General features: G+C 63.9%; 56 protein-coding genes and 2 pseudogenes. 22 read left to right on the top strand and 36 right to left on the bottom strand.

Annotation, left to right across the window (positions count from 1 at the left end):
• Positions 1 to 109 precede the first annotated feature (109 nt).
• Both FJ960_RS16500 and FJ960_RS16495 read left to right on the top strand, forming a co-directional pair.
• Positions 110 to 421: a metalloregulator ArsR/SmtB family transcription factor gene (locus FJ960_RS16500; protein ID WP_140509564.1), complete on the top strand. Its 312-nt coding sequence runs from the start codon at positions 110 to 112 to the stop codon at positions 419 to 421.
• Between the two features lie 2 nt (positions 422 to 423).
• Entirely contained in the window at positions 424 to 909 is a 486-nt protein-coding gene (locus tag FJ960_RS16495) for an SRPBCC family protein (RefSeq protein WP_140509566.1), read from the top strand.
• Positions 910 to 944: 35 nt separating this feature from the next.
• On the opposite strand, the gene FJ960_RS16490 is transcribed toward FJ960_RS16495, so the two are convergent.
• Together FJ960_RS16490 and FJ960_RS16485 are read right to left on the bottom strand one after the other, a co-directional pair.
• Complete coding sequence (locus FJ960_RS16490; protein ID WP_140715318.1) at positions 945 to 1,745, bottom strand: class I SAM-dependent methyltransferase; 801 nt, start codon at positions 1,743 to 1,745, stop codon at positions 945 to 947.
• Positions 1,746 to 1,838: 93 nt separating this feature from the next.
• Positions 1,839 to 2,969, bottom strand: coding sequence for a LacI family DNA-binding transcriptional regulator (locus tag FJ960_RS16485; RefSeq protein ID WP_181174256.1), 1,131 nt, complete (start codon positions 2,967 to 2,969; stop codon positions 1,839 to 1,841).
• A 593-nt stretch (positions 2,970 to 3,562) separates the two neighbouring features.
• Between FJ960_RS16485 and FJ960_RS16480 the strand changes: the two genes are divergently transcribed.
• From FJ960_RS16480 to FJ960_RS16470, 3 genes are all read left to right on the top strand, one after another.
• Complete coding sequence (locus tag FJ960_RS16480; RefSeq protein WP_140509570.1) at positions 3,563 to 4,525, top strand: sugar-binding protein; 963 nt, start codon at positions 3,563 to 3,565, stop codon at positions 4,523 to 4,525.
• A gap of 120 nt (positions 4,526 to 4,645) precedes the next feature.
• Entirely contained in the window at positions 4,646 to 6,184 is a 1,539-nt protein-coding gene (locus tag FJ960_RS16475; RefSeq protein ID WP_140509684.1) for a sugar ABC transporter ATP-binding protein, read from the top strand.
• Positions 6,185 to 6,281: 97 nt separating this feature from the next.
• Positions 6,282 to 7,277, top strand: coding sequence for an ABC transporter permease (locus FJ960_RS16470; protein WP_140509571.1), 996 nt, complete (start codon positions 6,282 to 6,284; stop codon positions 7,275 to 7,277).
• A gap of 124 nt (positions 7,278 to 7,401) precedes the next feature.
• On the opposite strand, the gene FJ960_RS16465 is transcribed toward FJ960_RS16470, so the two are convergent.
• The 11 genes from FJ960_RS16465 to FJ960_RS16415 form a co-directional block, all read right to left on the bottom strand.
• Entirely contained in the window at positions 7,402 to 7,617 is a 216-nt protein-coding gene (locus FJ960_RS16465) for a hypothetical protein (protein ID WP_027142400.1), read from the bottom strand.
• Entirely contained in the window at positions 7,614 to 8,369 is a 756-nt protein-coding gene (locus FJ960_RS16460) for a COG4280 domain-containing protein (protein ID WP_140509575.1), read from the bottom strand. Before FJ960_RS16460 ends, FJ960_RS16465 begins: the two co-directional genes overlap by 4 nt.
• A gap of 132 nt (positions 8,370 to 8,501) precedes the next feature.
• Entirely contained in the window at positions 8,502 to 9,131 is a 630-nt protein-coding gene (gene phnN, locus FJ960_RS16455; RefSeq protein WP_181166159.1) for a phosphonate metabolism protein/1,5-bisphosphokinase (PRPP-forming) PhnN, read from the bottom strand.
• Entirely contained in the window at positions 9,128 to 10,267 is a 1,140-nt protein-coding gene (locus tag FJ960_RS16450; protein WP_140509577.1) for an alpha-D-ribose 1-methylphosphonate 5-triphosphate diphosphatase, read from the bottom strand. Before FJ960_RS16450 ends, phnN begins: the two co-directional genes overlap by 4 nt.
• Before the next feature lie 35 nt (positions 10,268 to 10,302).
• Complete coding sequence (locus tag FJ960_RS16445; RefSeq protein WP_140509578.1) at positions 10,303 to 11,010, bottom strand: DUF1045 domain-containing protein; 708 nt, start codon at positions 11,008 to 11,010, stop codon at positions 10,303 to 10,305.
• 254 nt (positions 11,011 to 11,264) lie between these two features.
• Positions 11,265 to 12,077 carry a 5-deoxy-glucuronate isomerase gene (gene iolB, locus FJ960_RS16440; protein ID WP_140509580.1) on the bottom strand — a complete coding sequence of 271 codons (813 nt, stop codon included), beginning with the start codon at positions 12,075 to 12,077 and terminating at the stop codon, positions 11,265 to 11,267.
• Positions 12,078 to 12,211: 134 nt separating this feature from the next.
• Positions 12,212 to 12,424, bottom strand: a complete 213-nt coding sequence (locus FJ960_RS16435) for a DUF3329 domain-containing protein (protein ID WP_140509582.1) — start codon at positions 12,422 to 12,424, stop codon at positions 12,212 to 12,214.
• 62 nt (positions 12,425 to 12,486) lie between these two features.
• Positions 12,487 to 13,404 carry a myo-inosose-2 dehydratase gene (gene iolE, locus FJ960_RS16430; RefSeq protein ID WP_140509584.1) on the bottom strand — a complete coding sequence of 306 codons (918 nt, stop codon included), beginning with the start codon at positions 13,402 to 13,404 and terminating at the stop codon, positions 12,487 to 12,489.
• A 108-nt stretch (positions 13,405 to 13,512) separates the two neighbouring features.
• Positions 13,513 to 15,363 (bottom strand): 3D-(3,5/4)-trihydroxycyclohexane-1,2-dione acylhydrolase (decyclizing), encoded by a 1,851-nt coding sequence (iolD, locus tag FJ960_RS16425; RefSeq protein ID WP_140715316.1) that lies wholly within the window; start codon positions 15,361 to 15,363, stop codon positions 13,513 to 13,515.
• 37 nt (positions 15,364 to 15,400) lie between these two features.
• A complete protein-coding gene (iolC, locus tag FJ960_RS16420; protein WP_140715314.1) occupies positions 15,401 to 17,335 on the bottom strand; it encodes a 5-dehydro-2-deoxygluconokinase in 1,935 nt (644 codons plus the stop codon).
• 157 nt (positions 17,336 to 17,492) lie between these two features.
• Positions 17,493 to 18,338: a MurR/RpiR family transcriptional regulator gene (locus tag FJ960_RS16415; RefSeq protein WP_140509589.1), complete on the bottom strand. Its 846-nt coding sequence runs from the start codon at positions 18,336 to 18,338 to the stop codon at positions 17,493 to 17,495.
• A 151-nt stretch (positions 18,339 to 18,489) separates the two neighbouring features.
• Here FJ960_RS16415 and FJ960_RS16410 point away from each other — a divergent pair, with 151 nt between their 5' ends.
• Entirely contained in the window at positions 18,490 to 19,599 is a 1,110-nt protein-coding gene (locus FJ960_RS16410) for a Gfo/Idh/MocA family oxidoreductase (RefSeq protein ID WP_140715312.1), read from the top strand.
• A 68-nt stretch (positions 19,600 to 19,667) separates the two neighbouring features.
• On the opposite strand, the pseudogene FJ960_RS16405 reads toward FJ960_RS16410, so the two are convergent.
• Both FJ960_RS16405 and FJ960_RS16400 read right to left on the bottom strand, forming a co-directional pair.
• A pseudogene (locus tag FJ960_RS16405) lies at positions 19,668 to 19,948 on the bottom strand (transposase); the annotation flags it as partial.
• A 288-nt stretch (positions 19,949 to 20,236) separates the two neighbouring features.
• Entirely contained in the window at positions 20,237 to 20,935 is a 699-nt protein-coding gene (locus FJ960_RS16400) for a YafY family protein (RefSeq protein WP_140715310.1), read from the bottom strand.
• Between the two features lie 127 nt (positions 20,936 to 21,062).
• Between FJ960_RS16400 and FJ960_RS16395 the strand changes: the two genes are divergently transcribed.
• Positions 21,063 to 21,698 carry a LysE family translocator gene (locus FJ960_RS16395; RefSeq protein WP_140509594.1) on the top strand — a complete coding sequence of 212 codons (636 nt, stop codon included), beginning with the start codon at positions 21,063 to 21,065 and terminating at the stop codon, positions 21,696 to 21,698.
• Positions 21,699 to 21,730: 32 nt separating this feature from the next.
• Here the strand turns inward: FJ960_RS16395 and FJ960_RS16390 are convergent, their stop codons facing one another.
• From FJ960_RS16390 to FJ960_RS16345, 10 genes are all read right to left on the bottom strand, one after another.
• Positions 21,731 to 22,822 carry a 3-deoxy-7-phosphoheptulonate synthase gene (locus FJ960_RS16390; protein ID WP_140715308.1) on the bottom strand — a complete coding sequence of 364 codons (1,092 nt, stop codon included), beginning with the start codon at positions 22,820 to 22,822 and terminating at the stop codon, positions 21,731 to 21,733.
• 147 nt (positions 22,823 to 22,969) lie between these two features.
• On the bottom strand, positions 22,970 to 23,344 hold the full coding sequence (locus FJ960_RS16385) for a hypothetical protein (protein WP_140715306.1): 375 nt from the start codon (positions 23,342 to 23,344) through the stop codon (positions 22,970 to 22,972).
• 67 nt (positions 23,345 to 23,411) lie between these two features.
• Positions 23,412 to 23,834, bottom strand: a complete 423-nt coding sequence (locus tag FJ960_RS16380) for a type II toxin-antitoxin system VapC family toxin (RefSeq protein WP_140715304.1) — start codon at positions 23,832 to 23,834, stop codon at positions 23,412 to 23,414.
• Complete coding sequence (locus FJ960_RS16375; RefSeq protein ID WP_246672852.1) at positions 23,831 to 24,115, bottom strand: type II toxin-antitoxin system Phd/YefM family antitoxin; 285 nt, start codon at positions 24,113 to 24,115, stop codon at positions 23,831 to 23,833. Before FJ960_RS16375 ends, FJ960_RS16380 begins: the two co-directional genes overlap by 4 nt.
• Positions 24,116 to 24,210: 95 nt before the next feature.
• Complete coding sequence (locus FJ960_RS16370) at positions 24,211 to 25,005, bottom strand: SDR family oxidoreductase (protein ID WP_140509601.1); 795 nt, start codon at positions 25,003 to 25,005, stop codon at positions 24,211 to 24,213.
• Positions 25,006 to 25,040: 35 nt separating this feature from the next.
• On the bottom strand, positions 25,041 to 26,036 hold the full coding sequence (gene iolG / locus FJ960_RS16365) for an inositol 2-dehydrogenase (protein WP_140715302.1): 996 nt from the start codon (positions 26,034 to 26,036) through the stop codon (positions 25,041 to 25,043).
• 113 nt (positions 26,037 to 26,149) lie between these two features.
• Entirely contained in the window at positions 26,150 to 26,917 is a 768-nt protein-coding gene (locus FJ960_RS16360) for an ATP-binding cassette domain-containing protein (RefSeq protein WP_023772158.1), read from the bottom strand.
• A 2-nt stretch (positions 26,918 to 26,919) separates the two neighbouring features.
• On the bottom strand, positions 26,920 to 27,996 hold the full coding sequence (locus tag FJ960_RS16355; RefSeq protein WP_140509604.1) for an ABC transporter permease: 1,077 nt from the start codon (positions 27,994 to 27,996) through the stop codon (positions 26,920 to 26,922).
• Between the two features lie 109 nt (positions 27,997 to 28,105).
• On the bottom strand, positions 28,106 to 29,047 hold the full coding sequence (locus FJ960_RS16350) for a sugar ABC transporter substrate-binding protein (RefSeq protein WP_140509606.1): 942 nt from the start codon (positions 29,045 to 29,047) through the stop codon (positions 28,106 to 28,108).
• 386 nt (positions 29,048 to 29,433) lie between these two features.
• Positions 29,434 to 30,465: a LacI family DNA-binding transcriptional regulator gene (locus FJ960_RS16345; RefSeq protein ID WP_140509608.1), complete on the bottom strand. Its 1,032-nt coding sequence runs from the start codon at positions 30,463 to 30,465 to the stop codon at positions 29,434 to 29,436.
• Positions 30,466 to 30,630: 165 nt separating this feature from the next.
• Between FJ960_RS16345 and FJ960_RS16340 the strand changes: the two genes are divergently transcribed.
• Genes FJ960_RS16340 through FJ960_RS16330 form a run of 3 tightly spaced genes read left to right on the top strand, consistent with a single transcriptional unit; the run spans position 30,631 to position 33,307 of the window.
• Complete coding sequence (locus tag FJ960_RS16340) at positions 30,631 to 31,722, top strand: fatty acid desaturase family protein (RefSeq protein ID WP_140715300.1); 1,092 nt, start codon at positions 30,631 to 30,633, stop codon at positions 31,720 to 31,722.
• 35 nt (positions 31,723 to 31,757) lie between these two features.
• Entirely contained in the window at positions 31,758 to 32,072 is a 315-nt protein-coding gene (locus tag FJ960_RS16335) for a MocE family 2Fe-2S type ferredoxin (protein WP_140715298.1), read from the top strand.
• Positions 32,069 to 33,307 carry an FAD-dependent oxidoreductase gene (locus tag FJ960_RS16330; RefSeq protein ID WP_181174255.1) on the top strand — a complete coding sequence of 413 codons (1,239 nt, stop codon included), beginning with the start codon at positions 32,069 to 32,071 and terminating at the stop codon, positions 33,305 to 33,307. The genes FJ960_RS16335 and FJ960_RS16330 overlap by 4 nt, the downstream gene beginning before the upstream one ends.
• Before the next feature lie 107 nt (positions 33,308 to 33,414).
• Here the strand turns inward: FJ960_RS16330 and FJ960_RS16325 are convergent, their stop codons facing one another.
• The 5 genes from FJ960_RS16325 to hslV all read right to left on the bottom strand — a co-directional run bounded on the left by FJ960_RS16325 (position 33,415) and on the right by hslV (position 37,599).
• On the bottom strand, positions 33,415 to 34,374 hold the full coding sequence (locus tag FJ960_RS16325) for a DUF1402 family protein (RefSeq protein WP_140715294.1): 960 nt from the start codon (positions 34,372 to 34,374) through the stop codon (positions 33,415 to 33,417).
• Positions 34,375 to 34,543: 169 nt separating this feature from the next.
• Positions 34,544 to 35,854: an ATP-dependent protease ATPase subunit HslU gene (hslU, locus tag FJ960_RS16320; RefSeq protein ID WP_140715292.1), complete on the bottom strand. Its 1,311-nt coding sequence runs from the start codon at positions 35,852 to 35,854 to the stop codon at positions 34,544 to 34,546.
• 4 nt (positions 35,855 to 35,858) lie between these two features.
• Positions 35,859 to 36,458, bottom strand: a complete 600-nt coding sequence (locus tag FJ960_RS16315; protein ID WP_140509619.1) for a DUF2585 domain-containing protein — start codon at positions 36,456 to 36,458, stop codon at positions 35,859 to 35,861.
• Between the two features lie 8 nt (positions 36,459 to 36,466).
• A complete protein-coding gene (locus FJ960_RS16310; protein ID WP_140715290.1) occupies positions 36,467 to 36,982 on the bottom strand; it encodes a GNAT family N-acetyltransferase in 516 nt (171 codons plus the stop codon).
• A 65-nt stretch (positions 36,983 to 37,047) separates the two neighbouring features.
• Positions 37,048 to 37,599 carry an ATP-dependent protease subunit HslV gene (gene hslV / locus FJ960_RS16305; protein ID WP_027142430.1) on the bottom strand — a complete coding sequence of 184 codons (552 nt, stop codon included), beginning with the start codon at positions 37,597 to 37,599 and terminating at the stop codon, positions 37,048 to 37,050.
• Positions 37,600 to 37,829: 230 nt separating this feature from the next.
• Between hslV and hisB the strand changes: the two genes are divergently transcribed.
• Genes hisB through coaA form a run of 9 tightly spaced genes read left to right on the top strand, consistent with a single transcriptional unit; the run spans position 37,830 to position 43,604 of the window.
• Entirely contained in the window at positions 37,830 to 38,429 is a 600-nt protein-coding gene (gene hisB / locus FJ960_RS16300) for an imidazoleglycerol-phosphate dehydratase HisB (protein ID WP_140509622.1), read from the top strand.
• A 4-nt stretch (positions 38,430 to 38,433) separates the two neighbouring features.
• Positions 38,434 to 38,910: a DUF2628 domain-containing protein gene (locus tag FJ960_RS16295; protein ID WP_140715288.1), complete on the top strand. Its 477-nt coding sequence runs from the start codon at positions 38,434 to 38,436 to the stop codon at positions 38,908 to 38,910.
• 1 nt (position 38,911) lies between these two features.
• Positions 38,912 to 39,562 (top strand): imidazole glycerol phosphate synthase subunit HisH, encoded by a 651-nt coding sequence (hisH, locus tag FJ960_RS16290; RefSeq protein ID WP_140715286.1) that lies wholly within the window; start codon positions 38,912 to 38,914, stop codon positions 39,560 to 39,562.
• Positions 39,563 to 39,567: 5 nt separating this feature from the next.
• Positions 39,568 to 39,858 carry a DUF1330 domain-containing protein gene (locus tag FJ960_RS16285; RefSeq protein ID WP_027142434.1) on the top strand — a complete coding sequence of 97 codons (291 nt, stop codon included), beginning with the start codon at positions 39,568 to 39,570 and terminating at the stop codon, positions 39,856 to 39,858.
• A 4-nt stretch (positions 39,859 to 39,862) separates the two neighbouring features.
• Positions 39,863 to 40,612, top strand: a complete 750-nt coding sequence (gene hisA, locus FJ960_RS16280; RefSeq protein ID WP_140715284.1) for a 1-(5-phosphoribosyl)-5-[(5-phosphoribosylamino)methylideneamino]imidazole-4-carboxamide isomerase — start codon at positions 39,863 to 39,865, stop codon at positions 40,610 to 40,612.
• On the top strand, positions 40,609 to 41,445 hold the full coding sequence (locus FJ960_RS16275; RefSeq protein ID WP_140715282.1) for an arginase family protein: 837 nt from the start codon (positions 40,609 to 40,611) through the stop codon (positions 41,443 to 41,445). Before hisA ends, FJ960_RS16275 begins: the two co-directional genes overlap by 4 nt.
• Positions 41,442 to 42,236 (top strand): imidazole glycerol phosphate synthase subunit HisF, encoded by a 795-nt coding sequence (gene hisF, locus FJ960_RS16270; protein ID WP_181174259.1) that lies wholly within the window; start codon positions 41,442 to 41,444, stop codon positions 42,234 to 42,236. Before FJ960_RS16275 ends, hisF begins: the two co-directional genes overlap by 4 nt.
• A gap of 60 nt (positions 42,237 to 42,296) precedes the next feature.
• Entirely contained in the window at positions 42,297 to 42,620 is a 324-nt protein-coding gene (locus tag FJ960_RS16265) for a phosphoribosyl-ATP diphosphatase (protein ID WP_140509632.1), read from the top strand.
• Between the two features lie 24 nt (positions 42,621 to 42,644).
• On the top strand, positions 42,645 to 43,604 hold the full coding sequence (coaA, locus tag FJ960_RS16260) for a type I pantothenate kinase (RefSeq protein WP_140715278.1): 960 nt from the start codon (positions 42,645 to 42,647) through the stop codon (positions 43,602 to 43,604).
• An 82-nt stretch (positions 43,605 to 43,686) separates the two neighbouring features.
• Here the strand turns inward: coaA and FJ960_RS16255 are convergent, their stop codons facing one another.
• The 5 genes from FJ960_RS16255 to FJ960_RS16235 all read right to left on the bottom strand — a co-directional run bounded on the left by FJ960_RS16255 (position 43,687) and on the right by FJ960_RS16235 (position 48,460).
• Positions 43,687 to 45,234 carry a DegQ family serine endoprotease gene (locus tag FJ960_RS16255; protein ID WP_140715276.1) on the bottom strand — a complete coding sequence of 516 codons (1,548 nt, stop codon included), beginning with the start codon at positions 45,232 to 45,234 and terminating at the stop codon, positions 43,687 to 43,689.
• Between the two features lie 185 nt (positions 45,235 to 45,419).
• A complete protein-coding gene (locus FJ960_RS16250) occupies positions 45,420 to 46,094 on the bottom strand; it encodes an MBL fold metallo-hydrolase (protein ID WP_140715502.1) in 675 nt (224 codons plus the stop codon).
• A gap of 79 nt (positions 46,095 to 46,173) precedes the next feature.
• Entirely contained in the window at positions 46,174 to 47,340 is a 1,167-nt protein-coding gene (locus FJ960_RS16245; RefSeq protein WP_140715274.1) for a diphosphate--fructose-6-phosphate 1-phosphotransferase, read from the bottom strand.
• Between the two features lie 98 nt (positions 47,341 to 47,438).
• Complete coding sequence (locus FJ960_RS16240) at positions 47,439 to 48,206, bottom strand: L,D-transpeptidase (RefSeq protein WP_140715272.1); 768 nt, start codon at positions 48,204 to 48,206, stop codon at positions 47,439 to 47,441.
• Positions 48,207 to 48,217: 11 nt separating this feature from the next.
• Positions 48,218 to 48,460: a hypothetical protein gene (locus FJ960_RS16235; RefSeq protein WP_140715270.1), complete on the bottom strand. Its 243-nt coding sequence runs from the start codon at positions 48,458 to 48,460 to the stop codon at positions 48,218 to 48,220.
• Here FJ960_RS16235 and FJ960_RS16230 point away from each other — a divergent pair.
• The gene (locus FJ960_RS16230; RefSeq protein WP_140715268.1) at positions 48,459 to 49,082 is read left to right on the top strand and encodes a LysE family translocator; all 624 of its coding nucleotides are present in this window, start codon (positions 48,459 to 48,461) and stop codon (positions 49,080 to 49,082) included. The two genes, FJ960_RS16235 and FJ960_RS16230, sit on opposite strands and share 2 nt — an antisense overlap.
• Positions 49,083 to 49,167: 85 nt before the next feature.
• Here the strand turns inward: FJ960_RS16230 and FJ960_RS16225 are convergent.
• Positions 49,168 to 51,953: pseudogene (locus FJ960_RS16225) on the bottom strand (autotransporter outer membrane beta-barrel domain-containing protein).
• Positions 51,954 to 52,180: 227 nt separating this feature from the next.
• Here FJ960_RS16225 and FJ960_RS16220 point away from each other — a divergent pair.
• Both FJ960_RS16220 and xylB read left to right on the top strand, forming a co-directional pair.
• Positions 52,181 to 53,506: a tetratricopeptide repeat protein gene (locus FJ960_RS16220; protein ID WP_140715266.1), complete on the top strand. Its 1,326-nt coding sequence runs from the start codon at positions 52,181 to 52,183 to the stop codon at positions 53,504 to 53,506.
• An 80-nt stretch (positions 53,507 to 53,586) separates the two neighbouring features.
• Positions 53,587 to 55,041, top strand: coding sequence for a xylulokinase (gene xylB, locus FJ960_RS16215; RefSeq protein WP_140715264.1), 1,455 nt, complete (start codon positions 53,587 to 53,589; stop codon positions 55,039 to 55,041).
• Positions 55,042 to 55,163 lie beyond the last annotated feature (122 nt).

Here is a 55,163-nt window from a genome sequence, read left to right as displayed (position 1 = left end):
TTCCTTCCACCCGGACTGACCCGCGATCTCTCTCGGCAGAAATCTCCTCGCCGCCACACTGGGCCCGCCAGACATTGACTCAATCATCAGTCTGCGCTAATCATAAGTCATGACTGTTGATAGCGCACAGCTTGCCGCCCTGGGTGATCCGACCCGAAGGCAGATTTTCGAGCTGATCGCGGAGCGGCCGCGCACGGTGGCGGAGGTCACGCGGCAGGTCAGCGTGTCGCAGTCCGCGGTGTCGCAGCATCTCAAGGTGCTTCGGGATTCGCGGCTGGTGCGCGCGGAGCCGAAGGGCGCCAGCAACGTCTACCACATCGATCCGCACGGGCTTGGCCAGATGCGCGCCTGGCTCGACCGGTTCTGGAGCAAGACGCTCGCGGCCTACAAGCTGGCCGTCGAGACCCCACCAGAGGAGTGACCATGAACACGCAAGTCCCCATCGCCTCCGTAAAACAATCCGTGGTGGTCGAGGCGCCGATCGCGCGCGCCTTCAAGGTTTTCACCGAGGATTTCGGCCGTTTCAAACCGCCAGAGCACAATCTGCTTGCAGCCCAAATCGCCGAGACGGTGTTCGAGCCTCGGGTCGGCGGCCACGTCTATGACCGCGGCGTCGACGGCAGCGAGTGCCGCTGGGCGCGCGTGCTGGCTTACGAGCCGCCCAACCGCGTGCTCCTGAGCTGGGACATCAGCCCGCAATGGCGCATCGAGACCGACCCGGCCAAGACCAGCGAGTGGGAGGTGCGGTTCACAGCCGAAACGGCTGAGCGCACTCGCGTCGAGATCGAGCATCGCAACCTGGAGCGCCATGGCCAGGGCTGGGAAGGCGTCCGCGACGCCGTCGCCGGCGATCAGGGCTGGCCGCTCTACCTGCAGCGCTATGTCGATCTGGTCGCTCGGCAGGCCTGACCGCAGTTTTTATAGGCGCTTCGCCGCATGGGCGGTCAGGGCACCACGCCCCTGCACGCCCAGGCGACATTGGCGAACGACCTCGGCCCGTCCGGTCGCCCGGCCTGATAGGCATCGCGTACGGCAGCCTCGGTGCGCACCCGCTCGGCCGGCTCCAGCGTGGTCATGTATTTGCCGAGTGTGCCCTCGCCGGCCGATATCGGCGCCCAATAGTCGGCGAAGTCCTGGTAATCCATGCGGATCATCAGCTCGGTTTCGGTCATTTCGGCCAGCCCCTGCTCCATGAAGGTCCGTTTCATTTCACCGGGCTGCATCATCGGCTGGAAGCAATAGCGGCTGCGCATCTGGCGGCCGCCTTCGCTGAGCGCGGCCACCGTGTCGATCATCATGCGCATGCCCGCCATGCCGCCGAGATGGTCCCACACCACGGCCGCGACCACGCCGCCCGGCCGCGTTACCCGGCGCATCTCGGCAACCGCCTTGCCGGCTTCCGGCACGAAGTGAAGCACCAGCAGCGCCAGCGCGCGGTCGAACGCATTGTCGGCGAACGGCAAGGCGGTGGCGTCCGCCTGCTTGATCTCGATGCGCGGATCGGTGTTGCGCCGCTTTGCCGCCTCGACGAAAACAGGCGAAAAGTCGATTGCCGTGATCGCCGCGAGCCCGGCGGATTTCGCCAGCTCGAAGGTCAGGCTGCCGGTGCCGCAGCCGACGTCGAGGATCTGTTCGCCGGGGGCGAGCCCGGCGAAATCGATGAATTTGGGCGCGAGCTTTCGGCTCCAGCGGCCCATGAGCTGCTCATAGCCGGATGCGTCATGAACGGTGAAACTCGACGTCATATGCCCCTCTCCTGGCTGTGGGCGCAGGCTAGACTGCAATCAGGATGAAGCCAAGGCGCGGGGAGCACGGTGGGACGGAGAAAAGGCCGGCGTTTATGCGGCGCCCTTGAACGTCGCCACGCTCTCCCGCTCCACCAGCGGGCACTCCAGCTTGGTGATGGGATAGCGCCCCCTGCCCACCTGCGCCGGTGCTTCCAGCTGCTCGATCGCCCATTGGCCCATCGCCATATGCGGCAGGATCGAGGTGGTCAGCGGCGGGAACAAATGCCGGGCGATTTCCTCGTCGTCGTAGCCGACGACCGAAATTTCGGCGGGAATGTGCAGGCCGGCTTCCTTCAGCGCTTCGTAGCAGCCGATCGCGGTGCGGTCGTTCTGACAGAAGATGGCGGTCGGGCGGTCCTTCAGGGCCAAGAGCTTCACCGTCGCGGCGTAACCGGCGCTGGCCGACCAGTCGCCCTCGACCACCAGTTCGGGGTCGAACGGGATGTCGGCGGTGGCGAGCGCGCGGCGGTAACCTTTCAGCCGGTCCTGCGCGGCCTGCATCCAGGGTTCGCCCGTGATGGTGGCGATGCGGCGGTGGCCGTGACCGATCAGGTGCCGCGTCGAGCTCTGGCCGCCGGCGATCTCGGAGGGCACCACGGCGGGGAAGGCATAGTCCGACGTGTAGCAATTGAGCAGGATGACTGGGATGTCGAGGCCATAGAGGAAGTCCGGCGCCGTGATCTCGCGGGTGAAGATGGTCATGTAGATCAGCGCCGAAATGCCCCGCCTGGTCAGCGCCTGTATGGCGCGCGGCTCCATCACGGCGTCGCCCATGGTCTGCGCCACCAAAAGCACGTTGCCGGCATTCCACGAGGCCTGCCGCGCGCCCTCGATGGCCACGACCGCCTCCGGGCTGGTGGCGAGCTGGTCGACGGCAAAGCCGATCACGCCGTCGAGCCCATCAAAGGCGGGCCCATCAAAGGCGGCGCCCTCGAAAGCTGGAACCGGCTGCTTCAGCGCCGAAAAGGCGGGGGCGCTGTAGCCGAGCGCCCGCGCCGCCTCGATCACCCGCTCCCGGGTCTGCTGCGACAGGCGAATGCCCGGCGAATTGTTGAGCACGAAGGAGACCGTCGCCTGCGAGCAGCCGGCGGCGCGCGCAATGTCGGTCATGGTGACGCGGCCCTTGGGCTTTGCCGCCGCCTTGCGGCGCTTCCCAATGGCCCGGTCCATCGTCTCGCTCATGCCGCCCCCAAATCCCCAGCCTGTCTAGCCGTGGCCCGCCGGGCCGACAAGATGAGGCGATGCTTCCAGTCCAAGGGGACATCGACCGAACTAATAACTATTATCATCCTCGCGACCTCATCCCCTCTGCAAGCTCAAGCCTCGCAAAATCCCAAGATCGTGCGGCTTCGGCTTCGTGCGGCCAAGGGATCGACGCGTCGGCAAATCGGTCCTTGCTAATAGTGTTTACTAATACAAGAATGCGCTGTACCGTCAATCCATCGCATCCGGCCCGGTCGGGTCCAGGTGTGGTGGGAGTGTGGTGGGAGCGTCTGTGAATGGCCCGATCGCGAGCGGTATTTGCCCCCGCCAACTTTGTCTCGCATATGTGATATGTCAGACAAATCGGACTATTTACGAATGAAGAATGGTTGTCTAAAGTCCGTGGCCGTGGCTGGGAACGACGCCAGTCTTCTCAGTGCCGGGAACCCTTGGGGAGGAGGGGCGTCCAAGCCGCAAACGGCAATTCCAGTGTGCAAGACAATCCAGTGAGCAAGACATTCCAGTGAGCTAGTCCGGTCAGTCCTACGACTGACCAAAACGGGAGGTTGAACATGAAATCCTTGATACGCAATGCATCCGTGGCCGCCGCGGCCCTGGCTGTCGGCCTGACGGCGACGGCTATCGCGCGCGCCGACGACAAGCCGACGCTGGCCTTCGTCGTCAACGGCGCTTCCGATTTCTGGAAAGCGGCCGAAGCCGGCGTCAAGAAGGCGCAGGGCGAACTGCCCGACTACACGCTCGAACTCAAATATCCCGAACAATCCTCGGTCGCCATCCAGCAGCGGCTGATGGACGATCTGGTGACCGCCGGCGTCAAGGGCATCATGGTCTCGGCCGTGGATCCCAAGACCTCGACCGATGGCCTGAACAAGATCGCTTCGCAAACGGCGCTGTTCACCACCGACAGCGATGCTCCGCAGACCAAGCGCGTCGCCTATATCGGCTCGTCCAACGTCGACGCCGGCAAGCAGGCGGCTGAAATCGCCAAGAAGGCGATGCCTAACGGCGGCAAATGCCTCGGCTTCGTCGGCCTGCTCGGCGCCGACAATGCCAAGGAGCGCATCCAGGGCATGAAGGATGGCCTCGCCGGCACCAAGATCGAGCTCGTCGACGTGCGCGGCGACGACATCGACCAGGCGCGCGCCAAGAAGAATGTCGAGGACGCGCTTGTCGCCAGCCCCGACGTCACCTGCATGGTCGGCTTCTACTCCTACAACACGCCACGCATCTATGAGGCGCTGCGCGATGCCGGCAAGCTCGGCTCGATCACCGTCGTCGGCTTCGATGACGATCCGATCACGCTGGGCGGCGTCAAGGAAGGAACCATTGCCGCCACCGTCGTGCAGCAGCCCTTCGAATGGGCCTATCAGGGCATGAAGCTGATGGCCGCCTATCTCAAGGGCGACAAATCGGGCATCCCGGCCAACGGCCTGATCATCATCCCGACCAAGATCATCGGCAAGGATGACGTTGACGCCTATGCCGCCAATCTCAAGGCGATGTCTGGAAACTAAGACTACACCCGGTTCAGCCGGCTCAACTCGCTTGAGCCGGCTGTTCGCATTGACGAACCCTGCCGGGATCGTCAGTCTGCAGATCGGGCCGTTTTGGCCCACCGGCTGCTGTCAGGCATGATGAATTATTCCGACACATCCATCGCGGCGACCACTCCGTTCCTCAGCCTGGAGAACGTGCGCAAGACCTATCCGGGCGTCGTGGCGCTCGACGGGTTTTCCATGGAGGTCAGGCCGGGCGAGGTCATCGGCCTAGTCGGCGAGAACGGCGCGGGGAAGTCGACGCTGATGAAGATCCTCGGCGGCGTCACCACGCCGGATACCGGCACCATCACCGTCGACGGCACCGCCCATAAGGACCTGACGGTCGAAGGCAGCCTTGGTTCCGGCATCGCCTTCGTCCACCAGGAACTCAACCTGTTCGAAAACCTCGATGTCGCCGCCAACATCTTCTTCGGCCGCGAACCGCTGCGCGCCGGGCCGCTGAGGCTGGTCGACCGCGCGAAACTGCGCGAAATGGTGGCGCCGCTGCTGAAGCGCGTCGGCGCCAATTTCTCAGCCGACACACAGGTCGCGGACCTGTCGCTGGCGCAGCAGCAGATGGTCGAGATCGCCAAGGCGCTGTCGATCAAGGCCAGGCTGGTCATCCTCGACGAGCCGACATCGAGCCTGCCGCTCGCCGAAACCGACAAGCTGCTCGACGTCATCAAGGCGCTGAAGGCCGACGGCATCAGCGTCATCTTCATTTCGCACCGCCTGCACGAGATCGAGCGCGTCGCCGACCGGGTCGTCGTGCTGCGCGACGGCATGCTGGCCGGCACGCTAGGCAAGCGCGACATCAACCACGACCAGATGGTCAAGCTGATGATCGGCCGCATGCTGAAGGAACGTGAAAAGGCCTCCGAGGCGGGGCGGGCGCCGGGCGCCGTGGCGCTCTCGGCCAAGGCCATCCGCACCCCCACCTATCCCAGCCGGCCGGTCGATCTCGACGTCAGGCGCGGCGAAATCCTCGGCCTTGCCGGCCTCGTCGGCTCCGGCCGCACCGAACTGGCGCGGGTGTTCTTCGGCATCGAAGCCAGCCTTGGCGGCACGCTGGAACTCAACGGCAAGCCGCTGGCGCTGGCGAGTGCCGCCGATGCCGTCGCGCAAGGCATTTTCCTCGTGCCGGAAGACCGCAAGCTGACCGGCATCCTGCTCGACCTGTCGATCGCCCAGAATATTTCACTCCCCAATTTGCCGGCGCATGCCAGGCGCTCGCTGGTCTCCAACAGCGCGGAAGTCGCTACCGCCGAGAAGCAAAAGAAGAATCTCGGCATCAAGGCGCCTTCGGTGCAGACGCGCACCGGTACGCTGTCGGGCGGCAACCAGCAAAAAGTCGTGCTCGGCAAATGGCTCGCCATGAACCCGAAGGTGATGATCCTCGACGAGCCGACGCGCGGCATCGACATCGGCGCCAAGGCGGAGATTTACGGGCTGATGCGGGCGCTGGCGGACGCCGGCGTCGCCGTGCTGATGATCTCCAGCGACATGGAAGAGGTGATCGGCGTCTCCGATCGCATTGCCGTCATGCATGAGGGCCAGATCTCGGGCATTCTCGACAAGGATCAGTTCAGCCAGGAAAACGTGCTGCTGCTGGCGGTGGGCAAGCCGGCAAACTAATGCATGCCGCGCAAAAGTGACCCTCGGTTTTGCGGCAACGGCATGCATAAACAAAGAGCTGAAGCGCGCGACGCGCTTTAGCTAAGCGGAGACGACCATGACAAAGAAAGATCTTGGCCTGCTGATCCTCATCCTGGTGGTCGGAGCGATCGTTGCCATCATCAATCCGCGCTTCCTCCTGCCGATCAATCTCGCCAACACCTCGAACCTCATCGGTCTGTTTGGTATCCTGTCGATAGGGCAGGCCTTCGTCATCATCACCGGCGGCATCGAGCTGTCCGTTGGCTCCGTCGTCGCGTTGCTCGGGACGCTGTTCATCGACTTCATCGCCGTACGCGGCATGGGATGGCCGATCGCCTTCGTGCTGATCCTGGTGCTCGGCGCCATCATCGGGCTGGCGCATGGCTGGCTGATCACGCGGCTCAAGCTGCAGCCTTTCGTCGTCACCTTGTGCGGCCTGTTGATCTATCGCGGCGTCGCGCGCTTCTACACCGCCGACGGCACGGCGGGCTTCGCCTTCGGCCAGAATTTCCCAACGCTCGAATTCCTGACCGCCGGCCGCTCGTATGGCGTGCCGAACTCCTTCTTCGCGCTGATCGTCATCGCCATCGTCATGTGGGTGGTGCTGCACCGCTCGGTGTTCGGGCGCTATCTCTACGCCATCGGCAAGAACGAGGAGGCGGCGAAATATTCCGGCATTCGCACCGGGCGCGTCGTCATGGCGGCTTACGTCATCTGCGGCGTGCTCACCGCGCTGTCGGCGATTTATTTCGCTATGTATACGCGCTCGATCTCGCCGGCCAGCCATGGCCAGTTCTACGAGCTCTACGCCATTGCGGCCGCCGTTCTCGGCGGCTTCTCGCTGCGCGGCGGCGAGGGCTCGCTGATCGGCGTCATCCTCGGCACGGTGCTGCTGCAGGAATTGCAGAACCTAGTCAACCTGCTCGGCATTCCCTCCTCGCTCAACTTCGCGGTGATGGGTGGCGTCATCCTCATCGGCGTGCTGGTCGACCAGCAATGGGGCGTGTTCCGGGCGCGGCGGCGGATGGTCGATGCCGCCCGCAAGGGCGCGGTCGGCGCCGCTGCGGAGTAACGCCAGCCAGCGTGGTGCTTGTCCCTGCGGAAAGAAGTAGCATACCCGCGCTGCGGGGAGCCGCGGGGCTTGCGTGCCTTCATGGCCACCGTCGGGTCATCCCGCCCATGCGGCCTTGACTTAACTACCTACCGCCCTCGCGTGCGGCGCGGCGAACGCTTTGCAAAAGGATGGCAAGGCAGCCGACCAGCAGCAGCCCACCGCCAAGCAGCGGTGGCAGTGCGAGCAGCTTCACCCCCGCGGTAACGGCGGCCACCAGGACCAGCGCCAGCAGCGCCAGATTGCCGTCATCGACGAACATGCCGAAGAATTCCCTGGCGACGAGACGAAGGACGTTCATCGGGCGAGCCCTCCGGCTGCTGTCGGACGGGTGCCGCGCAGCCAGCGCACCATGGCGAATGACGCCAGAGCGACGATGGCGAAGATGGCGAGCAGGGCAAGATCGGCGCCCGGCCAGTCGGCGCCGATCCCCTCGCCGGTCCAGAAGATGCCGAAGCTGGTCAGCATCAGCCCGACCACGAATTTCAGCGCATTCTCGGGCACGCGCGCCAGCGGCCGGTGAACCGCCAGACCGACAAGCATCACCAGGATGAAAGCGGCCAGCGCGCCCATGCTGGCGTAAAATGTCTGTCCATGCGCGGCGCCGACGGCGATGACGATGAACACCACCTCGACGCCCTCGAGCAGCACCGCCTTGAAGGAGGCCAGTCCGGCGAGGTAGTCGGCGCGCCGGTCGTCGGCCTGCCGGTGCAGCGCCGCGGTTTCCTTGGCGAAGGCCGCCTCCTCGTCATGCAGGGCGATGACGCCGACGCTGCGCAGGATGGCCTTTCGCAGCCAGCGCATGCCGAACAGGATCAGCAGCACCCCGACAGCGAACTGCAGCATCGTGACCGGCACCAGCGCCAGCAACGGCCCGAACGCCAGCACCAGGGCCGCCAGCAGCGCCAGCGCCAGCGCGGCGCCCGTCAGTGCCGGACGCCAGCTGCGTGTCACTCCGACCGCAAGCACGATGGTGAAAGCTTCGACAACTTCGACCAAGGAGGCGAGAAATGCCGCCGTGATTGTCGAGAGGATGGGTGTCAATGTCTGCATCAAGGCTTCCTGTCTGGCTCGACCCTGATTCCCGGGGCGAATTCCGGATCGTAATCCAGAATCACCCTAGGCGGCCAGCATCCCCAAGCGTTCCGGCGGCAGCGCAAGCAAACGGGTGAAGCGGGCCCGGCTCTAGATCAGGCCCGACATGTCGGAAAAGGCCATCGCCTTGCGCAGCAGCTCGGCGAAGCGCTCGCCGGCCACCTCGCGCGGGCCGCTATTGTCGATCGACGTGACGCCCGGACCGGACAAGGTCACATTGGCGCTGCGCGCCAGCCGCGCCAGCACTTCGCCGCGCGACTCGCGGCCGCGCATCGCCAGCCGTTCCGCCAGCACCTCGGGCGAAGCGGTGATCTCGACGATTGCCAGATTGGCATAGCGTTCGCGCAAGGTGGGGATGATCGCGCGCGACACGTTGGCCACGGCGACGTGGCCATTGGAGACGGACCAGTCGACATCGGCAGGCAGGCCATAGCGCAGGCCATGCGCTTCCCAGGAGATGGCGAAGGCGCCGTCGGCATCGGCCTCGGCGAAGGCGGCGTCAGCCAGCGTGTCGTGATCCTCGCTCGCCGCGTCGCTCGGCCTGGTGATGACGCGGCGCACGAACTCCAGTTGCGTCTCGTCGGCGAAAAGCGCCTTGGCATAACCGATCACCGTGTCCTTGCCGGCACCGCTCGGGCCCACGACAGCGACAAAGACGCCGTGACGGATCGGAAAGGTTTCGGCGGACAGTTCGCGCTCGATCAAGGCCGACACCATCATGCCACCCGGCGTCCCTGCCGCCATACGGTGCGTACGACCGGAACGTGATCGTCGACGCGCACGCGCACCAGATCGGCGCGGCGTCCCTGCTCGATGACACCGCGGTCGTCAAGGCCGACGGCCTGCGCCGGGTTCTTCGAAACCATGGCGACGGCCTGCGGCAGCGAAATGCCTTCGACCATGTCACCGAGGAAGAAGGCCGACTGGATCAGGCTGAAGGGGATGTAATCGGAGGACAGGATGTCGAGCAGGCCGTCGCTGGCCAAGGTGCGGGCCGAGACATTGCCCGAATGCGAGGCGCCGCGCATGACATTGGGCGCGCCCATCAGCACGCCGAGCCCGGCGGCCTTCGAGGCCCGCGCCGCTTCCTCGGTGGTCGGGAACTCGGCCACCCGCACGCCCTGCTCAATGGCCTCGTCGACATGGGCCGACGTGGCGTCGTCGTGGCTGGCGAGCACGATACCGCGCTCCTGGCAGGCGGCGGCGATGAAGACGCGGTTCGGTCCGGAGTTGCGTGCCGATTCGTCCATCCGCTTCTCGCAGAATTTCTGGAAGTCGCGATCCGAGAGTTTCAGCTTGCGCTGGTAGTAGTAGGCATAGGTTTCCAGATTGACGAACTGGCGCTGGCCCGGCGCATGGTCCATCAGCGATGCCAGCCTGACCCGCTCGTCGCCGTCGAAATTGGCGAATGCCTTGAGGCAATCCGGCGCTGAAACCTCGCAGCGAAGATGCAGGAAATGATCGGCCCGCAGACGGTCCTGCGCAACGCTGTCCTCGATCGCATCGGCCAGCTTGCGGATGTCGTCCAATGTCAGGTCGGCGTCTTCGTCCATGCCGACGCGGAGCGCGTCGAGCACGGTGGTGATGCCGGCGGTCGCGACCTGCGCGTCATGGGCAAGCACCGCGGCGATCGGGTTCCAGCGCACTTTCGGCCGCGGCGCGTAATGGCCTTCGAGATGATCGGTGTGGAGTTCGACCAGCCCGGGAATGATATAGTCGCCGCCCATGTCCTCGCCGATGCGGCCAGTGCCAGCATCGATGCCGGCGATAAAGCCGTCGCGCAGCACCAGTGAACCCTCGACGATCTCGTCGGCAAGAACGATGCGGGCGTTGGAAAGGACAGTTTCGACGGTCATTGCGGGTAGTCCTTGATTCTTGCAGTCGGGTTCGTTCAGGCGATTTTCCGGGCCGGGCGGCGTCCGAGGCCGTGCTGGGAAAGCGCCATGAACGGCGCACCGGGTTCGGGTTCGACAAACAATGTCAGCGCATCCACCAGCACGGGCTGGCGCAACACATCGGCGAAAAGGCTGTCGATCGCCGCGCGCAGCCGGGGGCTTTCCTGCGGTCCGGCTCGGCCGGACAGGGTCATGTGGAAGCGGAAGGTGTCGAAGACATAGGGGTAACCCCATTGGCAGAGATTGCGAAACTCGGCCGGCTTCAGCGAATCCGGACTGCGCCGCTCGATCTCGGCCTCGCTCAACGGAGCGCGAAACCGGTCGAAATCGCGCACGACGTCGTCGGCGAAGCGGTTGAGCGGAGGCAGCGGACCATCCGGCACAAGCGCGAAGAAGCCGTCGATCTGGCTGACGACAAGGCGCGGGACCGTCACGACAGGCGTTGCTTCGGCAAAACGGTCGAGCGCCGCGCGCAGCGAAGCCTCGGTCTCTGTGGCAGCCAGGTGGAAGGGCGCTTTCAGCGTGGCATGAAAGCCATAGCGGCGCGCCGAAGCGGTGTGGAAGGCCACTTCCGCCGCAGACAAGTCGGCAACGGCCTCAACAGGCCTGGTCGCGGCACCAAACGGGTCGCGGCCCAGCCAGTTGGCGGCGATTCGCGCCAGCGGCTCGTCCTGCCGGGGAGTGAAATAAATGGCATAACGCATGGGAAGTCCTCGTTAAAGCGCGCCGCGTTTGAAGTGAGGGTGCGACGCGCTTTAAATCTTCATTTGGTGCATGTCGTCGTCCCAAAACCGCTACGCACTTTTGGGTGACATGCACTGGAACTGTTGCCATAGGTGATTTCCATGACGGATTGACGAAGCTTTGAAGGGTTTTCGAAGGCAAATCGACCCTCAGGGTCGTTAGCCGACGATTTTTCAAAGCTGGACCAATAGGTTCAGCCGGAAACGCAGAGCGGTCAGGCCTTCATCAACCATTCGTGCTCGGGCGCATTGTGGAATTTCCACGTCCGCTTCGGCCCGGCCATCACATTGAGATAATAGAGGTCATAGCCGTGGCAGGCGGCACAGGGATGATAGCCCCTGGGCACCAGCACCACGTCGCCGTCCTCGATCGCCATGGCTTCGTCCAGCGCGCGCCGGCCATCCTTGTCGGCGTCGGTATAGACGCGCTGGAAGGCAAAGCCCTGCGGCGGGTTGAGGCGGTGGTAGTAGGTCTCCTCGAGATAGGATTCAGCGGGCAGGTTGTCCTGGTCATGCTTGTGCGGCGGGTAGCTCGACGTGTGGCCGCCGGGCGTGATGACCTCGACCACCAGCAATGAGTCGGCGGGCTGGCCTTCCGGCAGGATGTTGGTGACGTAGCGCGTGTTGGTGCCCTTGCCCCGCACCTCCTGGCCGAGATCGTCCGGTCCGATCACCCGGACCGGCAGGCCGCCGCCAAGGCCGGGCGCCGAGCACACGCCAAGTTCCAGCTCGGTATCGGCCGTCACCGACCAGTCCGATCCCTGCGGCACGTAGACGGACCACGGCTTGCCCTCGAAAGGCGACATGCGCTCGCCGAGCAGGCCGAGATCCTTGCCGGCGGCTGTCGCGGTACCCTTGCCGGTCACGAACACCAGGCAGACTTCACGGTCGTCCGTCTTTCCCGAGGCGCTTTCGCCTGGTTTCAGCCGATGCAGGTCGAAACCGACATAAGTCCAGCCGGCGCTTTTCGGCGTCACATGCGCGACGCGGCCATGGCCCTTGTCGGCTTTGACGAGCAGTTTGGACATTTTGTCTCTCCTGTTCCAGTGGCTTGACGGGTTGCAGCTTGTCCAGGCCGACGATTTCACCGGTTGTTCAAAAGGATCATCGCAGACGCCTCAGATTGGCCGAGGCGCTGCAAGCTAATCGCCTACGCGACCAGTCACTCCTTCGGTTCGGGCTCGGCCTCTTTTTCTTCAGCCGGCTTGTAGAGATAAAAAAACTGCCAGGCGCCGTAGCCGGCGAAACCGAGCGCGATCACGCCCCAGAACGGCGTGCCGGAAGCGAATTCGATCACCGACCAGATCAGGCAGACCGCGACGACGGCGATGCGCCGCCAAAGCGGGCGGAAGAACGGGTGTTCATAATCTTTCATCGCGCCATCCGTAACTCAGCAATCTGCCTCAGATAGACCGCGCGGCACCGTGAATCCAGCCTTCAGGCACTCGGAAAGCCTTGCGTCTCGACGGTGTAGCCGGCATCCGTCATCACCCGCATCAGCTCCTTGTAGCCGACCTCAGCCATCTTGAGCGGCGGGTTCTTCCTCGGATCCTGCTCGGCCTCGACCACGAACCAGCCTTCATAGCCATGATCCGCGAAGCGCTGCACGATGGCGCCAAAATCGAGCGAACCGTCGCCCGGCACGGTGAAGGCGCCGAGCGCCACTGCGTCGAGGAAGGACTGCTTCGTACGGTCGAGCTTGTCGATCACATCCATGCGCACATCCTTCACATGGACATGGCTGATGCGCTTGTGATGGTTGTCGATGGCGCGCAGCACGTCGCCGCCGGCAAACGCGAGGTGTCCGGCATCGAGCAGCAGCGGGATGCCTTCGCCGGAATGGCGCATGAAGGCATCGAGCTCCGGCTCGGTCTCGACCACGGCCGCCATGTGATGGTGATAGGAAAGCGGCATGCCTTGCTCGGCGCACCATTCTCCGAATTCCGTCAGGCGCCGCGCGTAGGCTTTCATCTCATCACTGGTGAGCTTCGGCTTGGTGGCGAGCGGCTTGGATCGGTCGCCCTGGATCGAGCGGCCGACCTCGCCATAGACGATGCAAGGCGCGTCAACCGCCTTGAACAGGTCGATCATCGGCTGGATGCGGTCCTTGTTGGCAGCCATTTCCTCGTCGACCAGCGTGCCCGAGAACCAGCCGCCGCAGAGCGTCACGTCGGCGGCCTTCAGGATCGGCAGCATGACGGCGGGATCGTTGGGGAAGCGACGGCCCATCTCCATGCCTGTAAAGCCGGCCGAGCGCGATTGGCGCAAGCATTCCTCCAGCGACACGTCATCGCTGAGTTCGGCAAGATCGTCGTTCCACCATGCAATGGGGGACATGCCCAGTTTGGCTTTCAAGTCGTCACTCCGGTGCTAAAACAGTTCTTGTTCGTTGGAGCCGCCCTCATCCGCCTGCCGGCACCTTCTCCCCGTAAACGGGAGAAGGGAGGAGCCTCGGCGCCGACATCAATCGCCGATGGTCTGCATCTGCCGTTTCTCATCATAGACCTTGCGCGCCGCGTTGACCTGGCTGCGGGCGGACACTTCCGGCACCGCCACGTCCCACCAATGGCCGCCGGCGTCGGTGGAAACCAGCGGATCGGTGTCGATGACCAGCACGGTGGTGCGGTCGTTCTTCTTGGCCTTCTGCAGCGCGTTTTCCAGCTCGGCGATGGACGGCACCTTCTCGGCGATCGCCCCCATGCTCGCCGCATGCGCGGCAAAGTCGATGTCGGGCAAAATATCGTGGCGCGAGTCTTTCAGGAGATTGTTGAAGTTGGCGCCACCGGTCGCCATCTGCAGCCGGTTGATGCAGCCAAAACCCCTGTTGTCGAGCAGCACGATGGTGAGCTTGAGGCCAAGCATCACCGAGGTGGCGATCTCGGAATTCAGCATCAGATAGGAGCCGTCGCCGATCATGACCACGACCTCATCGTCGGGCTTGGCCATCTTGGTGCCGAGCCCGCCGGCGATTTCGTAGCCCATGGTCGAGAAGCCGTATTCGGCATGGTAGGAGCCGGGCGCGCCCGCTTGCCAGAGCTTGTGCAATTCGCCGGGAAGGCCGCCTGCCGCGTGCAGCAGCGTCACGCCGGAGCCCATGGCGCGCTGTACGGCGCCGATCACCTGCGCGTCGGAGGGGAAAGCGGCATTGGTCGAGGCCGTCACCTTGGCCGCATCGGCCTGCCAGGCTTTCTTGCCGGTGACCGCATTGTCGGTCCAGGCCTCAGGCGCCTTCCAGTCTTGCAGCGCGGCGGCGAGTTCGGCGAGCCCTTCGGCCGCGTCGGCGACCAGCGGCAGCGCCCGGTGTTTGCCGGCATCGAAAGGCTGCACGTTGAGCCCGATGATGGTCTTGCCCGACTTCTTGAACAGCGCCCACGAGCCGGTGGTGAAATCCTGCAGCCGCGTGCCGATGGCAAGCACCACATCGGCCTCTTCCGCCAGCCGGTTGGCGGCCGAGGTGCCGGTGACGCCAACCGCCGCCATGTTGAGCTTGTGATCGTCCGGCAGCGAGGACTTGCCGCCTTGCGTCTCGCAGACCGGAATGCCCGCGCCTTGCGCGAATTTGGCCAGTTCATCGGAAGCCTGCGAATAGAGAACGCCGCCGCCGGCAATGATCAATGGCTTCCTGGCGCCCTTGAGTGCCGCGACGGCGGCCGCCAGTTCGCCGCGGTCCGGACGCGGCCGCCGCTGGCGCCAGATCCGCTCGGCAAAGAAGCTCTCGGGATAGTCATAGGCCTCGGCCTGTACATCCTGGCAGAGCGAAAGCGTCACCGGGCCGCAATCGGCCGGGTCGGTCAGCACTTGCATGGCGCGATTGAGCGCCGGGATGATCTGTTCCGGCCGCGTGATGCGGTCGAAATAGCGCGACACCGGCCGGAAGCAGTCGTTGACCGTCGCCGTGCCGTCGGAAAAATCCTCGACCTGCTGCAGCACGGGGTCGGGAATGCGGTTGGCGAAGACATCGCCCGGCAAAAACAGGACGGGCAACCTGTTTACGTGGGCAAGTGCTGCCGCCGTCACCATGTTCAGCGCGCCGGGGCCGATCGAAGAGGTCGCGGCCATGAAGCGACGGCGGAAATTGGCCTTGCCATAGGCGATCGCCGCATGCGCCATCGCCTGTTCGTTATGGGCGCGAAAGGTCGGCAGTTGGTCGCGCACCTGGTAGAGCGCTTCGCCGATGCCGGCGACATTGCCATGGCCGAAGATCGCCCAGACGCCACCAAAAATCGGCACCTTTTTGCCGTCGATCTCGGTCATCTGGTGGGACAGGAAGCGGGTCAGCGCCTGGGCCATCGTCAGGCGGATTGTCTTGGTCATATCGGTTTTTCCTCCGCAGTCCTTATGCAGCGCCTTGTTATGCCGCCTTGCGGCCGCGCGCGGCAAGCCACGCTTCGGTCAGTTGTTCGAAGCGCGACGCCATGTCGGCGACAGCCTCCTCATCCGACATCTTGCCGGCCAGCCATTGTTCGGCGGCGTGGACGAAGATGGTGCGGCCGACGGCAAAGCCTTTCACGATGGGCGCCTTGGCGGTGGCGGCGAACGCCGCTTCCAGTTCGTCCTGCGGCGCTTCCAGGCCAAGCAGTACGATGCCTCGGCACCAGGGATCGTGCTTCAGGATCACCGCCTCGATCCTGGCCCAGGCGCCGCTCGACGCCTGCGGTTCGAGCTTCCACCAGTCCGGCTTGATGCCGAGCGCATAGAGTTCCTCCAGCGCGCGCGGGATCGTCGTATCGTCGAGCTTGCCATGCTTGCCGGCGATGATCTCGATCAGAAGTTCCCGGCCGACTTTGCGTGCGGCCTCGAACAGCGCGCGCAGCTTCTGCTGCTGTTCTTCCTTCAAGGCCGCCGGATCGTCCGGATGGTAGAAGCACAGGCACTTGATGCAGTGATCGACCGGCCATTCGGTGAGTTGCGAGCCGATGTCCTGGGAGAATTCGAAGCGCAGCGGCCGCGAGCCCGGCAGTTCCACCGGGCGTCCAAGCCAGGCGAAGGGATGCCGGGCGAACTCGAACATCGCCTCGCGGCCGTGTTTCTCGTCGATCAGCATGCCATAGCCGTCGCGGCCGGCGGCGACCTTGGCCGCTGCCTTGACCGCCAGCACCTTGAAGTCGCGTATGCGCGCCGGATCGGCGCCGGTCTTGGCCGCTACATCCTCGAGTTGCACACGGTGATCGCAGGCAAGCGCCATCAGCGACGGGATGTCGCGCCGGCGTGTCGTCGCCCAATGGATGTGGTTGATCGCCTCGTCCTTGCGCAGCGCGCGATGCTTGCTGCCGTTCCTGAGGAAGAACTGCAGCTCCTCGAAGGTCGGATATTCCGGCGCGCAGAGCAGCCGCGACACGGCGAAGGCGCCGCACGCATTGGCCCAGGTCGCCGCGGTGGCGAAGCTTTCGCCGCCGAGCCAGCCACGCAGCAAGCCCGACATGAAGGCGTCACCGGCGCCCAGCACGTTGTAGATCTCGATCGGGAAACCCTCGCCGACGATGCCGTCCTCGAGATCGTCGCTGATCGGCCCGTCATAGACGATGCAGCCCATGGCGCCGCGCTTCAAGACGATGGTGGCCGAGGACAGGGCGCGGATCGCCTTCAGCGCGCTCAGGCAGTCGTCGGCGCCGGACGCGATCATGATCTCTTCCTCGGTGCCGACGATGAGATCGCAATCGGGCAGCACCGTCTTCAACTGGGCCGAGACCCGGTCCGATTTGACATAACGCTCAAAGCCCTCGGCGTGGCCGGCGAGACCCCACAGGTTCGGCCGGTAGTCGACGTCGAAGACCACCTTGCCGCCCCTGGCCTTCATGATGCGGATGGCCTTGCGCTGGGCGGCGTCACTGTTGGGGCGGGAAAAGTGCGTTCCGGTGACGACGATCGCGCGGGCCGAGGAAATAAACGCCTCGTCGATGTCCTCTTCGGCCAGCGCCATGTCGGCGCAGTCCGAACGGTAGAAGATCATCGGCGAAACGCCTTCGCTCTCGACCGAAAGCAGCACCAGCGCGGTCAGCCGCTCCTTGTCGGTCTTCAGCCCGTCGACATTGACGCCTTCGCGCTTCAGCTGTTCGCGGATGAAGCGGCCCATCTGCTCGTCGCCGACACGCGTCAGCAGTGCCGAGCGCAACCCGAGGCGCGCCGTGCCGACCGAGATGTTGGCCGGGCAGCCGCCGACCGACTTGGCGAAAGAGGTGATGTCCTCAAGCCGCGAGCCGATCTGCTGGCCATAGAGGTCGACGGACGCGCGGCCGATGGTGATGACGTCGAGCGGCGCCTGTCTTGCGTCCACGGCTTCGCTCATTGGAACCTCCCGTCGGTCTTGTCGTCATGGACAACATTGTTTGGGTAACACGCGCGAGCGGCAGCGTGGCGCCGACAATATGAAATAATAATTCCAATCCATAGTCAATATGGAATGAGCATTCCCTGGGCTAAAATCGCCTTGATGGGATGCTCGATCAAGCCTTGCGCTTGCGAGTCGCGTCGCGCCGCTTCTCGCCGACGCCGACGGTCAGCGCCATGGCCAGCGCCATTGTCGCCGACAGCGAGCGGAAGCCGGCGAAATCCGCCTCGGCAACTTCGAACCAGACCCTGGCGAACTGGGCGAGCGGCGAGAATGAGCTGTCGGTGATGGCAACGATCGGCACCCCCTGCTCGGCAATGGCGCGCGCCTCCTCGATCGTGGCCGGCGCGTAGGGCGAGAAGCTGATGGCGATGACGGCGTCCGCCGGCGTGGCGAAGCCGACCATCTCGGCATTCAGGCCGGCGGCCGATTCGATCAGCTGGTTGCGGATCTTCAGCTTACCGAGCGCATAGGCGATATAACTCGCCACGGGATAGGAGCGCCGCTTGGCCAAGACATAGATGGTCTGCGCCTTTGCCAGCAGCGAAATCGCGTCTTCAAGATGCGTGTCATCCAGCGTGCGGGAAATATCGTTGAGCGAGGTGCTGGCGGCGGCGATGAAGCCGTCGAAGATCGCCCGGTGACCGGCGCCGCCCTCGGCCTTGGCGCGCAGCGCTTGCAGCCGCTCGTCATAGGAGGAGTTGCGCTCGCGCAGCCGCTCGCGGAACACCTGCTGCAGGCTGGTAAAACCGTCGAAACCGAGTTGCTGGGCAAAGCGGATCAGGGTCGAGGGCTGCACGCCGGCCGAAGCGGCGATGCTGGCGGCGGTGCCGAAGGCGATATCGTCGGGATTGTCGAGCGCATAGGCGGCGATCTGGGCGATGCGCTTGGGCAAGCTCTCGCGCCGATCCAGAATGGTGGCGCGCAGCGTCTCGAAGTCGCGAGGTACCTGTTCGTCCATCGTCGCTCTGTTCAGGCTGTCTGGAAGCTCTCTCTGCCCCATCATAGCGGGCCTGCGCAAGAACGCCATAAAAAATGAGGCAGACATTCCATTCCTGGAGAAAATGGACTAATTCATCCACGCAGCATTCATGGCAGCGGAGGAACGAAAAATGGTCGGCGTAGGTCTTATCGGCACGGGCTTCATGGGCAAATGCCACGCCATCGCGTGGAGTGCGGTCGGTGCGGTCTTTCCCGACGCGACCAAGCCAAGGCTCGTCCATCTCGGCGAGATCAACGAGGATCTCGCCAGGCGCAAGGCCGGCGAGTTCGGCTTCGCCAAGGCCTCCGGCGACTGGCGCGCCGTGATCAATGATCCCGAAGTCGATATCGTCTCGCTCACCACGCCCAACCAGTTTCATCCGGAGATGGCCATCGCCGTCCTCGAAGCCGGCAAGCATCTGTGGTGCGAAAAGCCGATGGCCCCGAGCTTTGCCGAAGCCGAGGCGATGGCAGCCGCGGCCAAGAAATCAGGCAAGGTCGCGGCGCTTGGCTACAACTACATCCAGAGCCCGGCCATCCGTCACATCGGCGCGCTGCTCGACGAGAAGATCATCGGCGAGGTCAACCATCTGCGCATCGAGATGGATGAGGATTTCATGGCCGATCCCGAGGCGCTGTTCTTCTGGAAGCACGAGGCGTCTTCCGGCTACGGTGCGCTCGACGATTTCGCCGTGCATCCGCTGTCGCTGGTCACGGCGCTGTTCGGCCGCGTCGCCAGCGTCATCTGCGACATGGCCAAGCCCTATGCCGACCGTAAGCTGGCGGCCGGCGGGCGCCGCGCGGTCGAGACCTACGATATCGCCAGCGTGCTGATGCATCTGGAAAACGGCGTTGCCGGCACGCTGCAGGTCAACCGCTCGGCCTGGGGCCGCAAGGGCCGCATCGCCATCCAGATCTTCGGCTCCAAGGGATCGATCCTGTTCGACCAGGAGCGGATGAACGAATTCCAGCTCTACCTCACATCGGACCGGCCGACCGAACAGGGCTATCGCACCATATTGGTGGCGCCGCAGCACAGGCCCTACGACCTTTTCGTACCGGCGCCCGGCCACAGCCTCGGCTTCAACGACCTCAAGATCATCGAATGCCATGAATTGCTGACGCGGCTTGCCGGCAAGCCGGCCCGGCTCATCGAGTTCGCCGAAGGGCTGGAGATCGAGCGCACCGTGCATGCGATGGCGCGTTCTTATGAGGAAAAGCGCTGGGTGGATGTAAGGTAACGATGCCGCTTTCGCCGGTCCAGGCTTCCACCCCATCAGATGTCGGCGGGCAGGTTTGTTAACGTTGGCGCAACGTAATGGGCGATCACGGCCGCGTCGAGGCGATCGGTCTTCTCGAAGATGCCCATTGCTTCGGCGAAGCGACGTACGCTACGAGGATTGACGATGCCGCAAGGCAGCCCCTTCTCCCCAAAGCCACAGAAAAGGCCAACCGCTCATAACCGCCTGTGGCCTCCATGACCGCGAGTTCGACACGATGGCCGCGGCAAAACACCAGCAACTCGCCCAGCCCCGCCGCGTCGTTGGCGAAGCGAGCAAACGCTCCACCCGGCCGGACATGCGCGTCCAGCCAATCTTTCGAAACATCAACTCCACAAATAATGCTGTTCACGGTAACCTGCCTTGTTTGTGCGATTGGAGCCAAGCGACTATTCGGTCGCGCGTGACAAAGGCGAAGATCCCAAGCTCATTGACGGTTGTAACCGGAGGGGCAGCGGGCGACTTCGCCAAGCCTCGAGCCGGATGGCCATCCGGCTCGAGGCTCAGTCGCTTCCATCGCACAAAAATCATCTCGTGCAGATACAAGGGGCGGCGCCGGTCTATCAACCGAGTCGCACTGTGATAGCCGGCCGCGATCTCAGCCGCCGGCAGTGGCATTTATCTCCCACCCATTGATCCACACCTGCCGCAACCTATCGCCTTCGCCCTTGAAGCGTAGGCCGGTCGGCTGGCAATCCTCGATGCGGTCGCTGCGGAAATTGCGGATTGCCTGGCGCAGTTCGCACCAGGCTACGATGTTGGCGGTCTCGGCGTAATAGATCAGCGCGATCGGACGAATCAGGCGCTCGGAGGCACGGCCGAGTTCGTCGCGGTAGGAAAGATCGAGCTTTTCCTCGTCGCGGATGGCGCGGCGCACCAGCGCAAGGTCGATCGTGCCGGCGGACGGTGCGGCGAAGCCCCAGGCGTGCAACGCATTGGCCTCGAGCGTCTGACGCAAGGGCGCCGGCACCGCGCCGGCGATCTTGGCGCTGACGCGCTTGGCCGCCTGCTTGAGTTCGTCGTCTCCGGTGCGCTCCAGCAGCGCCAGCGACAGCACGATCGCCTCCATCTCCTCGATCGAGAACATCAGCGGCGGCAGGTCGAAACCGGGGCGCAGTATGTAGCCGACGCCACGGCCGCCCTCGATCGGGACACGCATGGCCTGCAGTGCCGCGATGTCGCGGTAGATCGAGCGTATCGTCACTTCCAGCTGCCCCGCAATCATTGCCGCCGTCACCGGCCGGCTGGCCAGCCGCAGGATCTGAATGATCTCGAACAGGCGCGATGCCTTGCGCATTTTTTCACCGGCTGCGATCACAACTGACACACCATCGTCAGTTGGCTCGATCTATAGGATCGCCCATCGGCTTGAAAATCAACAAGTTCCTTGCCGGCGCGCCGGCGGGAGGCGACGGGCAACTGACATGAGCTATGCGGAAAATCTCTGGCTTTTCTTTCTTCTCCTGTTCGGCATCATCGCCGTTCCAGGCATGGACATGCTGTTCGTGCTTGCCAATGCGCTGACCGGTGGGCGCGACAGGGGCCTGGCGGCGACCGGCGGCATCATGGTCGGCGGCATGGTGCACACGCTGAACGGCGCTATCGGCGTCGGCCTGCTCATGCATTTCGTGCCGATCCTGTTCAAGCCACTGCTGCTTGCCGGCGCCGCCTACATGGCATTCATCGGCCTCACGCTGATGCGCAGCTCGATCACCGTCGGCCATGACGGGCCAGTCGGCAGCCGTTCCGCATGGAAGGCGTTTCGCCAAGGTTTCGTGACCTGCCTGATCAATCCCAAGGCCTATCTCTTCGTCCTGGCTGTCTACCCGCAGTTCCTGAAACCGCACTACGGTCCGATCTGGATGCAGGCGACGATCATGGGCCTGCTGACCGTGCTGACGCAGGCCGCGATCTATGGCGGGCTCGCAATATCAGCCGGCCGCAGCCGCAAGCTGTTGGTCGCCAATCCGCGAGCGACAGCATTCGCCGGCCGGGCGGCCGGGCTGCTGCTGTTTGCGGTCTCCGTGTTCACTGCATGGGAAGGCTTGAGGGCGGCGTAATTCCGGTTGGCGCCGCCCTTATCACCGTCGTGTCAGGCTGCCCCTTGCCGGCTGTCCAGCATGGCGCGGCGGGCCGAGCGGCGCCATTCGACGGCGCCGGCAAGACCGTGCAGCACAGTCTCGGTTGTCGCCCAGTCGATGCAGCCATCAGTGATGCTCTGGCCGTAGACCAGCGGCTTGCCGGCCACGACATCCTGCCGGCCGGCGACGAGATTGCTCTCGATCATGACGCCGATGATGCGCTCGTCGCCCGCCGCCACCTGGCCCGCGACATCGGCCGCCACTTTCGGCTGATTCTCGGGCTTCTTGGCTGAATTGGCGTGGCTGACGTCGATCATCAGACGGGGCGCGATGCCGATGCGTGCGAGTTCCAAGGATGCGGCCTCGACGCTTGCCGCGTCATAGTTGGGCTGAACACCGCCGCGCAGGATGACATGGCAATCCTCGTTGCCCGTCGTCGCCGCGATGGCGCTGCGTCCGCCCTTGGTCACAGCCATGAAATGATGCGGCTGGGCGGCCGACTTCACCGCCTCGCCGGCGATCCTGAGATTGCCGTCGGTGCCGTTCTTGAAGCCGACCGGGCAGGAGAGGCCGGAGGCCAGCTCACGATGGATCTGGCTCTCGGTCGTGCGCGCGCCGATGGCGCCCCAGGCGACGAGGTCGGCAATGTATTGCGGCGTCGTCATGTCGAGGAATTCGGTCGCCGCCGGCAGGCCGAGATTGTTGACGGCGGAAAGCACGTTGCGCGCCATCCGCAGCCCCTTGTCGATATTGAAGCTGCCGTCGAGGTCGGGATCGTTGATCAGGCCTTTCCAGCCGATCGTCGTGCGCGGCTTTTCGAAATAGACGCGCATCACGATCTCGAGCCGGTCGGCCAGGGCCTCACGCAGCGCCGCCAGACGGCTGGCATAGTCAACGGCCGCGACCGGATCGTGGATGGAACAGGGGCCGACGATGACAATAAGTCGATCGTCGGCCCCTGTCAGGATGGAATGGATGGCGTTGCGCGAGGCGGCAACGGTGCGTGTCGCCGTCAGTGAGCGCGGTATCTCGCGCATCACCTCTTCCGGCGTGCTCAGCAGTCTAAGTTCCTTGACCCGAAGGTCGTCTGTGGTGGTCAACACGGCTTTCTGCTCCTGTTAGAGCAATTCCAGGAAAAGTGCGTAGCGGTTTTCCGTCCGGAATTGCGTAAAACTATGTTTGGGAACCTGCCGGCTGAAACAAAAAAGCCGCCAGGTCTGGCGGCTGTTCGGATCTTGTTGCTGCAATCTTCAGATCGAGCGCAATCCTCCCGCCGCCAGCGAGCTCCTAAAGTACCAGTACGTGGCGGTCAGGTTGATCATGCGGCTCATATAGTGGAAGCGAGGGCGTTTGTCACGCGGCTTGATGAGGCAACGCATTGCTTCAGTTTGCGATGTGCTCCTGGCCCTGGGGAACCAGATGCCGCGCCGGAGCCAGTTGGTGCTGCCCAAATTTGGCAGGACGTGATTTTGGTCGAGATCGTTCATGTCCTTGATAATCTCGATGCTGACGATTTTCTGGGCGGATCCGAAGGCAAGCTCGAAGAGGTGCAGGGCGTCGGCTTCCGACCGCGCGGTGACGCCGACACCGAGATGACCACTTATCTTGATCCAGTACGGGTGCATCGAGACGTCCTCCTGTAACAAGGGGACATTGGTCGCTTTCGAGGACCGACATGCAACGCCGAACGGCTCATGTGGTCCAGGGATCGAAGAGTTCAATTCCAAAGCCTTCGAAGTCCCTGGTGTTGCGCGTTGCCAAAGTCAGCTCCTGCGCAACCGCGGTGGCTGCGATCAGCCCGTCCATCGACGACAGACCGCGACCCCGACGTTTCGCAAGGCCCATCAGGTCGCCCCAAGCCAAGGCAACCAGTTCGTCCACCGGAAGAACCCTCTGCTCGAAGCGCTGCGGCAAGTCCCGAGCGAGCCATTCGGCCAACGCCTCGCGTTTGCGGCCCTCATCCATGAGGGCGACGCCGCGCCGGATCTCGGCGATCGACACGACGCTGATGAACGAGCGGTCCTCATCAAGCCCGTCCAGCCAATCCAAAACGCGTGCGTCCGGCGACGGCCTTGTCACCTCGGACAGGACATTCGTGTCGAGCAGCAATCTCACAACGGCAGATCACGCGGTTCGTCGCGTTGACGTTCAAGGTCGAGATCGGCACCGCGCAGCGGCGACTCCAGCAGAAACTCCGCAAGCGTACCCTTGCGCGCGGTCTTCCGCTGCCATTCCTCGGCCGAGACCACAACCACGCTTGGTTTGCCGTTTCTGGTGATTGTCTGAGGCGACGACTGCGCGCGCTCGATAACCTCCGAGAGCCGGGCTTTTGCACTGGCGACTGTCCAGTTGGTGCTTTCTTTGGAAGCAGACAGCATTTCGATCCCCGTGACCATTCTGACTACCTTGACTATATGGGAATAGCGACGCGCCGGCAACAGGGGCCGGCGCTTGGCAGAACTGCTTCTGGACGTGGACTACTCGGTTGTCGCTATTCCGGCGACGATCCCGCGACGCTCTGGTCGTAGTCGACCAGCGATCCGGTCATGACGCCCGATTGCGGGCTGACCATGTAGCTGATCAGCCGCGCGAGCTGGTCCGGCTTGACCAACTGGCCCATCGGCTGCGCCGCTTCGGCCTTCTCCAGCCAGTCGTCGGCTGCTCCGTGCCATTTCTTCTGAACGATGTCCTCGCCCTCGGTGTCCATCCAGCCGGGCAGCACGGCGTTGCAGCGGATGCGGTTGAAGCGATAGGCGTTGGCGACGTTCTTGGTCAGCGTCATCAGTGCGCCCTTGCTGGTCGAATAGGGCGTGAGGAAGGACTGGCCGGCATGCGCCGACATCGACAGCACATTGACGATCGAGCCGGGCGCCTTTTTCTCCAGGAGATGCGCCACCACGCCCTGCATCAGGAAGAAGGGGCCGCGCACATTGGTGTCGAATATCTGGTCGAAGAGCTCTTCCGATGTCTCGACCAGCGAGCCACGCGCGGAGGTGGCCGCGGCGTTGACCAGCGCGTTGATGCCGCCGAAATGGGAGAGCGCGGTGGCGACCGCGCGCTTGCAGTCGGCAACCTTCGAAACGTCGGCGCTGATGAAGATGGCGTCGACGCCTGATTTCTTGAAATGGGCGACTGCTTTGTCACCCTTTTCCTGCGAGCGGCCGATGAGCGCCAGCGCCCGGCAGCCCTCGTCGGCCAGGGCTTCGGCGACGGCAAAGCCGATGCCTTGCGCGCCGCCGGTGACGATGGCGCGTGTGTTCGAATTGCGATCGGCGGATGCGCTCATCGCTATGCTCCTGTGCGTTGGGTCCGGATGCGTTCTTACTTGTCCAAGCGGACGGTCTTGCCCGTGGTCGCCGACTTCAGCGCCGCATCGGCCAGCCTGAGCGCCACGAGGCCGTCCGCGCCACTCGGCGCCGCCTTCTTGCCTGAAGTCGCCGCGGTGATGAAGGCGGCGATCTCGTTGGCGTAGGCGTCGAGGTAGCGGGTCATGAAGAAATCGTGCAGCGGCGGGCGCGTATAGCCCTTCTCGTTGGCCAGCTCGATCGACACCGGCCGCTGATTCTCGGCCGCCACCATGCCCTTGGAGCCATGCACCTCGATGCGCTGGTCGTAGCCATAGGTGGCGCGGCGCGAATTGGAGATGACGGCCTGCTTGCCCGATGCGGTTTCAAGGATGACGCTGACCGAGTCGAAATCGCCGGCCTCGCCGATTTTCTTGTCGACCAGCACCGAAGCGTGTGCGCTGACAGCGACCGGCTCCTCGCCGAGCAGGAAACGCGCCATGTCGAAATCATGGATGGTCATGTCGCGGAAAATGCCGCCGGAGCGGGCGATGTAGTCGAGCGGCGGGGCGCCGGGATCGCGCGACGTGATGGTGACCATCTCGACGGTGCCGATGGCGCCGTCGTCGATCGCCTTGCGCACGGCGGCGAAATGCGGGTCGAAGCGCCTGTTGAAGCCGACCATCAGCGTCGCCTTGGCCTTGTCGACCACCGCCAGGCACTGCTCGACCCGCTTGACGTCGAGATCGATCGGCTTCTCGCAGAAGATGGCCTTGCCGGCCTTGGCGAAGCGCTCGATCAGATCGGCATGCGTGTCGGTCGGCGTGCAGATGACGACCGCGTCAATGTCTTTCGATTTTTCGATGGCGTCGATGGTCCGCACCTCGGCGCCATAGGCAACAGCCAGTTCGCTCGCCGCCTTCTCGAAAGCGTCGGCAACGGCGACCAGTTTTGCCTGGGGGTTGGAACCAACGGCGCGGGCGTGGACCTTGCCGATGCGGCCGGCACCAAGGAGGGCGAAGCGAACAGTCATGGAAATTTCCTCTGGGGATGGTTCGAAGCGGGACGCCGGTCATGGGCGCTAGATCATTTTCCGGTCAAGTCAGATCGACGGGAAGGCGATGACCGTCGCCTCCGAGCCCGGCCTCAGGCCGCGAGTTCCGCCTCGCCGGTCTTGGCGCCGGTGATGTACGATACGATGTCCTGCCCATCGGTATTCTCCTTGCGCAGATTGGCGACGATACGGCCGCGCCGGAACACCACGATGCGGTCGCAAAGGTCGAACACCTGACGCATGTTGTGGCTGATCAGGATCAGCGGCTCGCCATTGTCCTTCAGCGTGCGGATGATGTTTTCGACCTGCGCGGTCTCCTGCACGCCAAGCGCTGCTGTCGGCTCGTCCATGATGATCAGCTTGGAGGCGAAGGTCGCCGTCCTGGCGATCGCCACGCACTGGCGCTGGCCACCCGACATGTGGCGGATGGTGTTCGACAGATTGGGGATTTTCACCGCCGTGCGCACCAGTGCCGCTTCGGTCGCCTTGCGCATGTATTTGCGGTCGAGGATGGAGAACGGCCCGAGATTGAACAGTACTTTTTCGCGGCCGAGGAACAGGTTCGACGGCACGTCGAGATCGTCGGCCAGCGCCAGATTCTGGAACACCGTCTCGATGCCGGCCTCGCGCGCCTCGATCGGGCCGGCGAAATTCACTTCCTTGCCGTCGAACCAGACCTGGCCGCTGGTCCGCTGCTCGACAGCGGTGATCTGGCGCACGAAGGTCGACTTGCCGGCGCCGTTGTCGCCCATGATGGCGACATGCTCGCCCTTGCGCAGCTCGAAGTTGGCGCCTTCCAGCGCATGCACGCCGCCATAGCGCTTGGTCAGGTTTTCGGTCTTCAGGACGATATCTGACATGGTCAAGCCCTCAATGCCCGCATGCGCTGGCGCCACTGATCGAGAACGACCGCGCCGACGATGATCACGCCCTTGACCATCTCCTGGTAGTAGGCGTCGAGGCGCAGGAAGGTGAAGCCGGAGATGATGACGCCGAAGATCAGCGAGCCGATCACCGTGCCGATGATGGAGCCACGGCCGCCCGACAGCGAAACGCCGCCGATGACCGCCATGGCGATCGCGTCGAGTTCATACATCACGCCCATGCCGGCCTGGGCGGTGAGATTCTTGGAAGAGAGCACCACGGCGGCGAGCGCGGCGAGTATGCCGGCGATGACGTAGACGAGGATCTTGTGGTTGGCGATCTTGATGCCCGACATGCGCGCGGCATCCTCATTGGAGCCGATCGCGTAGCAATGCTTTCCATATCTGGTGTAGGTCATGATCAGCTGGAACAGCACCGCCAGTGACAGGAAGATGATGACTGGCATCAGGCCCTTGCCGATCGCGGCGAAACTGTCTGTCGGGAACGAGATCGGCTGGCCCTTGGACCACCATTTGGCGATGCCGCGCGCGGTCACCATCATGCCGAGCGTGGCGATGAAGGGCGGAATGCGCGTGTAGGCGATCAGCGCGCCGTTGACGAAGCCGGCGAGCAGGCCGCAGCCGATCGCCACCAGCACCGGGACGATCACCGGCAGGTCGGTCCAGCCCTGCGCCAGGAACATCGCCTTGGGATTCGGGTTGCCGTTGACGGTCGCGACCTGGGCGAAGCTCATGGCGATCATGGCGGTCGCGCCGACGATCGAGCCCGAGGACAGGTCGATGCCGCCTGTAATGATCACCTGCGTGACGCCGATGGCGATGATGCCGACGATCGACACCTGCAGGATGATGATCTGCAGGCGGGCCTCGTTGAAGATGCCGGAGACGTCGCTGCGGGTGTTGAACAGGAAGCTGTCGCCGAGAAAGATGCGGCCGATCAGTTCGAAGATGACGACAAGGATGACGAGCGCCAGGAAGACGTTGAATTCGGCCGGCCATGTGCGCTTCTTGGCGTCATAGCTGACCCCGCCGACGCCGTGAGATGTCTGTGCCAATCTTCTATCCTCCGTCAGCCGCGGCCGTTCCTCGAGCAGCTGTCAGGCGCCGAGGGAAAGAGGAGCGGCGCTGTCTTTGCGCGAGAGCGCCGCTCCGTATGTCCGCGGCTCAGTTCTTCTTCAGGAACTTGTCGATGTTTGCCGGGGTGACGAGCTGGAACGGGACATAGACCTTGTGTTCGACCTTCTCGCCCTTGGCCAGCTTGAGCGCCGCATCCAGCGCACCGGCGCCCTGGCCGGCCGCATCCTGGAACACGGTTACGTCGAGGTCGCCGGCCTGCATGGCGGCAAGCGCGTCCTGAGTGGCGTCGACGCCGCCGACGACGACTGCCTTCATGTCGATGTTGGCGGCCTTCATCGCCTGGATGGCGCCAATGGCGCTTTCGTCATTGTTGGCGATGACGCCGTCGAACTTCTTGCCGGTCGACAGCCAGTTGGTCATCAGGTTCTGTGCCTGGTCGCGATCCCAGTTCGAGGTCTGCTTGTCGATGATCTTGATGAAGCTGCAGTCCGGCGTGGCGATCACCTCTTCAATGTCCTTGGTGCGCTGCACGGCGGCCTGGTTGGAAAGCTCGCCCATGATCACATAGACATTGGCTTCCTTCTTGCCGGCTTCCTTGAACAGGCGGCAGACTTCCTTGGTTTCGAGCGTGCCGGAATCAGCTTCGTTGGAAGCGACAAAGGCCTGGTTGTCGGGCAGCTTGTCGACATTGACCGGTTCGCGGTTGACATAGACCAGCGGAATCTTGGCCGCGGCGGCCGCATCCGACATCGCCTGGGTGGCCGAGGTGTCGACCGGGTTGACGATGATGGCATCGACGCCCGAAGCGGCGAAGTTCTTGATCTGGTCGAGCTGCTTGGCGACGTCGTTCTGTGCGTCCTCGACCTGCAGCTCGACGCCGCTCATGCCCTTGGCCTGCTCGATCATGCCGTTGCGCAGCACGGTGAGAAAATTGTCGTCGAACTTGGCCATCGAGACGCCGATCTTGGCGGCCATGGCCGATGAACTCATCAGCGCCGCGAAGGCGACGCCCAAAAGCAATTTCTTCATTGTATCTCTCCTCCACTTTTGGTGTCCGGTTGCACCGATCTCTCCGGAATCCCCGATCTGCCTGGGGAATCTCTCCCTGATATCCATTTCGTTCCGCAGCGTGCCGCCAACGGCTGGACGCCGAACTGCCCTGAACGGATGTTCCGGAACGAAAGAACCAAAACCCACATATAGTGAAATATTTATTCCATTTGACGTTGGGGCGTCAAGGGCGATTCCAAATTCGGGCGCGCGATTTTCTGCCTGCTCTGATAGATTCTATCATTTCTGGCGGGTGGTTCATGGCGGCGGACTGCAGGAGCGCTCTGTCGCTTCATCGAAACGCCCTATCTCTCGTCCTGGCGCGCCCCGGACGGAAAGCCGCTGCGCATTTTCGCGAAATTGCTTCAGATGTTTTCCGGCAAATAGATGTCGAAGGGCAGGAAGATCTGACCCGGCGCATTGGCCGCGCCGGCTTCGATGGCATGCGCCATCCGATCGACGAGCTCACGACAGAGCGCGGCAAGCGGCGTCGAGATCACCATGGTAAGGATGTTGTCGGCGAGCGCGGCGCGCGATTCGGCGTTGATCTCGTTGCAAACGACCACCGGCATGTTGCCAGGCTTCGCTGCCCGCAGCGCCGAGACGGCGCCTTCCATGCCGCCGCCGGCGACGTAGCAGCCGACGAGATCCGGATACCGCGCCAGAAGATCGATCATCGCGTCATGGGTTACCTGATTGGCCTCGAGATTGACCAACGTCTCCAGCACGCTGAAATCCGGCGCATGCTCGCGGAAGAAGGAGCGGAAGCCGATCTCCCGCAGCTCATGGCCATGGAAGCGATGGCTGCCGACGAAAAGGGCGACCTTGCCAGGCGTCCTCGCCGCCCTGGCGATCATCCAGGCCGCGGTGCGGCCGACCTTGCGGTTGTCGAGGCCGACATAGCCCTCACGGACGCCGGCGGCGAAGTCGGACAGAAGGGAGAAGACCGGCAGTCCCCTGGCCTTGAGCGCCTCCACGACGGCGGTCAGCGTCGGATGGTCCGGGCCGACCACGGCAATGGCCCGCGATCTCGCCGCCAGCCTGCGCATCTGGGCGGCGATGTCGTCCGGGGCCAGAGAGCTGGCGAAATCGACGGTTGCGACGCCGCGGAAGCGCTGCGATTGCGCGACCGCCAGCTCGAGTTCCCGAGCGAAATCACCATAGAAAACGTCATTGCCCCGAAGCAGCAGAAAGCCCAGACGATACTCGGGCAGTTCCTGGCGCATCCGCTGCTTGATCAGGCCGGCGGCGTGATAGCCGATCTCGGTCGCGGTTTCGTAGACGCGGCGCGCGGTTTCCTCCCGCACTGGGAGGCGATTGTTGAGCACGCGGTCCACCGTGGCGACGCTGACGCCGGAGACTCGCGCCAGATCAGTAATGGTCGGCCGTTTCGCCATGATCGCCCTCGTTCGATTGCCTGATATCGATACCTGACTTTGATATGAAATGATAGAAACTATCTTTGTGATGTTGATTCTATCATGGCTCGGCGTTATTTCTGAGCAAGGAGTTAGTTGATGATCGGCATTCGCATGGCGAATGCCCCGCCATGGGAGGCAATCATGACCGCAGCGCCGTCCCGGCGTGATTACAGCCTGATCGGCCGCGACGCCCGGCTTGCGGTCGAAAACGGGCTGTCGGCGGCCGAGTGGTATCACACCGACATTCCCCGCAAGCAGATGAAGGAGCTGATGCAGCGCTCCGATGGCCCGGCGATCCGCGACACGGCGATCTGGCTGGCCGCCCTCATCATCAGCGGTGCCGGCGCTGCCTGGTTCTGGGGCAGTTGGTGGTGCGTGCCGTTCTTCTTCGCCTATGGCGTGCTCTACGGCTCATCCACCGATTCCCGCTGGCACGAATGCGGCCACGGCACGGCGTTCCGCACGCAGTGGATGAATGACGCAGTCTATCAGATCGCCTGCTTCATGATCATGCGCAATCCGGTGACCTGGCGCTGGAGCCACACGCGCCATCACACCGATACCATCATCGTCGGCCGCGATCCTGAGATTTCGGTCATGCGGCCGCCGGACCTGGTGCGCCTCGTTCTTGGTTTTGTCGGCGTGCTCGACGCCTGGCATGCGATATCAGACATGCTTCGCAATGCCGCCGGCAACATCAGCGCGGCGGAGAAGACCTTCATTCCCGAACAGGAGCAGCCCAAAGCGATCCGTGTTGCCCGCATCTGGACGGCGATCTATGCCGCGACCATCGCGCTGGCGATCTCCACCGGATCTTTCCTGCCCCTGATGCTGGTCGGCCTGCCCAGGCTTTATGGCGCCTGGCATCACGTGATGGTCGGCCTGCTGCAGCATGGCGGCCTTGCCGACAATGTCACCGACCATCGGCTGAACAGCCGCACCGTCTACATGAACCCGATCAGCCGCTTCATCTACTGGAACATGAATTACCACGTCGAGCATCACATGTTCCCGATGGTGCCCTACCATGCGCTGCCGAAGCTGCACGCGCTGATCAAGCACGATTTGCCGGCGCCGACGCCGTCGATCCTGGCCGGCTACCGCGAGATGATCCCGGTCTTCCGCCGCCAGCTGCGCAACGAGGATTATTTCCTCAAGCGCGAGCTGCCGCCGACCGCCAGGCCGTACCGCGAGGAATTCCACAACGACGCCGTCGCGGTCGCGGCTGAATAATCACGCGCCGACGTGCGATCCCAGGGGAGGACTGAATGAACGATTGGGTCGAGGCGTGCGCCACCGGTGACATCGACGAAGAAGACGTGATGCGCTTCGATCATGGCGGGCGCACCTTCGCCATCTATCGCAGCCCGGACGACGAATATTTCGCCACCGACGGACTTTGCACGCATGAGAAGGTGCATCTCGCCGATGGGCTGGTGATGGACGACATCATCGAATGCCCCAAGCACAATGGCCGCTTCAACTACAAGACCGGCGCGGCCAGGGGCGCGCCGGTCTGCGTCAACCTCAGGACCTATCCGGTCAAGGTCGACGCCGGCAAGGTCCTGGTTCAGATCGGATGACCGGCATGGCGCGGGGGATGCTGATCATCGGAGCCGGCGAATGCGGCGGACGGGCCGCGCTTGCCTTGCGCGATCTCGGCTATGACGGGCCGGTGACGCTGGTGGGTGACGAGCCGCATTTGCCCTATGAACGTCCGCCTCTGTCCAAGGAGGCGATGGCCAGCGATGCGCCCGCAATCAAGGCGATCGCCAGCGACGAGATCCTGACCGAAAAATCGATCCGGCACGTCCATTCCGTCCAGGCCGTGGCGATCGAGCGCGCGTCGCACATGGTACGCCTGTCGGACGGTTCGGTGCTGGCCTACGACAAGCTGCTGCTGGCCACCGGTTCGACGCCGCGCAAGCTGCCGATGCCTGGCCTTGGCGTGCGCTGCGTCTATCTCAGAACCTTCGCCGACGCGCTGGCCATTCGCGCCCACCTTCGTGCCGGCAACCGCATCGCCATCATTGGCGGCGGGTTCATCGGCCTTGAACTTGCGGCAGCCGCACGCAAGCTCGGCGCCTCGGTCACTGTCATCGAGGCGCAGCCACGTATCCTGATGCGCGGCGTTCCGGCCGAGATCGCCGAAATCATCCATGAAGCGCATGTCGCCGAGGGTGTCGACGTGGTCTGCGGGGAAGGCATCGCCTCCATCGCCGACGAGGGCAAGGAGGTGCGGGTGACGCTTGCCGGCGGGCGCAAAATATCGGCCGACCTCGCCGTCATCGGCATCGGCGCCGTGCCGGTGACCGGGCTCGCGGCCGAAGCCGGCCTGACCATTGAAAACGGCATATCAGTCGATGCCTATCTGCAAACCGCTGATCCCGACATCTTCGCCGCCGGCGATTGCTGCTCGTTTCCGCTCGCCGTCTATGGCGGCCGCCGCGTGCGGCTGGAGGCCTGGCGCAATGCACAGGAACAGGGCGCACTGGCGGCAAAGAACATGCTTGGCGCCGGCGAGGCGCATGCGGCTGTTCCGTGGTTCTGGTCGGATCAGTATGGGCTGAGCTTGCAGATCGCCGGCCTCTCCGACGAAGGCCGCGGCCTTGTGCGCCGCGATCTCGGTGACGGCGCCTTCATCCTCTTCCATCTCGCCGAGGACGGCAGGCTGGTGGCGGCGAGCGGCATCGGCCCGGGCAATGCGGTCGCCCGCGACATAAGGCTGGCCGAAATGCTGATCGGCAAGCGTGCCAAGCCGGCGCCGGAGGCGCTGGGCTCGCCTGAAGTTAAGCTGAAGGCGTTGCTGGCCGCCTGAGTGAAGTTGGCCGCCCTCTGCCTTGTTGCAGGGCAATTGCGTATGACTGCATCGGCCCTATCCGGATCTTTCGGTCTGATCTCGCCACGAAGGGGAGGTAGAGGTCCTTAGAACAGCGCCTTGAGCTCCGCCAGCTTGTCGTTGACGAGCCAGCCGTAGTAATTCTCTTCGGGCAGCTTCTCCGGCTCACCGGTGGCGCGGCGCCTGTCGTTTTCCGACTTCAGCGCATAGGCGCGCTGCTCCGGATTGCCGACATTGTACAGCGTGGCCGTGATGCCCGGATTGCCAGAGATGTCGAAGCCGGCGATGCTCCTATAGGCGTCGATCGACTTTTTGATCGTCGCGGCGACGTAAGGAAGCGTCAGGTCCGGATCCATGATGGTCTTGTAGACCGAATTGGGATCGGAGACGTCGAGCTTCGGCAGGCCCGACACCTTGTGCACGAGGTCGCTCATCTGCAGGGCGGTCAGGGGATTGAGCTGGCCGAGGCCGAAGGTCTGGCCGGCATAGTAGGGCTGGAAGAAGGTGGCGCCGAAACGGTTGTCGGGGAAATCCTCGCCGCCGACAGTCTTACCGCGAAACGAGCGGTTCCAGACCTGTTCGCGGCATTCCCACAGATCGTAGCTGTCCGAAATCGCGGCGCATTTCTTGAATTCCGGCCGCTGCACGAAATCGGTGATGTCCTCGCCGTCATAGGCGAAGGAGAGCTTGCTCGAGAGGTAGGAGATCGCCTTGACGTAATAGGTCTGCAGCCGGTCGTAGGCGTCGACATTGTAGGTGTGCTCGCCGACGATGGCGCCGACGATGTGCATGGGGTCGATGCCATAGGCGCTTGCTGCCTTCTTGATCTTGGCGCGCAGATCGGCGTCGTTCTGCAGCAGCGCGTAGACCTTGCGGTACTTCGCCTGGAAGGTGGTGTTGGTCGCCTGCGTGCGGCGGCTCGAGGCGCCGGGAATGTCTGGCTGCTCGGTATTGCGGTTTCCCGCCGGCACCAATGTCGCCGCGTCGGCGGCGAACAGCGTCGCCGCCAACGTCAAGCCGAGAATGACCAAGATGAGTTTTTTCATGCGCCGCCGCCTAGAGAATTGCGGCGCAAACTAGGTAAAGCACTTGGTCGAGTCGAGAGCGCCCCATCATCCGGCTAGACGAAAGGTGGCCAGATGGTACCATCTGGCCACACATGGCTCCTGCCGGACGTTGTTGCATGACCGCGCCGGCCTGCTCCGGCGCCCTCGTTCAAAGGATGAACCGCGACAAATCCGTGTTTCTGGAGAGGTCGCCGACATGCTTCTGGACATAGGCGGCGTCGATGGTGACCGCCGTGCCGTTGCGGTCCGGCGCATCATAGGAGATGTCGTCCAGCACCCGCTCCATCACAGTCTGCAGCCGCCTCGCGCCGATGTTCTCGATGCTGGCGTTGAGATCGACGGCGACACCGGCGAGCGAATCGATGGCGTCGTCGGTGAAGGTGAGCTCAACGCCTTCGGTCTTCATCAGCGCGATATACTGCTTGATCAGGCTCGCCTCGGTCTCGGTCAGGATGCGGACGAAGTCCTCCTTCTCCAGCGCGCGCAGCTCGACGCGGATCGGCAGGCGGCCCTGCAGTTCCGGCAGCAGGTCGGACGGCTTGGAGACATGGAAGGCACCGGAAGCGATGAACAGGATATGGTCCGTCTTCACCGGACCGTATTTGGTCGCTACCGTCGTGCCTTCGACCAGCGGCAGCAGGTCGCGCTGCACGCCTTCTCGCGAAGGGCCGCCCGAAATGTCCGACCGGGCGGCGATCTTGTCGATTTCGTCGAGGAAGACGATGCCGTCATTCTCCGTTGCGTCCAGCGCCCGGCGCACCACCTCGTCCTGGTCGAGCAGCTTGTCGGACTCGTCGCCGACCAGCAGGTCGTAGGACTCCTTCACCGTGGTCTTGCGCAGCTTGGTCTTCTTGCCGCCCATCGCCTTCGACAGCATGTCGTTGATGTTGAGCACGCCGATATTGGCGCCCGGCATGCCGGGAATCTCGAAGCCGGGCATGCCGCCATTGCCGGTGTCGGCCACTTCGACCTCGATTTCCTTGTCGTCGAGCTCGCCCTCGCGCAGCTTCTTGCGGAAGCTATCGCGCGTCGCCGGGCTCGCCGTCTTGCCGACCAGCGCTTCCAGCACCCGTTCCTCGGCGTTGACATGGGCGCGCGCCTTCACGTCCTCGCGCATCTTCTCGCGCGTCAGGCCGATGGCGATCTCGACCAGGTCGCGGATGATCTGTTCGACGTCGCGGCCGACATAGCCGACCTCGGTGAACTTGGTCGCCTCGACCTTGACGAACGGCGCGCCGGCGAGCCGTGCCAGGCGGCGCGAAATCTCGGTCTTGCCGACGCCGGTCGGGCCGATCATCAGAATGTTCTTCGGCATCACCTCTTCGCGCATCTGGCCTTCGAGCTGCTGGCGGCGCCAGCGGTTGCGCAGAGCGATGGCCACGGCGCGCTTGGCGTCCTTCTGGCCGATGATGAAGCGGTCGAGTTCCGAAACGATTTCGCGGGGAGAAAATGTGCTCATATCACTAAATTCCACTTTGCCACTGCTTGATGGTCTCGAACGGATGCAGCAGCATGATCACGTTGAGTGTAAGATTGTCCCGGATGAGATAGCCGGTACCCAGTTCGAAGAGGATGGCGAGGCTGACGATCACCCATATAGGTAGCCTTCGCGCCATGACAAATCCCAGCACCATGGCCAGTGTGTCGGACACCGAATTGATGATGCTGTCGCCGTAATAATCGAGCGAAATGGTGCCGGCGCGGTAGCGCTCGATGATGAACGGACTATTTTCGAGGATTTCCCAGCCTCCCTCGACGAGGACGGCGAATGCCAGCCGCAACCCGATCGGCGAGCGCGGGAACAGGAACCGGGCCAGCGCGTAGAACAGGAAGCCGTGGATGATGTGCGAAAAGGTGTACCAGTCCGAAATGTGCTGGGAATTCTCCGAACTGTTCACCACGCCATGCCACAGCTTGACATAGCCGCAGGTACAGATCGGCGGATGGCCCATCAGGTAGAGCGCGACGGCCTGGGCGACGAGCAGGCCGGCGACGATCAGCAGCCCCATCCGCCAGCTATCCTCGTAAGCGGAAAGGCTCTTGTCCTCGCTGGCCGTGACCATATCCTGAATTACCGCTCTTGCGCGTCTTCGGCATCGATCGCCATCAGCACGGCGTCGCCATAGATCGACTGTCTGCGATCAATGGCCCGAAATCCCGCCTTTTCATAGGCCCGGATGGCCCTGATGTTGGCTGGGTCAGGGTCGATAATGACACGCGGCACGCCTTCCTTGAACAGGTCTTCGACGAACTGGCGCACGATCGCCGAGCCATGGCCGATGCCGATGAGTTCCGGCCGGCCGATCGAGATATCGATGCCGAGCGTGCCGAACGGCTGATCGGCATAGGGATGGCCGTCTTCCAGATGCGGATCGTAGCTCTGCAGATAGGCGATCGGCTTGCCGTCGAGCTCAACGATCAGCGGCTCGACGGAAATCGAGTCTATATGATCGGCAATTTCTGCGATTTCCGCCTCGGGATCGCCCCACCACTCTGCAACATGCGCCTCGGCCAGCCAGCCTGCGATCATCGGCAGGTCCTTTTTGGTCACCGGCCGAAAATCGTAGCTATTTTCTGGTTGGATCATGGTCTTTCCGAAAACCGGCGTCCACTTTTCGCTTACGCTGCGGTTCGGGGCCATGGTCGGCCTGATCAAGCCGCATCGAGCGTTTCGACAACGAAATTATTGTTGGTGTAAACGCAGATGTCGGACGCGATCTGCATCGCCTTGCGGGCGATCTCCTCGGCGTCCTTGTCGCTGTCCATCAGCGCGCGCGCCGCGGCCAGCGCGTAATTGCCGCCCGAACCGATCGCCATGACGCCATGTTCGGGCTCCAGCACGTCGCCGTTGCCGGTCAGCGCCAGCGAGACCGATTTGTCGGCAACCAGCATCATCGCCTCCAGCCGGCGCAGATAACGGTCCGTGCGCCAGTCCTTGGCAAGCTCGACGCAGGCGCGCGTCAGTTGGTCGGGATATTGTTCGAGCTTGGCTTCGAGGCGTTCCAAGAGCGTGAAGGCGTCGGCTGTGGCACCCGCGAAACCGGCAATCACATTGCCGCCCTTGCCGATGCGGCGCACTTTGCGGGCGTTGCCCTTCATGATGGTCTGGCCAAGGCTGACCTGGCCGTCGCCGGCGATCACCACCTTGTTGCCCTTGCGCACGGTCACGATCGTCGTGGCGTGCATGGTCAGATTATCAGACATTTCCTGGCTCCGAGCAGCGCCATCCCAAAAAGGCGATTGGCGCGGTACGAGTAACTTTGATCGGCCATATGTATGCACGGGGCCAATGATTGCAAACGGCTCGATAGCGGCCGGGATCGCAACTGGCAATCGCCGGATCATGCTGCTAGAAGGCTCTCGTTTTCAAGCCCGCTAGCGCTTGAGGCCCGTGAACCGGTCACGATCTGAACCACTGGCACAAGGATAGAGTGATGGCGCCTCGTTCCGCCGACGCAAGCCGAAAGACTGCGGAAACCGACATCTCGGTCTCGATACATGTCGACGGCTCCGGCAAATCGGACATCGCCACGGGCGTCGGCTTCTTCGACCATATGCTGGATCAGCTTTCCCGCCATTCGCTGATCGACATGACCGTCAAGGCCAATGGCGACCTGCACATAGACGACCACCACACGGTCGAGGACACCGGCATTGCGCTCGGCCAGGCCTTGACCAAGGCGCTGGGCGAGCGGCGCGGCATCATGCGCTACGCTTCGATCGACCTTGCCATGGACGAGACGCTGACGCGTGCGGCGATCGACGTGTCGGGCCGGCCCTTCCTGGTCTGGAACGTTTCGTTCTCGTCGCCCAAGATCGGCACCTTCGACACCGAACTGGTGCGCGAATTCTTCCAGGCGCTGGCGCAGAATGCCGGCATCACGCTGCATGTCACCAACCATTATGGCGCCAACAACCATCATATCGCCGAGACCTGCTTCAAGGCGGTGGCGCACGCGCTGCGCGCCGCGCTCGAGCGTGATCCGCGCCGGCCTGACGCGGTTCCCTCCACCAAGGGTTCTTTGAAGGGATAGTCTCATGACCGCCTATGTCGTGATGGAGCCACCTAGCCGTAGCGAGAAAGTCGACACGACGACGTTGGTCCGCGACGGCTTCACCTGGCTCGGCCTGCTCGTGCCGCCGCTGTGGCTTGCCTGGCACCGGCTGTGGGTCGAAGCGGCGCTCGTCTTTGTCGTCATGGGCGTGCTTTCGATGCTTGGCCAGAAACTTGGCCTCGGTGTCGCTGGCTCGCTGCTGTCGCTGCTCGTCTCGCTCTATGTCGGGCTGGAGGGCCAGGGATTGCGTATCGCGGCGCTGCGCCGCCGCGGCTGGCATGAATGGGGCGTCGTCGAGGCCGGTTGGCTCGCGGACGCCGATATGCGCTATGCCCTGGAAATCGAAGGCCTTTCGGACGAAGCAGCACCCGCGCCGCGCATCGTTCCGGATGCCGCTTTGGCGCGCCCCACGCAGCCCGGCATAGCGCTGGGGCTGACCCACATTCCGGGACGGCGCTGAGATGCGGGTTGCGATCATCGATTACGGTTCGGGCAATCTGCGCTCGGCAACGAAGGCTTTCGAGCGCGCCGCGCGCGAGGCCGGCATATCGGCGCGGATCGACCTGACGGCCGATGCCGACCGTGTACGCACCGCGGACCGCATCGTCCTTCCCGGCGTCGGCGCTTACGCCGACTGCGCGGCCGGCCTGCGTGCCGTCGAGGGCATGTGGGAGGCGGTCGAGGACGTCGCCATCGCCAAGGGCCGGCCTTTCCTGGGCATTTGCGTCGGCATGCAGCTGATGTCGCAGCGCGGCCTCGAAAAGACCATCACCAACGGCTTCGGCTGGATATCGGGCGACGTCAAGGAGATCACACCTTCCGATCCGGCGCTGAAGATCCCGCAGATCGGCTGGAACACGATCGAATTGAGGCGCCAGCACCCGCTGTTTTCCGGCATTCCGACCGGCGCGTCGGGCCTGCATGCGTATTTCGTCCACTCCTACCATCTCGATGCAAAGAACCCGGACGAGGTCGTTGCGGCCGCCGACTATGGCGGTGCGGTGACGGCCACGGTCGCCCGCGACAATCTCGCCGGCACGCAGTTCCATCCGGAGAAGAGCCAGGCGCTGGGCCTGGCGCTGATCACGAATTTCCTGCGCTGGAGGCCCTGAACACCATGAGCAAGAAGGGCTACTGGATGGCGATGATCGATGTCCGCGACCCCGAGATATATAAACAGTACATCGAGGCCAATGCTGTGGCGTTCGCGAAGTATGGCGCGAAATTCGCCGTGCGGGCCGGCCGCCACGAAAATCCGGAAGGACCTACCGGCAACCGCCATGTGCTGGTCGAGTTCGAGTCTTTCGACAAGGCGGTCGAATGCTACCATTCGCCTGAATACCAGCATGCCTCCAAATTCCGGCTTGCCGCTTCGTCAGGTCATTTCGTCATCGTTGAAGGCGCCTGAACGTATGATCCTGTTTCCAGCCATCGATCTCAAGGACGGCCAGTGCGTGCGGCTGAAGCACGGCGACATGGCGACCGCGACCATCTACAATGATGATCCGGCAGCACAGGCCAAAGCCTTTGAAGAGCAGGGTTTTGAGTGGCTGCACGTCGTCGACTTGAACGGCGCCTTCCAGGGTCAGAGCGTCAACAGCGCCGCGGTCGGCGCCATCCTGAAAGTGACAAAGAATCCCGTGCAGCTCGGCGGCGGCATCCGCACGCTGGAGCAGATCGAGGATTGGCTCGACCGTGGATTGGCCCGCGTCATCCTCGGCACGGTGGCGGTGCGCGATCCCGATCTGGTCAGGCAGGCCTGCAAGGCGTTTCCGGGCAAGGTTGCCGTCGGCATCGACGCAAAGGGCGGCAAGGTAGCCGTCGAAGGCTGGGCCGAGGCCTCGAGCCTCGGTGTCATCGAACTGGCCAGGAAATTCGAAGGCGCCGGCGTCGCCGCCATCATCTACACCGACATCGACCGCGACGGCGTGCTGACCGGCATCAACTGGGACGCCACCATCGACCTCGCCGACGCCGTGTCGATCCCGGTCATTGCTTCCGGCGGGCTGGCCTCGATCGCCGACATCGTGCGCATGACCATGCCCGACGCGCAAAAACTCGAAGGTGCGATCTCGGGCCGCGCCCTCTATGATGGCCGCATCGACCCGGCCGAGGCGCTGGCGATCCTGCAGGGCCGGCCGGCGACGGAGGCGCGATCGTGAAGGTTTCGCTCATCCTGGCCTCCTATGACAGCGGCCACTATCACGGCGGCATGGGCCAGGGGCCCGACGCGCTGATATCAGGCGGGCTCGTCGATGCCCTGACCCTTGCCGGTCACGACGTCACGGTCGAGGACATCGGCAGGGTCGGCGCCGACCAGGAGCGCGAGATCGCCACGGGTTTTGCCGTCTGCAACGCCGTCTCGGGCGAGGTCCGCATTGCCCGCGACAGGGGGCGGTTTCCCATCGTGCTGGCCGGAAACTGCCTGACGTCAGCCGGCGCGGTCGCCGGCGAAGGCGCCGATGCGATCATCTGGGCCGACCAGCATGGCGACCTCAACACGCCCGAAACGTCCGTATACGGCTTTCTCGACGGCATGGCGCTGTCGACGGTGCTCGGCCTGTGCTGGCGCCCGATGGCGGCGGCCATTCCCGGTTTCAGGCCGATCGATCCCGCGCGCTGCGTGCTCGTCAACGCCCGCGATCTCGATCCGGCGGAGGAAAAACTTCTCGAAACATTGCCGGTCATCCGGACGGAATGTCCCGGCGTGGCGCAAGCGACGGAAAGACTGAAAGCAGCCGGCGCCAACAGCGTGCACATGCATCTCGATCTCGACGTGCATGATCCCAAGGCGCTGCAGGCCAACCGCTACGTCACATCAGGCGGGCCGAACCCGGAGCAGATGCGCGACGCGGTCTGCGCCATGGCGCTTGCGGTACCGGTCATCGGCATCACCGTTTCCGCTTACGATCCGGCCTTCGACGCCCAGGCCGATGTGCCGCCGCTGGTCGGCCAACTGCTCAACGATCTGCTTGCCACGATAGAGGGCCGCTGATGCTGAAAGCCCGCGTCATCCCTTGCCTCGACGTCAAGGACGGCCGTGTCGTCAAGGGCGTCAATTTCGTCGACCTCATCGACGCCGGCGACCCGGTCGAGGCAGCCAAGGCCTATGATGCCGCCGGCGCCGACGAACTCTGCTTTCTCGACATCACCGCTTCGTCGGACAATCGCGAGACCATCTTCGACGTCATCGCCCGCACCGCGGAACAATGCTTCATGCCGCTGACCGTCGGCGGCGGCGTGCGCCAGGTCGCCGACATCCGAAAATTGCTGCTGGCCGGCGCCGACAAGGTGTCGATCAACACGGCGGCGGTGAAGAACCCGGATTTCGTCGCCGAAGCCGCCGACAAGTTCGGCAACCAATGCATCGTCGTCGCCATCGACGCCAAGAAAGTCTCCGGCCGCGGCGAGGCCGACCGCTGGGAGATCTTCACCCATGGCGGGCGCGAGAAGACCGGCATCGACGCCGTCGAATTCGCGCGCCAAATGGTCGATCGCGGCGCCGGCGAGATCCTGTTGACCTCGATGGACCGCGACGGCACCAAGGCCGGCTACGACATCGCGCTGACCCGCGCGGTATCGGACGCGGTGCGCGCGCCAGTCATCGCATCGGGGGGCGTCGGCACGCTCGACCACATGGTCGAAGGCATTCGCGACGGCCGTGCAAGTGCTGTGCTGGCGGCTTCCATCTTCCATTTCGGCACCTACACCATCGCGCAAGCCAAGGCGCATATGGCCGAGGCCGGCCTGCCGATGCGGCTGGACTCGCTGGGCAACAGGTCCTAGAGCATGCTCCCGAAGCCGGCTTTCGGGAAAAACCCGGCTTAAACAAGAAGATAGATCGACATGGCCGAGTTTTCGCTCTCCGACCTGGAAAAAATCGTCAGCGACCGCGCCCATTCCGGCGATGCGGATTCGTGGACCGCCAAGCTTTACGCCCGGGGCATCGACAAGGCGGCGCAGAAGCTCGGCGAGGAGGCGGTCGAGACCGTGATCGCCGCCGTCAAGGGCGACAGACAGGGCCTCGTTTCCGAAAGCGCCGATCTTATATATCATTGGCTTGTCGTTCTCGGCATCTCGGGTGTTCCGTTGAACGACGTGCTCAAGGAGCTCGAAGCCCGTACTGGGCGTTCGGGCATCGCCGAGAAGGCGTCACGGCCCAAGGGCTGATCGGGAGGGAGGGCAGGTATCTCGATGGATCAGCTCGCGCCAACCGAGAAATATTCCCCGTTTCGCTTCTTCTCGGCCGAGCAATGGTCGCGGTTCCGGGCCGATACGCCGCTGACGCTGAGCGAGGACGAGTTCCGCCGCCTGCGTTCGCTCAACGACCCGGTCGACCTCGAAGAGGTCAAGCGCATCTATCTGTCGCTGTCGCGGCTTTTGTCGGCGCATGTCGAGGCGAGCCAGCTTCTGTTCAGGCAGCGCCAGGCCTTCTTCAACGCGGTCGACGTGGCCAAGACGCCGTTCATCATCGGCATCGCCGGTTCGGTCGCGGTCGGCAAATCGACCACGGCGCGCGTGCTCAAGGAACTTCTGGCGCGCTGGCCGTCGAGCCCCAAGGTCGATCTCATCACCACGGATGGCTTCCTGCTGCCCAACGAGGTGCTGCGCCGCGAAAACCTGATGGAGCGCAAGGGTTTCCCCGACAGCTACGATGTCGGCGCGCTGCTGCGTTTCCTGTCAGGCATCAAGTCGGCATTGCCCGATGTCCGCGCGCCGGTCTATTCGCACCTGACCTATGACGTCATCCCCGGCGAGTTCGTCACCATCGACCGGCCCGACATCCTGATCTTCGAAGGCATCAACGTGCTGCAGCCGGGCAAGCTGCCGCAGGACGGCAAGATCGTGCCTTTCCTGTCGGACTTCTTCGACTTCGCCATCTATATCGATGCCGACGAGAAGTTGATCCACAATTGGTATATTTCGCGCTTCATGCGGCTGCGCGAGACCGCCTTCCGCAATCCGGACTCCTTCTTCCACCGCTATTCGCAGCTGTCGGAGGATGCAGCCAAGGCGATCGCCGAGGGCCTGTGGACCAACATCAACCTGAAGAACCTGCGCGAAAACATCCTGCCGACGCGCGCCCGCGCCGACTTGATCCTGCGCAAGGGCGCCGACCACCTGATCGAGGAAGTGGCACTGCGCAAATTATAGTCGATAAAGGCTGCGCAAATTATAGCCGAAAAGACCGGGCGTGGCGGGCTCGTCCGCAAGCCCGCCACGCCGGTGTCAGGTGTCAGCCATTGGCGAACGGCACGGCGACATAGATCTGGGTGTCGCCACGTTCCACCAGGAGCAGCACCGATTTGCGTCCGGACTTGCCGGCTTGGGCAATCGCTTGGGTCACCTGCCTGGCGTTCTTCACCGGAGCCTGGTTGACGGCGACGATGACATCGCCCGGCTGGATGCCGGCAGCCGCTGCCGGCTTGTCGGGATTGACGCTCGCAACCACCGCGCCGTGCTCGTTCTCGGGGAGGTTCATCTGCTGGCGAATGTCCGGCGTGATATCCATCAAGCCGAGGCCGATGGCCGGCGCGCGGGACCCCTGCTCGGTGCCCGGCGCGCTGGAGTTGCCAGTCGAGGCCGTCTTCACATCGTCGCTGTTGCGTCCGACATCGACGGAAATCTGTACGGCCTTGCCCTTGCGCCAGACATCCAGTGTCTCCCTGGCACCCGGCGCGACGTCGGCGACAGCCCGCGAAAGATCCTTGGGATCCTTGACGTCCTGCCCGGCGAAGCCGGTGATGACGTCGCCGGTCTCGACGCCGGCCTTGGCCGCGGGCGACCCGTCATTGACCTGCGAGACCAAGGCACCGCTGGGATGGTCCAGCCCGATGGCGCTTGCCACATCCGGGGTGACGGGCTGGATCTCGACGCCGAGATAGCCGTATTCGATGTTGCCGCCCTTCATCAGCTTGGCGACCACTTTCTCAGCCTGGTCCGACGGAATGGCGAAGCCCACACCGACGCTGCCGCCATTGGGCGAAAAGATCGCCGTGTTGATGCCGACGACATTCCCATTGACGTCCACCAGCGGGCCGCCGGAATTGCCGCGATTGATCGGCGCGTCGATCTGAATGAAATCGTCGAAGGGCCCGCTATGCAAATCGCGGCCACGCGCCGAGACGATGCCGGCCGTGACCGTGGTGCCGATGCCGAACGGATTGCCGATCGCTAGCACCTGATCACCCGTCATGAGCTTGTCGGAGTCACCCCATTTCACGGTTGGCAACGACTTGCCCGCGTTGATCTTCAGTACGGCGAGGTCGTTCTTGGTATCGTGACCGACCAGCTTGGCCGGAAGCTCCGTGCCGTCGTCGAGCGTGACCTTGATCGAGGAGGCGCCGTCAACGACGTGGTTGTTGGTGACGATGGTGCCGTCGGCACCGACGATGAAGCCCGAACCGAGCGCCTCGGCGCGCGGCAGTTGCTGTTGCGGAGGCGTCTTGGGACCAGGCATGCCCTGATCGCCGAAGAACTGTCGGAAATAATCGTCGAAGGGCGAATTGCCGTCGAAGGGCGACGCCCCGTTCATTGCTTCAGGCTGTGCTTTCATGAGCGTGGTGATGGTCACGACGGCCGGCTTGGTCGTGGCCACGATCGGCGCCAACGACCCCCTCGGGGCCATGGTCCCGGCAACGGGGGTCTGCGTCGTTGCAACCGTGTTGCCCGTGCCGACGCCGTTCGCGCCGTCGGCGAACGAGACGACAAAGGGAGATGCCAGCAGCGCGGCGCCCAGCAGGGCGGCGACGCGATGCCTACGAAGAATGCTCAGGTTTGACATGGTCGTTCTGTCCGGGCGAGGGGTTGATCCGCGCCGCGGGTCTTCCTGGGAGAGTGCCCGTCGGCGTGTCGGCGGCCGGGCTTGCCTGCCTCGCCACGCATGGCGGCCGGCCGGATCGACAACAACTATCTAGGGCGCCGATCCGCGCGATTTAGGGGTTTGGCCCGACCTTACGAAGATTTAATTCAGAGCACGCTTACGGACCGCAGATAGGCCGATGCGATTTCGCGCATGCGCCTGCCGTCGAAGCTCGGGCCGTGGCCGCCATGGCCGACGCGGACCGGCAGGTCGAGCAGCCGGCGCATCGTGTCGCGATAGGCCTCCCGATCGGAATCCGGCAAATCGTCGATCAGCGTGTCGTCATAGATGGCGTCGCCGCTGAAGAACAGGCCGTCGGCCTCGTCGAACAGCGCGATCGAATCCGGCGAGTGCCCGGGCAGATGCAGCACCCGAAACCGGCGATCGCCGAGATCGACCACGTCGCCTTCGTCGAGTGTGCGCGTCAACGGCGCCGGCGGTATCGCATAGTCGGCCGATTTCCAGCCTGGCGCCGGCAGTTTCGAGACCGCGCCCTCGATATCACGGAACATGTAGGCGTAGGTCGCAGCCTCATCCATGCTCTCGAATTGCGCCGCGCTCATCCTTGGCCCGGCCCGCAGCGGGAATTCGTGCAGCGAGCCGACATGGTCGAGGTGGATATGGGTGGCGACGACCAGAAGCGGCTTGCCTTCGGGCGTCCTTATCTGCGGCGCCAGCGGGCAGATGCCCATGCCGGTATCGACCAGAAGGTCGGCATCGCGGCCGGTCAGATGCCAGATGTTGGCGCGCACATAGTCGTGCACGAACGGCTCGGTCAGCATCGTCGTCCTGTCGTCGACGATGCGCCTGGAGAACCAGCCTGAGTTCACGTGAGAATCCGGATAATGTGCAGGCCGGGCATCAGACGAACGGCTTTCCGACCTTGTATTTTTCCGGCACCAGCCGCTTGAGATAGGCCATGCCGGTCTCGGAAAGCTGGTTGGCGTCGGGCTTCATGAAATCGTCGGGCATGTGGCGGGTCTTGCCTGCGACGTTTTTCAGCGGCACCTTCTTCAGCACTATCTTGCTGCCATCATATTGCAACGCCACCGAGCCGCCGCCCTGTTCGGCGACGCCGACGGCGAAGGCGCCGGCATCGAACGCCTCCTGCGCGTCGACCGCGCTGATGGCGCCGACATAGCCGCGTGGCATGTAGCCGAGCGCGTCGACGCGTGCCCGCTTGCCCGGCAGCCCCTCGGCCAATGCCCGTTCGAGCGCCGCCGGCAGGTCGCTGCCCGACAGTTTGACGTTGCCGTGCTGATCGCGCTCGAGTTTATCCGCCGGCACCAGGCTTTCGACCAGCGCCTTGCCGTCGGCGGTGCTGACGCCTTCCGACACGGCGACGATGCAGCGCTTGTGGCGGTCGAGGGTGGCGCGCACGTCGTCGATGAAACCGGCGGCGGAGAACGGCCGCTCCGGCACGTAGACGAGATGCGGGCCGCTGTCGGGATCGAGTTGCCAGGCAGCCGCCGCCGCGGTCAGGAAACCGGCATGCCGGCCCATGACGATGCCGACATAGATGCCGGGCAGCGCGCGGAAATCGAGATCGACGGACAGGAAGGCGCCGGCGACGAATTCGGCCGCCGACATGAAGCCCGGCGTATGGTCGTTTTCCTCGAGATCGTTGTCGATCGTCTTCGGCGCATGGACGAAGGCGATCTTGCCGCCGGCGGCATCGGTCAGGATTTGCTGCGTGCCCGAAGTGTCGTTGCCGCCGATATAGATGAAGGCGTCGGCGCCAGCCTTCTGCAGGCCCTTCAGGATGACCTCGCAATAGGCGGCATCCGGCTTGTCGCGCGTCGAGCCGAGGGCGGCGCTCGGCGTTCCGGCGATCAGCCGCAGCCGGTCCTCCGGGATGGCGGAAAGGTCGACATAGTTGCCGTCACGGATGCCGCGCACGCCGTGGATGGAGCCCAGCACCTTGGCGCCGGGATCACGCTTGCGGATCTCCAGCGTGGCGCCCACAACGGTCTGGTTAATGACGGCGGTCGGGCCGCCGCCCTGCGCGATGACAAAAGTTCCGGCCATTCCTGACGTCTCCCGAGGCGATGGTTTTCAAGGCACCTTGGCCTGTCTTGTCGCCTCGCGCAACGGAAGAGTCTGGCGGACGCAAACCGCGGCCACGATCACATGACGACGACCGGGTTTTTCTTCGATACCCGGCTGTAGAGGTCGATGATGTCCTGGTTGATCAGGCGCACGCAGCCCGACGACATCGCCTGGCCGATGCTCCACCATTCGGGCGAGCCATGGATGCGGTAGCCGGTGTCCTTGCCGTCCTGGTAGATGTAGAGCGCGCGGGCGCCGAGCGGATTGGTGAGGCCGCCGGGCTGGCCGCCCTGCCACTTCACCAGTTCGGGCTTGCGCTGGATCATTTCGGGCGGCGGCGTCCAGGTCGGCCATTCCCGGCCGTACTGGATGTTGGCGCGGCCAGACCAGCGAAAGCCATCCTTGCCGATGCCGACGCCGTAGCGGATGGCGTCGCCGCCCGGCTGGACGAGATAGAGCATGCGTTCCTTGAGATGCACGACGATGGTGCCGGGCGCCTCGCCAGTGGTGTCGACGACGATCTGGCGGCGGAATTCCGGCTTGACCTTGAGATAGGGCACCTCGGGCACGTTGAAGCCGTTGTCAGTCAAGGAGGCGTACATGACGTCGGGACTGGTGATGTTCTTGTCGACGCTGATCGAGGGCCGGATCGGCACCGAACCCGTGACCGTATCGTCGAGCTGGAGCGCCGGCAGGTCGCCGCCACCCGAAGTCGAACAGCCGGCGACGCCGAGCAGCGCCAAAGCGCCGGCCCCGGAAAGGACGGCGCGGCGGGAGAGAAGAAAATCGGTTTCGATTGCGTCGCCGTTTCGTGGCGGCGTCGGACCTTGCGGCAACTCACGCATATACCCAAACCCTACGCTTTCGGCGGGAAGCACGGTCCGGCCGGATTGCGGGCATTTTCATCATTCATGGTTGACAAAGCGTGAATGCCTTGTGCTGCTTGCGTTTGCTGAGCGGCGCGAACTGACACCGAGTTGCCGCTGGCGCAATTGTGCCGGTTGCCGGGCCGGAATGCGCGAAAACAAAGATTCGGCCCTTTACATTCTTCGGGACCCAAGGATTTATCCTCTTCTTTACGCTCAAGGGAGACGAGCATGTCCTTCGAAACCTGGGCCGCCTTCGCTGCCGCGTCGAGCATCCTTCTCATCATCCCGGGCCCGACCATCCTTCTGGTCGTGTCCTATGCGCTGGGCCAGGGCTGGCGCACGGCCTTGCCGATGGCCGTCGGCGTGGCGCTCGGCGACTTCACCGCCATGACCCTGTCGATGCTGGGCATCGGCGCGCTGCTTGCGGCTTCCGCCACTGTCTTCACCATCCTGAAGCTGATCGGCGCCGGCTATCTGATCTATCTCGGCGTGAAACTGTTCCGCGCCGGCGGTACGCTGAAGGCCGAACCGCGCACCGACATGGTGTCGTCGGCCAAGATAATGGCGCATGCCTGGCTGGTCACCGCGCTCAACCCGAAGAGCATCACCTTCTTCGTCGCCTTCCTGCCGCAGTTTCTCGACCGGCATGCCAATTTCTGGACGCAGATGCTGATTTTCGAGACGACGTTCCTAGCGCTCGCCTTCGCCAACGCCTTCGGTTACGCGCTGATCGCGGCACGCGCCCGCAACGTGGTGCGCAATCCCAAGGCGATCCGCATCTTCAACCGCACCGGCGGCACGCTGCTGGTCGGCGCCGGCATCGCCACGGTGGCGATGCGGTCCAGCAATTGAGAAACGCATCCAACGCATCCAAGGTGTGTTGAGATTCAGGTCGGACCATTTGCAGGCAGGCTGAACCTCGTCACAGCTGCTTGCTTCACCATTTGACGCTGAAGCCCAGATTGCCCTCGAGGATGCGGCGTTTGTCGCCGCCGAGGTTGCGGTGTAGTCGCCGGTGGCGAAGATGCTGACCTTGTCCGTCACTTTGGCGACGATACCGCCGCCGAACTCGAACGAGGTCGACCTGCCCTCGGTCGAGATGTCGGTGGTGCCGAAGCTGACACGGTCGGTGCCGCCGAAATCATGCCAGATATTGGCCTTGAGGTAAGGCTGCAGCGCTATGCCGTTGACAGTGGTCTCGCCTTGCAGGCGAGCGCCCAGCCGGCCGGTGATGCTGCCGTCGCTGTCGAAGGAAACCGACGAGAAACGATCCTTGGTATCGTCGAGCGACAGATGCTGCCAGATCAGTTGCGCCTGCGGTTCGAGCGTCCAGCCCTGCGCCAGCGCTATGGGATAGCCGCCCTCCAGTGAGGCGGTGACACCTGTTCCGCCAATATCGATACCGACGTCGCGCGACGACGTGGCGTCGCCGCCGAAGAAGGTGGCCATGAGGACGCCGTCGAGGTACCAGCCGCCCTGGCCGATGCGGGTCCAGTAGCCGCCGACACTGGTGCCGTTGGCGTCGAGCTTGCCGACGGACAGATCATTCTGCCCCAGTGCCTGGCCGCGCACATCGCCCTTCATGCTGGCATAGGCGACGAACAGGCCGGCGCGATCGATCGCCCCCGACGCGGTTTCGCGTCCGAAGACGTCGAAGCCCGCCTGCAGGCCGAACAAGGTGCCGTCGAAGGACGGCGACACCGTTCCCGACCAGCCCATCTTGGCGTCCTGGCCGTAGATGCGGCCCCAGACCGGCGACAGCTCCGCGTTCGACAACAGGCTCTGTTCGCCGCGCCGCTCGTGGAAGGTGCCGAGTGTCGTCATCGCCAGATGCTCGGCCACCGGCGGCAAGGCCGAGTAGGTGGGCACCTCGACGCGGTAGAGCAGAATCGTCTCGCCGGCTGCCGGCGTCGGCAGGTCCGGCACGGCGGTCGGCACCACCGGCGGTGGCGGTGGCGGATCCGCTGGCGGCGCTGGCGGCGGTGCCGGTGGCGCCTCGGGCTCGGGGTCGCTCGCCTGCACCGGCGGTGTCGAATCGACCGGCGGGTTGTTGATGTCGCCATCGGTCGGCAGCGGCACCGGCGGCAGCTCGGACGGTGGTGGCGGCGGCTCGGTCCGCGGCGCCTCCGGCTCTGGCTGCGGCGGCGGTTCAAGCGCCGACGGCCCAGCGGCCGGTGTTGCCGGTGTGTTCAGGGTCGATCGCAGATACCAGTTCTGCTCGCTGCCGGCGCTGACGCCGCCCTTGAAGAGATAATATTCGAAGGCGCCGGCAGCGACCGGCGCATCAAGGGCAAAGGCGCCGGCGCTCGACGTGGCGCTGTTGACCGCCTGGACGAGCATGATGCCGTCGGCGGTGGTCTGCGCCCCGGCGCCGCCGACATTGACCACGGCAATGCCGGTCGAGCCCGAGGCCGTGCCGCCGGACAGCACCAGCCGGTCGGAAGCGGAGCGGTCGTCGCCAAGCTCGGTCTGGAGGAGGAGCAATCCGCCCATCCCGACATAGTTGCCCGATATGGTCAGGCGATCGGTGGCGCCGGTGCTGCCGTTGGTCAGGTCGATGCGGCCGGCATTGACCACTTCGGCCAACTGTCCCGCGGTAAAGGCCTGGATGGAGCTGTTGAAGCCGCCGCCATAGAGGGTGCTTGCCTGGTCGACGCTGAGCTTTCCGGTGCCCGTGCCGCTGTCGCCCAGCACGAGATTGCCGTCCAGGATCAGTTGGGTGTCGTTGGTGGCGTCGATGGTTTCCCAGTTCTGAACTCTGGCGATGCCGTCCAGCTTGACGTTGTCGAAGGTGAGCGCATCGGTGCCCAGGCCGCCATTCAGCGCATCGGCTCCGCCAAGATTGGCCTTGGTGAGATTGCTGAGCTTGGCGGTATCGTTGTCGGCGCCGAGGTCGACCGAGCCATAGATGATGCCGCCGCCGTTCCAGACGAAATTGTCGGCGCCGAAGCTCATCAGCACATCGCCGCCTACCGTGCCGCCTGTTATCGTCACGCTGTCGTTGCCGCCGCTGACGCTGATGTTGCCGCCGATCGTGCCCCCGGAGAGAATGATGGTGTCCTGATCGAAGCCGGTGACGAGGTTGCGGTCGATGATGCCGCCCGACATGTTGAAATAGTTCTTGTCGAGCTTCATGTTGACACGGCCGATGCGGCCCCCGGTCATCACGGCACGGTCGCCGTCGTCGAAGAAATCGATGATGCGCCCGCCGGTCATGGTGAAGGTGTCCAGCCCGTCGCCCTGGTTCAGCGAACCGACTAGGCCGCCGCTCATGTTGAAATCGTCAATGCCGGCGCCCTGCTGGACATTGCCGGAGACGATGCCGCTGCCGATGGTGAAGAAATCCGTGCCGTCACCCTGATCGACCGTGCCGGTGATGGTGCCGGACTGCATGTCGATGCGGTCCGTGCCGGCGCCGAAAGTGACGTTGCCGCTCACCTGGCCGGTACCGCCGGCGGGAAAGGTCAGCGTGTTGTTGCCGTTGATGTCGTTGAGGCTGCCGCCCGAATCGCCACTATCGCAAGTGAAGGTGTCATTGCCCGGAGACGGAACCAGCACGCATGCCGCGAAGGCCGCGGAGCCAGGCAGCAACATCAGCGATGTAATTGCAAGTAAGCTAATAAACCCAGAGTTGATTCGCCTTGGCCTTCGCCGCGCCAAAGAAATAGCCTTGCCGATGTGCTCCGAGCCGCTGTTCGGAAGCTGTATTTCAAAGTTCCGCATCGCGTTCCCTCTCAGATCGCGATTTCAAGCCCCTTGCCCGCGCCGCAATGAAGCCACAATTCGTTCGCTTTTACAAAGCCTAATCTGCCTCTCATGGTTGATGAACTGCAAAAATAGCTGACATGGTGCAGATGTGCCCGTGATTTGGCGTTGCCGTGGCCCATGCTTTAAGATCATGTTGGACCGAGGGGCATCATGCCCATGGGGCGCCGACCAAGGACTCTCGCATGACTATCCGGGACGCATCCGGCTTGGCATTTTCGGGCGCGACGGACGCGGGATTCGCACCCTACGGCCAGGCCGTGCGCGAATTGCAGTGTTTCGTTGGCGATCCGGTGAACTCCGTCGACCGCGCCATCGCGCAGGACCCCGGTTTCGTCATGGCGCATGTCTTCAAGGGCTACCTTTTCGGCCTTGCCACCGAACCGGAGGCGACGGCCATGGCCAGGACCTGCCACAAGGCGGCGCTGCCGCTTGCCGCGACAACGCGCGAGCGTGCGCATGTCTCGGCCCTCGGCCACCTTGCCAACGGGCGCTGGCATCAGGCCTCCGGCATCCTGCAGGACATAGCGATCGATTTCCCGCTGGACGCCGTGGCGCTCCAGGTCGGACATCAGGTCGATTTCTTCACCGGCAACGCCCGCATGCTGCGCGACCGAATCGCACGTGCCCTGTCGTCATGGCAGACCGACATGCCGGGTTACCACGCCATCCTCGGCATGCAGGCTTTTGGGCTCGAAGAGATGGGCGAGTATACGCAGGCCGAAAGACTGGGTCGTATAGCGGTCGAGATCGAACCGCGCGACGGCTGGGCGCAACATGCGGTGGCGCATGTGATGGAAATGCAAAGCCGGCAAAGGGACGGCATTGCCTGGATGCGTGCCGATCCCGAAGCCTGGACGAAGGAGAGCTTCCTCCAGGTCCACAATTGGTGGCACCTTGCATTGTTCCACTACGATCTCGGCGAAACCTGCGAGGTGCTGGCGCTCTATGACGGGCCGATCTACGGCACCAGATCGACGCTGGCGCTCAACATGGTCGATGCATCGGCGATCCTGTGGCGGCTCCATCTCGGTGGCGTCGATGTCGGCGACCGCTGGGCAACACTGGCCGCCAATTGGGTGCCCAAGGCCGGCGCCGGCAACTATGCCTTCAACGACGCCCACGCGATGATGGCCTTTGTCGGCGCTGGGCTCGACGCTCCGGCCCGGATCTTGCTCGAGGCACAGCGCGAGGCGATGCGGGGCAATGACGACAACGCGGTTTTCACGCGGGATGTCGGACATCCCCTGACGCTTGCGATCAAGGCGTTCGGAGAGGGCAACTACGCCGAAACCATCCGGCTGATCGGTCCGATCCGGGCCATCGCCCATCGCTTTGGCGGCAGCCACGCGCAGCGCGACGTCATCGATCTCACGCTGATCGAGGCCGCCCTGCGCGCCGGCGACGGCGCGCTCGCCCAGGCACTGACGACGGAGCGCTCGACGGCGCGCCCGGACAGTCCGCTGGCGGCGCTGTTTTCGCGACGCGCCGCCGATTTGTCAGAGAATTGACCCGGAGCGGATCTTGCCTTAAAAACTGCTCAAGTATATTTTTTCGGACTCCGAAAAAAATAACGACGTGGGAGGACACCATGTATCTCGGCCTCGACCTGGGCACATCGGGCGTCAAGGCGCTGCTGATCGATGCCGGACAGGGCGTCGTCGGCTCCGGCCATGGCACGCTTGATGTCTCTCGGCCACATCCTGGCTGGTCCGAACAGGATCCGCTGCATTGGATACGCGCCTGCGAGGACGCGATCGCCGAATTGAAGGCGTCCTATCCCAAGCAGTTCGCCGCGGTGAAGGGCATCGGCCTGTCCGGCCAGATGCATGGCGCGACCTTGCTCGATGCGGCCGATCATGTGCTGCGCCCGTGCATCCTGTGGAACGATACGCGTAGCCATCTCGAGGCAGCGGCCCTCGATGCCGATCCACGCTTCCGCGCGCTCACCGGCAACATTGTATTTCCCGGTTTCACCGCGCCGAAACTCGCCTGGGTGAAGAACAACGAGCCCGCTGTCTTCGCCAAGGTGGCAAAGGTGCTTTTGCCGAAGGATTTCCTGCGGCTTTGGCTGACCGGCGAACATATTTCCGAAATGTCCGACTCGGCCGGCACGTCCTGGCTCGACGTCGGGAAGCGCCGCTGGTCCGCGGACCTGCTCGCCGCGACATCGCTTGACGAGAGCCGTATGCCAGCGCTGGTCGAGGGCACCGCGAAAGCTGGCGGTCTGCGCGCCGAACTCGCATCGCAATGGGGTATCCAGGCTGGCATCCCGATCGCCGGCGGCGCCGGCGACAATGCGGCTTCCGCCTGCGGCATGGGCACGGTCGGCGCCGGCCAGGCTTTTGTCTCGCTCGGCACGTCGGGCGTGCTGTTTGCCGCAAACGCGTCCTACCTGCCGAACCCGGCAAGCGCGGTGCACACCTTCTGCCATGCGCTGCCCGACACCTGGCACCAGATGGGCGTCATCCTGTCGGCAACCGATTCACTCAACTGGCTGTGCGAGATCACGGGCAAGGGCGCCGGCGAGCTGACATCGGAACTCGGCGAGGCGCTGAAGGCGCCGACCGGCGTGTCCTTCCTGCCCTATCTCTCAGGCGAGCGTACGCCACACAATGATTCGGCCGTTCGCGGTTCCTTCACTGGCTTGGCGCATGAATCGAGCCGCGCCGTGCTAACCCAGGCCGTGCTCGAAGGCGTCGCGTTTGCCTTCCGCGACAGCCTCGAAGCGTTGAAGACGGCCGGCACGACCTTGACGCGCGTGACCGCGATCGGCGGCGGCTCGCGCTCGCGCTACTGGCTGAAGGCGATCGCCACCGCGCTGCAACTGCCGGTCGACATCCCCGCCGACGGCGATTTCGGCGCCGCCTTTGGTGCCGCCCGGCTCGGCCTGATAGCCGCGACCGGCGCCGATCCGCTGGCTGTGTGCTCCGCGCCGAAGACCGACGCCACGATCGAACCAGATTCCGGTCTGGCCGGTGCCTACGCGGATGCTTACCAGCGTTACCGGGCACTGTATCCGGCGATCAAAGCAGTAACCGCGTGAGTTGGCGCCAGGCACCCCCCTCTGCCCTGCCGGGCATCTCCCCCTCAAGGGGCCTGTTGCGCAATTCTGGCATTGTGATTCACTTCGATTATTGCTCGGAGGGATTTGCGATGGCGGTGAAG

The sequence above is a fragment of the Mesorhizobium sp. B2-3-11 genome (genome assembly GCF_006442215.1).
GTDB lineage: Bacteria > Pseudomonadota > Alphaproteobacteria > Rhizobiales > Rhizobiaceae > Mesorhizobium > Mesorhizobium salmacidum.
The sequence above is the reverse complement of the archived record's forward strand: the minus strand, read 5'-3'. Positions and strand labels throughout refer to the sequence as shown.

What these genes read in the sequence shown, in the direction of transcription:
- FJ960_RS16500 (WP_140509564.1), top strand. Translation starts at nt 110, where the DNA reads ATGACTGTTGATAGCGCACAGCTTGCCGCCCTGGGTGATCCGACCCGA.
- FJ960_RS16495 (WP_140509566.1), top strand. Translation starts at nt 424, where the DNA reads ATGAACACGCAAGTCCCCATCGCCTCCGTAAAACAATCCGTGGTGGTC.
- FJ960_RS16490 (WP_140715318.1), bottom strand. Translation starts at nt 1,745, where the DNA reads ATGACGTCGAGTTTCACCGTTCATGACGCATCCGGCTATGAGCAGCTC.
- FJ960_RS16485 (WP_181174256.1), bottom strand. Translation starts at nt 2,969, where the DNA reads ATGAGCGAGACGATGGACCGGGCCATTGGGAAGCGCCGCAAGGCGGCG.
- FJ960_RS16480 (WP_140509570.1), top strand. Translation starts at nt 3,563, where the DNA reads ATGAAATCCTTGATACGCAATGCATCCGTGGCCGCCGCGGCCCTGGCT.
- FJ960_RS16475 (WP_140509684.1), top strand. Translation starts at nt 4,646, where the DNA reads ATGAATTATTCCGACACATCCATCGCGGCGACCACTCCGTTCCTCAGC.
- FJ960_RS16470 (WP_140509571.1), top strand. Translation starts at nt 6,282, where the DNA reads ATGACAAAGAAAGATCTTGGCCTGCTGATCCTCATCCTGGTGGTCGGA.
- FJ960_RS16465 (WP_027142400.1), bottom strand. Translation starts at nt 7,617, where the DNA reads ATGAACGTCCTTCGTCTCGTCGCCAGGGAATTCTTCGGCATGTTCGTC.
- FJ960_RS16460 (WP_140509575.1), bottom strand. Translation starts at nt 8,369, where the DNA reads ATGCAGACATTGACACCCATCCTCTCGACAATCACGGCGGCATTTCTC.
- phnN (WP_181166159.1), bottom strand. Translation starts at nt 9,131, where the DNA reads ATGATGGTGTCGGCCTTGATCGAGCGCGAACTGTCCGCCGAAACCTTT.
- FJ960_RS16450 (WP_140509577.1), bottom strand. Translation starts at nt 10,267, where the DNA reads ATGACCGTCGAAACTGTCCTTTCCAACGCCCGCATCGTTCTTGCCGAC.
- FJ960_RS16445 (WP_140509578.1), bottom strand. Translation starts at nt 11,010, where the DNA reads ATGCGTTATGCCATTTATTTCACTCCCCGGCAGGACGAGCCGCTGGCG.
- iolB (WP_140509580.1), bottom strand. Translation starts at nt 12,077, where the DNA reads ATGTCCAAACTGCTCGTCAAAGCCGACAAGGGCCATGGCCGCGTCGCG.
- FJ960_RS16435 (WP_140509582.1), bottom strand. Translation starts at nt 12,424, where the DNA reads ATGAAAGATTATGAACACCCGTTCTTCCGCCCGCTTTGGCGGCGCATC.
- iolD (WP_140715316.1), bottom strand. Translation starts at nt 15,363, where the DNA reads ATGACCAAGACAATCCGCCTGACGATGGCCCAGGCGCTGACCCGCTTC.
- iolC (WP_140715314.1), bottom strand. Translation starts at nt 17,335, where the DNA reads ATGAGCGAAGCCGTGGACGCAAGACAGGCGCCGCTCGACGTCATCACC.
- FJ960_RS16415 (WP_140509589.1), bottom strand. Translation starts at nt 18,338, where the DNA reads ATGGACGAACAGGTACCTCGCGACTTCGAGACGCTGCGCGCCACCATT.
- FJ960_RS16410 (WP_140715312.1), top strand. Translation starts at nt 18,490, where the DNA reads ATGGTCGGCGTAGGTCTTATCGGCACGGGCTTCATGGGCAAATGCCAC.
- FJ960_RS16400 (WP_140715310.1), bottom strand. Translation starts at nt 20,935, where the DNA reads ATGCGCAAGGCATCGCGCCTGTTCGAGATCATTCAGATCCTGCGGCTG.
- FJ960_RS16395 (WP_140509594.1), top strand. Translation starts at nt 21,063, where the DNA reads ATGAGCTATGCGGAAAATCTCTGGCTTTTCTTTCTTCTCCTGTTCGGC.
- FJ960_RS16385 (WP_140715306.1), bottom strand. Translation starts at nt 23,344, where the DNA reads ATGCACCCGTACTGGATCAAGATAAGTGGTCATCTCGGTGTCGGCGTC.
- FJ960_RS16375 (WP_246672852.1), bottom strand. Translation starts at nt 24,115, where the DNA reads ATGGTCACGGGGATCGAAATGCTGTCTGCTTCCAAAGAAAGCACCAAC.
- FJ960_RS16370 (WP_140509601.1), bottom strand. Translation starts at nt 25,005, where the DNA reads ATGAGCGCATCCGCCGATCGCAATTCGAACACACGCGCCATCGTCACC.
- iolG (WP_140715302.1), bottom strand. Translation starts at nt 26,036, where the DNA reads ATGACTGTTCGCTTCGCCCTCCTTGGTGCCGGCCGCATCGGCAAGGTC.
- FJ960_RS16360 (WP_023772158.1), bottom strand. Translation starts at nt 26,917, where the DNA reads ATGTCAGATATCGTCCTGAAGACCGAAAACCTGACCAAGCGCTATGGC.
- FJ960_RS16350 (WP_140509606.1), bottom strand. Translation starts at nt 29,047, where the DNA reads ATGAAGAAATTGCTTTTGGGCGTCGCCTTCGCGGCGCTGATGAGTTCA.
- FJ960_RS16345 (WP_140509608.1), bottom strand. Translation starts at nt 30,465, where the DNA reads ATGGCGAAACGGCCGACCATTACTGATCTGGCGCGAGTCTCCGGCGTC.
- FJ960_RS16340 (WP_140715300.1), top strand. Translation starts at nt 30,631, where the DNA reads ATGACCGCAGCGCCGTCCCGGCGTGATTACAGCCTGATCGGCCGCGAC.
- FJ960_RS16335 (WP_140715298.1), top strand. Translation starts at nt 31,758, where the DNA reads ATGAACGATTGGGTCGAGGCGTGCGCCACCGGTGACATCGACGAAGAA.
- FJ960_RS16330 (WP_181174255.1), top strand. Translation starts at nt 32,069, where the DNA reads ATGACCGGCATGGCGCGGGGGATGCTGATCATCGGAGCCGGCGAATGC.
- FJ960_RS16325 (WP_140715294.1), bottom strand. Translation starts at nt 34,374, where the DNA reads ATGAAAAAACTCATCTTGGTCATTCTCGGCTTGACGTTGGCGGCGACG.
- hslU (WP_140715292.1), bottom strand. Translation starts at nt 35,854, where the DNA reads ATGAGCACATTTTCTCCCCGCGAAATCGTTTCGGAACTCGACCGCTTC.
- FJ960_RS16315 (WP_140509619.1), bottom strand. Translation starts at nt 36,458, where the DNA reads ATGGTCACGGCCAGCGAGGACAAGAGCCTTTCCGCTTACGAGGATAGC.
- FJ960_RS16310 (WP_140715290.1), bottom strand. Translation starts at nt 36,982, where the DNA reads ATGATCCAACCAGAAAATAGCTACGATTTTCGGCCGGTGACCAAAAAG.
- hslV (WP_027142430.1), bottom strand. Translation starts at nt 37,599, where the DNA reads ATGTCTGATAATCTGACCATGCACGCCACGACGATCGTGACCGTGCGC.
- hisB (WP_140509622.1), top strand. Translation starts at nt 37,830, where the DNA reads ATGGCGCCTCGTTCCGCCGACGCAAGCCGAAAGACTGCGGAAACCGAC.
- FJ960_RS16295 (WP_140715288.1), top strand. Translation starts at nt 38,434, where the DNA reads ATGACCGCCTATGTCGTGATGGAGCCACCTAGCCGTAGCGAGAAAGTC.
- hisH (WP_140715286.1), top strand. Translation starts at nt 38,912, where the DNA reads ATGCGGGTTGCGATCATCGATTACGGTTCGGGCAATCTGCGCTCGGCA.
- FJ960_RS16285 (WP_027142434.1), top strand. Translation starts at nt 39,568, where the DNA reads ATGAGCAAGAAGGGCTACTGGATGGCGATGATCGATGTCCGCGACCCC.
- hisA (WP_140715284.1), top strand. Translation starts at nt 39,863, where the DNA reads ATGATCCTGTTTCCAGCCATCGATCTCAAGGACGGCCAGTGCGTGCGG.
- FJ960_RS16265 (WP_140509632.1), top strand. Translation starts at nt 42,297, where the DNA reads ATGGCCGAGTTTTCGCTCTCCGACCTGGAAAAAATCGTCAGCGACCGC.
- coaA (WP_140715278.1), top strand. Translation starts at nt 42,645, where the DNA reads ATGGATCAGCTCGCGCCAACCGAGAAATATTCCCCGTTTCGCTTCTTC.
- FJ960_RS16255 (WP_140715276.1), bottom strand. Translation starts at nt 45,234, where the DNA reads ATGTCAAACCTGAGCATTCTTCGTAGGCATCGCGTCGCCGCCCTGCTG.
- FJ960_RS16250 (WP_140715502.1), bottom strand. Translation starts at nt 46,094, where the DNA reads ATGCTGACCGAGCCGTTCGTGCACGACTATGTGCGCGCCAACATCTGG.
- FJ960_RS16245 (WP_140715274.1), bottom strand. Translation starts at nt 47,340, where the DNA reads ATGGCCGGAACTTTTGTCATCGCGCAGGGCGGCGGCCCGACCGCCGTC.
- FJ960_RS16240 (WP_140715272.1), bottom strand. Translation starts at nt 48,206, where the DNA reads ATGCGTGAGTTGCCGCAAGGTCCGACGCCGCCACGAAACGGCGACGCA.
- FJ960_RS16230 (WP_140715268.1), top strand. Translation starts at nt 48,459, where the DNA reads ATGTCCTTCGAAACCTGGGCCGCCTTCGCTGCCGCGTCGAGCATCCTT.
- FJ960_RS16235 (WP_140715270.1), bottom strand. Translation starts at nt 48,460, where the DNA reads ATGCTCGTCTCCCTTGAGCGTAAAGAAGAGGATAAATCCTTGGGTCCC.
- FJ960_RS16220 (WP_140715266.1), top strand. Translation starts at nt 52,181, where the DNA reads ATGACTATCCGGGACGCATCCGGCTTGGCATTTTCGGGCGCGACGGAC.
- xylB (WP_140715264.1), top strand. Translation starts at nt 53,587, where the DNA reads ATGTATCTCGGCCTCGACCTGGGCACATCGGGCGTCAAGGCGCTGCTG.